A 56,501-nucleotide genomic window follows, 5' to 3' on the forward strand; every position below is an offset into this window, starting at 1 on the left:
CCGCGAAAATCGGTGAGCCCGGAGCCATCATTCGCCAGCGTTCCGGTGGTGGCCACCTCGCGTGATGGCACCACTTCCCTGAGGATGCGTTGGGGCAGATGCTTGACGAGAACGCGATTCTCGTCTTCGAGCACGAAGATGCGTTCGAGCAGGTTTTCGAGTTCGCGGACATTTCCCGGCCAGGCATAAGCGCGGAAAATGGCCTCGACATCGGGCTCGAGACCGACGATGGCGCGTTCGTAGCGGGCGTTGAACTTGCGAATGAACTGTTCGGTGAGAATGAAGATGTCGTCGCCTCGCTCGCGCAACGGCGGCAAATTGATGGAGACAACCTGCAGTCGATAATAGAGGTCTTCCCTGAAGCGTCCGTTTTTGACCTCGTTGAACAGGATCTTGTTGGTAGCCGCAACGAAGCGCACGTCCACCTCGATGGGCTCCACGGCGCCCACGCGACGAAAGCGTGTGGTATCGAGCAGGCTGAGCAGCTTCGCCTGAAGCACGAGATCCATCTCGCGGATTTCGTCGAGAAAAACGGTACCACCGTTCGCCGCCTCGATCAGGCCGCTCTTCTTCGCCGCCGCGCCGGTGAACGCGCCTTTCTCGTGCCCGAAAAGCTCGGACTCCACGAGTTCGGCCGGTATGGCGGCGCAATTCAGATCGATGAAAGCCTGCTGGGCGCGATGCGACTGCTGGTGGAGCATGCGCGCCACCAGCCCTTTGCCGGTGCCGGTCTCCCCGTAAATCAGCACGCTCTTGACCCGGCTCTGCGCGATGCGAGTAATGAGCCGCCGCGCTTCGATAATGGTGGGGTGCTCTCCGAATAACTCGCCTTGCCAGGCGGTCATGATATGGGCTCCAGTTGGCTATTGAGTTGCCTACCATAGCATGGGGGAATGCATGAAACGGCACTGATGGCTCAAGGTCGCAGGGGATCGGGCGCGAAGGCGGTGGTGGAGTTGCCGGTAGCGTTTTATCGGGAGCTGGATGGATAGTCACTTACTGGGGCGCTTTAAATAATTTATATGGATGTCTAACTATTCTGCGTAATGATTGTGAGTTTCAGTGTGTCAAGCGCAAAAGCTCCAGCTACGCCATTTGGACTTTGCGCAGATACGACATTACAGCTTTGCCGCTACAAACGATTTTGTTGATAATTTATCTTATGTAAAATTATGCTGGATGTTGAAGACCACCTGCTTAGCCAAATATTGACGGAAATCAGGACCGACCTCGTCTGACTGTGCCTTATTGCTATCCTCATGGCCTGCAGCAGCCACCAGCCGACACGCTTGCGACCCGTCGATCATGTGCAGCATAATGCACATGATATGCAACATGGAGCCGCACATGGGCAAAGCACTCGAAGTTCGACCGCGTAAATCCACCAACGTCACCTTGCCGCCTGAGGTGCTGGAGCGGGCCAAGCAGCTTGGCATTAATCTTTCGCGGGCGAGCGAGCGCGGCGTGCGCGAAGAAATCCAGGAGGCGGAGGCGCGCCGTTGGGCGGATGATAACGCCGAGTTGGTTGCTGCTTACACTGCGATGGTCGATCGCGACGGGCTTCCGCTCGCGAAACACAGGACGTTTTAATGGCCCGGTTTGATCTCTACACGAACCCCGACATTGAGACGCGCAAACTTGCACCTTACCTGGTCGACGTGCAAAGCACTCACGTCGGTATTTTGCCGACGCGCATCGTGATTCCTCTGCGACCTGTCCGACATCTCGCCTTCTCCGGCAAACCATCCGACCTGCTTCCCGTTTTCGACGTCGACGGTCAGGAATGCTTCCTTGATACGCCTGGAATGAGCGCGGTCCCTTTGAACGCTCTCGGCAAGCGCATCGGTTCCCTTTCAGATCGACGTGAAGCAGTCCTCGCGGCGCTCGACCGGATCTTCGGCGCATACTGAGCGATAACAGGACGGCTTTGTTCGAAAGCCACGATTGGAGATGCGATGCAATTCGACAAACAACAGGAGCGGCTCAGGCAGAGTGGCACGACTATGCATCCTGGTCCGCGGAGCTTATTGGCGAAGGTGCTGGCCGTGGTAGTAGGTGCTGGGCTGCTCGTCGTGGGGTTCGCCGTTTCGCTTGTGATGTTGGCCGTGGTGCTTGGGGCGGGCATTGTGATCGGCGGTTTCGTCTGGTGGAAGACGCGCGATCTGCGCAAACAGCTTCGTGAGCAGGCAATGCGTGCGCAGGAGATGCACCAGCAGCAGGTGCGCGAGCGCGCGGGCCAGCGCATGGATATCGGCGATGTGATCGAGGACGTCGAGTTCCACGACGAGAATCGACAGAAATAAGCGCTGCACCGTGACTGCGCATGCGCCGCCGCGCTATCCACCATCAGTTCCCGATCGGCAACGACAAACCGAACTTCACGCGCGACATCACCACCATCGTTTCGAAATGGCGAATGTTTGGGTTTTGCCGAAACACGCGATTGGCAAATTCCTCGTAGTGATCGATGTCGCGCACCGAGATCAGCATCACGAAGTCGGCCCTTCCGGTCACGACGTAGCACTGCATGACTTCGGGCACCTCGTTGAGAAAACGCTTGAATTCGTCGAGCAGGTCGAGCCGCTCGCGCTCGACCTGCACCAGTACCCACATCATGATCGGCAAGCCGACCATGTGCGGTGCCAGCACCGAAGTGTCCTGCTGGATATAGCCCTCCTCGCGCAAGCGCTTGACGCGCCGCAAGCATGCGGGCGGGCTCAGATTGACCAGTGCGGCGAGCGCCTGATTGCTGATCTGGTTGTCGATCTGAAGCTGGACCAGAATGCGGCGATCGTAGTCGTCCAGCGGCGTCTCAGGTGCTTTGTTCATATTTTGCATATGCCTTGAAAAAGGAAATCTGATTAATCAAACCTCGCCTTTGCAAATATTGGATTTCTCAAAGCCTCCCTAGAATCGTATCACCAGCTCATGATCGATTTCACGGAGAAAACCATGCGGCACGCGCTCCTCACCCACACGCTCGCGCTGGCGTTCTGCTGCACCGGCGCGCAAGCGCAAACCGTCGTCACAATTGGCTATGCGGGCGCGCTCACCGGCGCTCAAGCTCATTTCGGCAAGGACAGCGAACGCGGTATCCGGCTGGCGATAGACGAGATCAACGCGTCGCATCCCGTGATCGGTGGCCAACCCGTGAAGTTCGAACTCGACGCGCAGGACGACGCGGCCGACCCGAAGACCGCCACCACGGTCGCGCAACGCTTCGCCGATCAGCACGTGAGCGCGGTGATCGGCCATCAGAATTCCGGCACCTCGATCGCCGTCGCGCAGATCTATGCCAGGGCGGGCATCGCCGAACTGACGCCGTCGGCGACCAGTCCGCAGTTCACGCATCTCGGGCTGCGCACCACGTTTCGCATGCTGGCGAACGACGACTTCCTCGGCGCGGCCGTGGCCCGCTATGCGAGCGCGAACCTGCACGCCAGCCGGATCGCGGTGATGGACGACCGCACCGCGTACGGCCAGGGCATCGCGGACGTGTTCGTGCACGATGTCGGGGCGGAGGGCGCGCAGATCGTCGCGCGGGAATACACGACCGATCAGGCCTTCGACTTCGCCGCGCCGCTGACCTTGATCAAGGGCAGGAGTCCGGACGCGATCTTCTACGGCGGCATGGACACGCAGGCTGGCCCGATGCTCAAGCAGATGCGCAAGTACAGAATCACCGCGCCGCTGCTCGGCGGCGACGGGTTGTGCACGCAGGAGATCATGCGGCTCGCCGGCGATGCGCTGAACGGCAATCTGTACTGCGCGGACGGCGGCCGCAGTCTCGCGAAGATGCCGGGCGGCCCGGCGTTCCAGGCGAAATTCCAGGCACGCTACGGCGAACCGGTCCAGCTCTACGCACCCTACGCGTACGACGCGATGCAGGCGATCTATCACGCAATGCTCGACCAGCAGTCGAGCGCATCGGAGCGCGTGGTCGACGGTCTGCACCGGGTCGCGTTCGACGGTGTGACCGGGCGCGTGCAGTTCGACGAACATGGCGATCTGCTGCATCCCGCCGCGACCATCTCGACGTTCAGGGCCGGTCAGAAACAGGCACTCACCGAGGTATCACAATGAACTCGATCCTGCCGATCGGCACGCCATCGCTGCGCGACATGGCAGCGCCCGTCACCGATTTGAGCGACCCCGCTGTCATCGCCGAAGCGGCTGCCCTGGGAGACGCGTTACGCGCTTTTCGCGCCGAGCATGGCTTCGGACGCGCCATCGCAGCGCCTCAGATAGGCATACGCAAACGCATGATCGGGCTCGCGCTGCCCGGCTGGCCCGAGATAATCGTCAATCCCGAAATCGTCTGGCAGAGCGACGAACGCATGACGCTTTGGGACGATTGCATGTGCTTTCCCGACATGCTCGTGCGCGTCGAGCGCTTCGCTTCGATTTCGGTGCGCTTCACCGATCTCGCCGGCGTGGTGCATCTGAGGGAACGCCTGAGCCGGGCAAACGCCGAGTTGCTGCAGCACGAGATCGACCATCTGGACGGGACACTTTCGTTCGACCGCGCGGTAGGGGCCAACCCGTTCGTGCACCGCAGCGTCTTCGAAGCAGCCCGCGTCGACTTTGCACGCAAAGTCGACTATTTTCCCAACTTGCATGAGATCCTTCATGACCCAACCTGACGTGGGACGCATCGACGGCCTGACCTACCCGCACGGCGTCGCCTATATGGCCGGACATTTCCTTCCCATGTCCGAGGCGCGCATCTCGGTGCTCGACTGGGGCCTTCTGCATTCTGACGTGACGTACGACACCGTGCACGTCTGGGACGGCAAGTTCTTCCGCCTGGACCTGCACATCGAACGCTTTCGCCGCTCGCTTGCCAAACTGCGCCTTGACGTGCCGCACGACGACGACACGCTGCGCGACATTCTCGTCGAGTGCGTGCGGCGCTCGGGACATCGCAACGCATATGTCGAGATGCTCTGCACGCGCGGCATCTCGCCGACATTCAGCCGCGATCCGCGCGAGGCGATCAACCAATTCGTCGCGTTCGCCGTGCCGTACGGTTCCGTGGCTGACGCTCGCCAGCTCGAGGAAGGCCTGCATTTGCACCTGATCGACAGCGTGCGGCGCATTCCGCCTGAGTCGGTCGATCCGCAGATCAAGAATTATCACTGGCTCGACCTGGTGACTGCGCAGTTCCACGGTTTCGACGCCGGTGCGGAAACAGTTGTCATCAAGGACATGGATGGAAATATCGCTGAAGGCCCGGGCTTCAACATCTTTGCCGTCAGGGACGGCGCACTCTATACGCCCGAGCGCGGCGTGCTGCATGGCATCACGCGCCGCACCGTATTCGACATCGCCGCGCAAGAGGGTTTTGCCGTGAATGCAGGCGCAGTGAACGAAGCACAGCTACGTGACGCGGACGAGATCTTCATTACCTCGACGGCGGGCGGCGTCATGCCGGTTTCACGCCTGAACGGCACGCCGGTCGGTAACTGCCGGCCTGGCGAGATCACTCAGGCGATCTTCCGTATTTACTGGGCGTGGCACAACGATCCGGCCTACACGCTAGCGGTCAATTACGACGGAGACGATCATGCCCGATGACGCGTTTGCGCCTCCGGCTCGACGCGCGCCAGCAAGCGCTGACGACAACGATTCCTGCTCTTCCGAAAGCGTGTTCACACGCTTTGAGCATCGAGCATTCCCACCTGCCGCGTCCAGTCAAGCCATGCTCGAGTAGCCGCAGAAAAACGGCGACCGGCGCGCACGAACAGGCGCGCTCTCGCGCCTTCGAACACGGCGTTGGTCGTGCGCCGCGCGATCAGCGTGCCATTCGCCAGTTCCGGCCCCACCGAAAAGGCCGACATGAAGGTCACGCCCAATCCCATCGAGACGAACTGCTTAAGCGCCTCGATCGAATTCGCAGTGAACGCCGGCTCGAGCCGAATACCCTCGATGGCTGCCGCCTGTTGGGTCAAAGAGCCGAGGCCCGTGCCGTCACGGGCCAAGGCGAGCGGAAATTGCGCAGCATCGGCGAGCGACACGCTCCCCGCGTGGCGCTCGAGCGGGTGACCCGCCGCGGCAATGGCGCAAATCGGCTGATGCCGTTCTCCCACCACACGCACGGCGGGATGCGGCGGTGGACACGTGGTCAGTCCAACATGCGCGCGATCGTCGATCACCCGCGCGACCACGTCGTCCGCATCGGTGGCTTCGAGATGCACATGAACACCGGGATAGCGCTCACAGAAGCCTCGCAGCACATTCGACATCAGTTCGTTGATGAAGCCCGGGCCCGTTACGATCGACAGATCTCCGCGCTCCAGACCGAGCAGTTCGTCGAGCCGCAGACGCAACGCCTCCTCTGAAACACGCCGCTCCTCGCAGACTTCGAGCACGAGCCGGCCGCCATCGGTAGGCGCGACACCGCGCCCGCGCCGCTCGACGAGCGTGACGTTCAGCTCCTTTTCCAGCAACTGGATCTGCCTGCTGATTACCGAGGCCTCGACTCCGAGCCGCTCGGCCGCCGCACGCATGGAACCGGCGGTCATTGCTTCGTAAAAATAGTGCAGGCGTCGCTCGTTCAAGCCAGCCATGTGCCCTCACCCGCCTTAGCGTTGACTAAATGACAACACCATTTTACGAAACCATGCATTGATTGCAACATTTCGGCTACTGAAACTCGCCTCTTTCATGATGAGCACTTTTGCATCCGCGACCTCATCGCTCCTCTTTCCACACACGAGACAAGCATGCAACCTGCGTCCCTTCCCGCGCAACTCGATCCGCAGCTCGCCGTCACCGAGCGCGATGTCGACGCGCTCTATCGCCGCATCGGTTTGCGTCTGCTGCCGCTGCTCGCGCTGTCGTACATGCTCGCGTACATGGACCGGGTGAACATCAGCTTCGCCAAGGCGCAGATGCAGGCACACATCGGACTGAGCGAATCTGCGTATGGCTTCGCCGCCGGCGTGTTCTTCATCGGCTATGTGATTTTCGAGGTGCCGAGCAATCTCCTGCTCGTGAAGATCGGCGCGAGGCGCACCCTCTCGCGCATCATGGTCCTGTGGGGCATCGCGTCCGCCTCGATGCTGTTCGTACGCGAACCGCACACGTTCTATGCGCTGCGCTTCCTGCTCGGCGTGTTCGAAGCCGGCTTCGGACCCGGGCTGCTGTATTACCTCACGCTGTGGTACGGGCCTAAGCGACGGGCGCGTGTGATGGCCTATCTGCTGCTTGCGTCACCGGTGGCGGGCATCATCGGCGGCCCGCTGTCGACGCTAATCATGACTTCGCTCGATGGCGTGGCCGGGCTCTGGGGCTGGCAATGGCTGTTTCTCGTTGAGGGTACGCCTTGCGTGCTGATCGGTATCCTGCTCTTTTTCGTGCTCGACGACGGGCCGCAGCACGCACGCTGGCTCAGCGCAAAAGACAGGCAGCTCGTAGCGCGCGAGGTGAGCGGCGAAAAAGCGGCGCGGCATAGCGGACTTGCCGGCGTGGCGCGGGATTGGCGTGTGTATGCACTGTCGTTCAGTTACTTCTGCATGATTAGCGGCCTGTACGCCATCAGCTTCTGGCTGCCGACGCTCTTGCGCGCCGTCGGTGTCACGCGCCCTCTCGCCATCGGCTTCCTTGCCGCGCTGCCTTATATCGCCGCTGTCATCACGATGGTCAGCGTCGCGATCCATTCGGACCGCTCGGGCGAACAGCGTTGGCATAGCAGTATCAGTTGCCTGATCGCGGCGGCGCTGCTGTTCGTGACGGCGTCGAACCTGCACAACGTGGCGGTCGCACTCCCGGCGTTAGTCGTCGCGACCGGCGCGATCTACGCCGGCTACACCGTGTTCTGGGCAATCCCGGCCAACTATCTGAAAGGGGCCGCCGCGGCGGGCGGATTGGCTTTCATCAACAGCGTGGGGCTGATCGGCGGTTTCGTCAGTCCGCTCATCATCGGCCGGATCAAGGACGCCACCGGCTCGCTGCAAGCGGGTCTTTCGGTGATCGCCGCGCTGCTGGCGCTCGGAGCGGTCATGCTCGCGTGCAATCGTGTCGGTAATGAACGCTGATCGGACTCCGACCTGTTCCTTCCATCTATGTCTGGAGATTTCATGCGCGTATTTTCCGCTGCGCTTGCCACAGAAACCAACACGTTCGGCCCGATGCCGACCGATATTCTTTCGTTCCACGAACGAACCTACTTCCGTGCCGGTGAGCATCCCGATGCGATGCAGATGCACAGCGGCCCGCTGTGGGCGGCCCGGCAGATCGGCCGGGAGCGCGGATGGACCCTGATAGAAGGCCTGGTTGCCGCGGCCGTGCCAAACGGCATCGTCACGCGCAACGCGTACGAGACCTTGCGCAATGAGCTGCTGAACGATTTGCGTCGAGCGTTGCCTGTCGACATCGTGCTGCTGGGTCTGCACGGTGCAATGGTCGCCGATGGCTACGACGATTGCGAAGGCGATCTACTCGCGCGCGTGCGAGAAATCGTCGGCACGGATACGGTGATTGGCGCGACGCTCGATTCGCACACGCATCTGAGCAAATGCATGACGGAGAACGCCGATCTGATGATCTGGTGGAAGGAATATCCGCACACCGACATTCTCGATCGCGCCGTCGAACTCGTCGAGTTGTGCGCGGCGACGCGCGCGGGTCAAATTACGCCGCACGCAGCGGTTGCGGACACCGGCATGATCGCGGTGTTGCACACGACGCGATCGCCGGCCAGCGACTTCGTCGCGCGCGCGAAGGCACTCGAACGCCGTGAAGAGGTGTTGTCGGTGTCGATCGTGCATGGGTTTCCATGGGGCGACACGCCTGACATGGGCACCAAAGTGGTGATCTATACCGATGCGCGGCTCGATCGCGACGGCAGTACGGGCCGCGCGCTGGCCCGCGCCTTTGCAGACGATCTGTGGGCCGCACGCGAGCAATTCGAACCGGCGTTGCCCGGCATCGATGACGCCTTCGATCTGGCCGAGAGCACCTCCGGCACCGTGGTGCTCGCCGACGGTGCGGACAACTCCGGTGGCGGCGCGCCGAGCGACTCGACATTTATCCTGCGCAGACTGTTTGAACGCAAGATGACGGGCGCGTGTCTCGGGCCGCTCTGGGATCCGGGCGCCGTACGGCTCGCCTTCGCGGCGGGCGAAGGTGCGACGCTGCCGCTGCGCGTAGGCGGCAAGATTAGCCCCCTCTCCGGTGATCCGGTAGATGCGGTCTGGCGCGTGTGCGCGCTCAAGCGCGGCATGATGATGAGCGGCCTCGCCGGCACACCGGCGAAGCTCGGCGACTGCGCACTGATCGAAAGCGCGGGCGTCGAAGTAGTCATTACCAGCCTGCGCTGCCAGGCGTTCAGTGTCGATCTCTTCACGCAGCTCGGCTGCGATCCCGCAACGCGGCGCTTCGTCATACTTAAATCGTCGCAGCATTTCTATGCCGCGTATGCACCGATAGCCAGCAGGGTGATTTACGTGGCCGCACGCGGCGTAGTGGCTCATGACCTGTCGACATTGCCATTCCGCAAGATCTCACGTCCCAAATGGCCGTTGGACCGCTGAGCACCGTGTATGCTAGCTGGCCGCCCTCGTTCTTCTCTCTTGCTCTTCTAAAAAACTACCGATGAATAATCCGATTAAACGACTCCAAACCAACGCCCGTATGAGCCAGGTGGTAATCGCCAATGGCATCGCCTATCTGTCAGGCCAGGTGGCCGATACGGCGGGCGCGGCAATCGAAATGCAGACCACGGAGATTCTTTCGCGCATCGACACATTGCTCGCATCGGCGGGCTGCGACAGGACGGGACTGCTAACGGCAAACGTATGGCTTAGCGATCCAAAGCATTTCGATGCATTCAACGCAGTCTGGGATAACTGGGTGGGAGACGGGCATGCCCCGACGCGCGCCTGCGTGACCGCTCTGCTGATGAAGCCCGGGCTCGATGTCGAAGTGGCTGTCACCGCGCTCGTCTGATGGGCGGCACACAACATCAATACCTTGCGTGGCACGAGTACAAAAAGGAAATGATTGGATGAAGTTCGATACAGTCGTGCTGGGCGGCGGCATCGTCGGCGTCTCGGTGGCCGTGCATTTGCAGCGGCGGGGCCTGTCTGTTGCGCTTGTCGATCGCAAGGCGCCGGGAAATGAAACATCATTTGGCAATGCCGGCTTGATTCAGCGCGAAGGCGTTTATCCATATGCATTCCCGCGCGATCTCGCCTCGCTTGCGCGTTACGCGTCAAATCGCGCAACCGATGTCCGCTATCACCCGGCCGCGATGCCCAGATTGTTGCCGTTTCTTTACCGCTATTGGCACAACTCGCGCGACGACCGGCACACGCGGATCGCGCGAGCGTATTCGACACTCATCGAGCATTGCCTCACCGAACACCACGACCTGATTGAAGCGTCGAACGCGCAGGAGCTATTGCGCACGGGCGGCTGGACAAAGGTATTCCGCACGAGCCGGGTGATGGATAAAGCGGTCGCGGAGGCACAACGCTGGCGCTCGGAATATAACGTCGAATATGAAGTATTGGATCGCACCGCGCTGCGCGCGTCCGAACCGGCGCTGAGCGACACGTTGGTGGGCGGCGTGCGCTACACGTCCTCGCAATCGGTCAGCGACCCGAGCCGGCTCGTCACCGCGTATGCACGCCTTTTCGAAAGTCTGGGAGGAAAGGTATTGATCGGCGACGCCGGCACGCTCAGACCATCATGGCATGTCATGACGCAGGACGGGGAAGTGGAGTCGAAGTCGATTGTCGTCGCGATGGGGCCGTGGTCCGGCGACATCGCCGCCAGACTCGGCTACGACTTGCCGCTTGCCGTGAAGCGCGGCTACCACATGCACTATGCGACGCAGAATGGCGCGTGTCTCAATCAACCGGTGCTCGACGCGGAAGTCGGCTTCATGATTACGCCGATGATACGCGGCATCCGTTTGACGACGGGCGCGGAGCTTGGCTATCGCGACACGGCCAAGACCCCTGTGCAACTGGAAGCCGTCGAGCCTTTGGCGCGAGATATTTTCGCACTCGGCGCGCGCCTCGATACCGAGCCGTGGCTAGGGTGCCGCCCTTGCACGCCGGACATGATGCCGATCATCGGTCCCGCCCCTCGGCATGACAACGTGTGGTTCGCATTCGGGCATGCTCATCATGGTCTGACTCTTGGGCCGGTAACGGGGCGTCTGATCGCGGAAATGATGACCGGAGAGTCGCCTCTGGTCGATACACAGCCCTTCCGGGTCAATCGGTTTTGACCGCTACCTTGGTGTTTCGAACAGACTGCGCGCAACAACCGGACCTTTCACCGTCCGGCGAATCTCGGCGCCCTTTTTTCGCGCTGCGCGCTGAATCCCTCGCGAATGTCCTCGCTTTGCGCGATCACGTCCATCTGCCGTCGCGTGCGCCCTAGCGTTTCTGTGGGACCATGCGCCAGCACGCCTTCATTGACGAAGCGCTTCAGGGTCGCGAGCACGAGCGGCGCCATGGTGGCCAGTTCGCGCGCCATCGCCAGCGCCGCTTCCACATGGCCGCCATTCGGCACCACTTCGTTCACGAGACCCGCCTGATACGCGCGCCGCGCATCGACGGGACGGGCAAGCAGCATGATCTCCATCGCCACCTTATGCGCGATGCGCCCCGCGAGCCCGGCGATCATGCCTTGCGTGAGCCCGAGCTTCGCTTCGGGGTAGAAGAATTTCGCATCCTCGGTGGCGACGCACAGGTCCGCCATCATCGCGATCACGAGGCCGCCGCCCACGCACCAGCCCGATACCGCGCAAATCACGGGCTTCTCCGTCGTGATGCCGACGCTCGGCACGCAGCGCCATAATTCGGGCATGTCGTTCACGTCCGCGCCCGCGGTGAATGCGGCCGTGCCCGCGCCGGCGATCACGGCCACGCGTTGCGGCGACCGGTCGAACGCGGCGAAGGCGTCCTGCAATTCGATCGCCGTTTGCGCGCTGATCGCGTTGCGCCGCTTCTCGCGGTTGATGGTGATGAGCGTGACGCCATCGTCGAAATTCTCGATCAACAGGTTTTCAGGCTGGGACATGGAAGGCTCCGGAATGAACTAGGCAATGCGCAGCCGCGCGTCGACGGCCCAGCATGCGTGTTTGCCGACGATCAGCGGGTTGATATCGAGTTCGAAGTCGCGGTCCGCGAGATCGGCGGCGAGCCAGCTCACGCGCGCGATGGCGTCGACGACCTTGTCGATCGCGAGAGCAGCGCCGCGGTAACCCTCGAGGATGCGCCACACAGGCAACGTCGCAAGCAGCGCGCGTATGTGTTCGTTCGATGCCGGCGCGCATGCAATCGCGCGCTGCGCCAGGAGTTCGACGAGCACGCCGCCCGCACCGAACACGACGACCGGCCCAAACTGCGCGTCGCGCCGCGCACCCACGATCAGTTCCAGCTCGCCTTTCACCTGTGCCTGCACCGATACGCCCTCGACGCGCGCATCCGGCATCGCGCGCCGCGCCGCCGCGCACAAGCGCTCGAAGGTTTCGCGCACGCCGGCTTCATCGGCGACCCCCACGGCCACGCCGCCGATGTCGCTCTTGTGCACGATGTCGCGCGACGCGATCTTCATGACGAGCGGATAGCCGATTTCTTTCGCGAGGCGCACGGCCGCGTCCGCGCTGCTCGCAATGGCGCCCGCGTTGACCGGAATTCCGTAACGCCGGAAGACGGCTTTACTGGCGTCCTCGTCGTAGGTGCCGGGTTCGGGCGCCGAAGGTAGCGCGTCGGGTCTTCGCGGCTTCTCGAAGCATTGGTGCTGCGCGTGGCGACGCCATGCCGTCCAGACGTTCATGGCTTCATCGAGCGTGTTCGTATAAGGAATGCCGCGCTCGCGCAAAAGCGCGCGCAACGGATCGCTCGTCACGCCCGCTTCGACCGTGAAAAGCACGGGCTTGCCCGCGTTGCCGGCAAACGGCGATGCTTGCGCCCGCACCAGTTCGCTCGTCAGCATGAACGGCGCCATCGTCACGGGCACGAAAATGCCGTCGGTCTGTTCATCCGCCTGCAAGGCAGCGACCGTATCCTGTGCGGCGCGCGCCGGATCGCTGGAAATGCGCGAACCGAAATCGACCGGATTGTTCGCCTGTCCTTGTGCGTAATGCTCGTGCAGCACGCCGTGCGTGATATCGCTGAAACTGGCGAGTGAAAAACCGCGCTCGAACAGCGCGTCCGAGGCGAGCGCGCCGCCGCCGCCCGAGGGCGTGAAGATGGCGATGCGATTCACAGCGCTACTCGGGTAACGCACCATCGATGCAGCGAGCGTCATCATCGCGCCGAGGTCGTTCATCAGCGTGATGCCGTTCTCTTCGCATACGGCCGCGAAAACTGCATGATTGCCCGCGATGCTCGCCGTATGCGAAAACGCCGCGCGGCAACCCGCTTCGGTGCGGCCCGCCTTCACCGCAAGCCACGGCTTGCCCGCGGCACGCGCGCGCCGTGCCGCCGCGACGAAACGCTGCGCGTCCTTTATGCCCTCGATATACGTGCAGATCACTTGCGTGTCGGGATCGTCGGCGAGGAACTCCACGAAGTCCGCGAGTTCCAGGTCGGCCTGGTTGCCGACCGAAATGCCATGACTGAAACCGATGCCGTGCGCCCACGCACGATCGAAGAATGTTGTCATGAGCGCGCCGCTCTGGCTCACGAGACCGATCGGTTGCTGCGGCAATTCGGCAATTTCCAGCACCGGCGACGAGCACGCCGCCAGCCGGTTCGCCGCGCTGATGAGCCCGAGACAGTTTGGCCCGATGAGCCGCATGCCATGCGCGCGCGCAATGCTCACGATCTCATTCTCGACTTTGCGCCCGGCTTCACCCGCATCGGAAAACCCTGCCGTAATGATGAGCCCGCAACCAATGCCCATGCTCGCGGCCGCTTCGATCGTGCCTTTCACGCTCGACTGAGGCACCGCGAGCACGACCATGTCGGGCACTGCGGGCAGCGCGTCGAAGTCGGGGTAGGCCTTGATGTCAAACAGGGTGTCGCGCTTCGCGTTGATCGGATACACCGGCCCGGCGAAGCGATGGCGCAGCACCATCCGCAACAGTCGTCCACCGAACTTCGACTGATCTTCCGACGCCCCGACGATCGCAAGCGACTCGGGCCGCAGCAAGCGCGCGATATCCATGGATGCTTGCACTGGGCTTGTCTCCTTTGGGTTCCATGATGTGACGGACTGTTGCCGTTTCACCAGTATTGGCTGGAAATGCCCGCCATGCATGCGTTCCGGAATACGGAACATCGGCGCTTGAATGGCAAAGCTGTCATATTGCTCAAACGAGGCCGTCTCGTCTCATGGGAACGAAGCCGGCCCGTCACCACAAGGAGACGCTCGTGAAAACGTTCAAGCCATGGCGCGCGCTGGCGGGCGTCGCGCTGACTCTCTCGCTCGTGCCTGCGCTCTGTCACGCGGACCCGGACTATCCCACCCGCCCCATACGCATGATCGTGCCGTTTACGCCGGGTGGCGCCTCCGATAACCTCGCGCGTGCCCTCGCCGCCGAATTGACGAAAAAGCTCGGGCAGAACGCGATCGTCGAGAACAAGCCGGGCGCGGGCACCGTGATCGGCTCGCAGTACGTCGCGCACGCATCGCCCGATGGCTATACGCTGCTGTGGGCCACCGCCCCGCTGGCGATCAACGCTTCGCTGATGAAGCATCTGCCCTACGACACGTTGAATGACCTAACCGCCGTCGTGGACGTGGCCTCGTCTCCGGAAGTCCTTGTGGTGAACAAGTCGGAGAACATCACGACGCTTCAGCAGCTCATCGACAAGGCAAAGCAGAATCCCGGCAAGCTGACCTACGGATCGTCGGGCATAGGCGGCTCGCCCCATCTGGCGACCGTGATGTTCGCCAACGACGCCGGCATCAAACTCACGCACGTGCCCTATCAAGGCTCTGCGCCCGCGGTGACGGCGGCCATGGCGGGTCAGGTGAATCTCGTCATCGACACGTTCCTCACATGCCTGCCGGGGATCAACGCGGGCACGCTGGTTCCGCTCGCGCAGACCGAGTCGAAGCGTTCGAGCGTGCTGCCCAACGTGCCGACGATGGCCGAAGCGGGCCTGAAAGGCTATCAGGCGAGCGCGTGGTTTTCGTTGCTCGCACCGGCGAAAATCCCGAAACCAATTGTCGACAAGCTGAACAAGACGGTGAACGAGATCATCAAGGAGCCGAAGTTTCAGGCGCTCTTTGCCCGCCAGGCGATCTTCATGGTCGGCGGCACGCCCGACGCGGCCGAGACGCATTTGAAGAACGAAGTCGCGCGGTGGCAGACCGCGGTCAAACAGTCGGGCGCATCGATCGAATAACTACTTGCCTTGATAGGTCGGCGCGCGCTTCTCGCGAAATGCCGCCGGCCCTTCCTTCGCATCGCTGCTTTCGCTGATCGTCGCGAGCTGCGCCTGGGTACGCGCCATGCGCTCCGCCGGCGATTGTGCAACCACGTCCTGCACGACCCAGCGCTTGAGCGTCTTCAGCACCAGCGGCGCCGATTGCGCCAGCTCGCGGGCGATCGCGAGTGCAGCATCGACATGCGCACCGCGCGGCGTCACCTCGTTGATGAGGCCCATCTGCATCGCGCGAGCGGCGCTGAAACGACGCCCCAGCAACATCACCTCCATTGCGAACTTGTGCGGTATGCGTCCTGCCATCGACGCAATGATGCCGCCGGTAAATCCGAGTTTTGCTTCGGGATACTGAAGAATAGCATTCTCCGATGCCACCACAAGGTCGCTCATCATCGCGAACACGAGACCGCCGCCTATGCACCAGCCGCCCACGGCCGCGATGACCGGCTTTTCGGTGCGAAAGCCGACCGTCGGCGTGCAGCGCCAGAATTCGGGCTTGTCGTTCAGGTCGGCGCCGGCGCAGAAGGCGTCGTCGCCCGCGCCGGTAAAAATCGCGACGCGCTGCTCCGAGCGATCGAATGCTTCGAACGCGCGCTGGATGTCGAGCGCGGCCTGGCTGTTCATGGCGTTCTTCTTGTGTGGCCGGTTCAGCGTGATCAGCGTCACGCCGTCGTCGAAATGCTCGACTATCACGGGACTATCGTTCATATTTTCACTCTCCTATACGCAGGCGCCCATCCACAGCGCAGCAGCGGTCGCCCGCGACCATCAGCGGATTGATATCGAGTTCGAAATCGCGATCGGCGAGATCCGCGGCAAGCCAGCTTACGCGCACGATCGCATCGACCACACCTGAAAGATCAAGACGTTCGCCGCGAAAACCCTCGAACAGCGGCCACAACGGCAAGCGGCGCAATAGTTCGACGACGCGGTCCGGCTCGACGGGGGCACGCGCGATCGCGCGTACGGGCAACAAATCGACCATCACGCCGCCCGCGCCGAATACGACGATCGGTCCGAAAGCCGCATCGCGCCGCGCGCCGACGATCATCTCAAGGCGCCCCTTGAATTGCGTCTGCACGGAGAGTCCTTCGATGCGCGCATCCGGCGCGCGCTTCGCCACGTCTGCACGAATCTGGCGGCAGGCAAGGCGCACCATCGCTTCGCTGTAGAGATCGATGCGTACGCCGCCGACGTCCGACTTGTGCACGATCTGCGGCGACACGACCTTCAGCACGACCGGGTAGCCGAACGCTTCCGCGAGCGCGACGACTTCGTTTTCATCGCGAGCAAGCTGCTCGCGGTTGACGGGCACGCCGTAGCGTTCGAACAGGCGTCGCGCGCCTTGCTCGCCATATACGCCCGCCGCCGGTGGCTCATGCGGTTCACGCGGGCAATGCTCGAGCCGCTCCGCGCGTCGCGACGACGTATACGTGGAGCGCGCACGCCACGCAGCGAGCACTTCCACTGCCTCGCGCAGATTGTTGCTGAACCATCTGCCGCGTTCGCGCAGCGTGCTACGCGCCGTGTCCGCAAGGCGTCCCGTCTCGAACACGTAGAGAGCGGGTTTTTTGGGCACACGGGAGGCGTCGGCCGAAAGCGCGTCGGCGACATCGGCAGCGAGTCTGTCGAGTGTCGGCGATGTGGTGATCGCGAAGAGCAGCGCATCGACGTCGGGGTCATCCGCGACCACCGACGCCGCGGTCCCCACCACGTCAGGCCCGTCACCGACGGTGCGTCCGCCGGTATCCACCGGATTACAGGACTGCGACGGCGCAAACCACGTGCTCAATTGCTCGCGTGTCGAATCCGATAGTGTGGCCATGCGCAGGCCGGCCGCCTCGATCTCATCCGCGGCGAGCGCGGCTTCGCCGCCCGACGGCGAGAACACCGCAATGCGTTCGATTTGCGCCTTTGGGTGCTCCGCGAGACTCGTTGCCAGAGCCATCATCGTGAGCGGGCTTTCCAGCAGCGTGACGTGCTCCTCGCGGCAGACCGCTTCGAACACGGCACGATCTCCCGCGATGCTCGCGGTGTGCGAGAACGCGGCCTTCGCCCCGGCTCGCGTGCGCCCGGCGCTGACCGCGAGCCATGGCTTGCCCGCCTGCCTCGCGCGCGCCGCGACTTGCGCAAAACGCCGCGGATCCTTTAGACCTTCGATATACGTGCAAATCACATCGGTGGCCGGATCGTCGATCATGAATTCGACGAAATCGCTCAACTCGAGATCCGCCTGATTGCCTACCGAAATCACATGGGAGAACGCGATGCCCAGTTCCTTGGCTTTGTCGAAGATGGTTCCCATCAGCGCGCCGCTCTGACTGACGAAGCCCACGCGCCCCAACGGTAGTCCAGCGGCCGCGAGCGCGGTCGATGAGCACAGCACCACGCGATTCGCCGGGCTGATGATGCCAAGGCAATTCGGTCCGACGAGCCGCATGCCGCTTTCGCGCGCAATGGCCACGATTTCGCGCTCCAGCGCGGCGCCTTCGGGACCGGCGTCGGAGAAGCGCGAGGTAATGATGATCGCCGCCTTCACGCCGCGCGCCGCGCACGCTTCGATCGTTTCGCGCACTTGCGGCTGCGGGATCGCCATGATCGCCACATCAGGCGCCTCGGGCGTCGCGGCGATTTGCGCGAACGTCTTCGTGCCTAGAAGTGTTTCTCGCGCGGGATTGATCGGCATGATGCGGCCACGATAGCCGTGCGACAGCAGCATTCTGAAGAGCCGGCCGCCGTACTTGTTTTGATCCTCGGAAGCGCCGATCACCGCGACCGAAGCCGGATTCATCAATATGCCGACCGCGCAGTTTCCCATGACGATGCCCTTAGTCCGCGTGCGCCGCGAGTACGTTGTCGACCGCCTGTTCCGCAAGCCCGATGTAGTTGCGCGGATCGAGCGCGCTGGCCAGTTCGCGCTCGCCGAGATGCTTCATCGTTTCGGGGTCCGCGCGCAATACGTCGCCGAGCGGCCGCCCTTCCCTCAGGGCCGCGCTGCAAAGACGGGACACCATATGATGCGCGTTCTTGCGCCCGATCTTCGGCGCCAGCGCCATCATCACGCTCTCGGCCATCACCTGACCGTTGGTGAGGTCGAGATTCGTGCGCATGCGTCCGGTATGCACCACGAGGCCGGCCAGCACGACGTGCATCTGCGTCACTGCCGCATGCGCGTGCTGAAAGATCTGCGGGACAGCAATCGTTTCGAAGTGCCCTTGCCAGTCGCGCTCGAAGTCCTGCACCATCGATTCCATGACGACTGGCAGTTGCTGCGCGGCCATCTTGCCGTGCACGATGACGAGCTCGGGCACGACGGTGTTGTGCTTGTGCGGCATCGCAGAACTCGTGCCACGGCTCTCGCCGCCGCCTTCCGATGCCTCACCCACCTCGTCGCGCGTCATGATGGTGAGCGTCTTCGCGATGCTCGCCATCGACTGCGCAATCGATGCGATCGTGAACGCCACTTGCGCCACACGATCGCGCGACGCGAACCACGCAATCTCCACCGCTTCGAGGCCCAGTTCGGCCATCAAGGCACGCTGCACGTCAATGCCCTTCGGCCCTACCGCGGCGAACGTGCCGATCGCACCACCGAATTGCCCCGCGAGCGTTTGCGCCCGCAGCACGGCGAGGCGGCTACATTGCCGCTCGACTTCGCTATACCAGACCGCGCAACGAAAGCCGAACGTCGATGGCAACGCATGCTTGCCGTGCGTGCGCGCGATCATCAGCGTCGAGCGATGCCGCGCTGTCATCTCGCGCAGCTTGCGGCGCACCTTGTGCAGGTCGGTTTCGAGCGTGGCGAGCGCGTCGCGTACTTGCAAGACGAAGGACGTATCGGTGATGTCGCGCGTGGTCGATCCCCAGTGCAGGTATTCGCCCGCCGCGCCACAGTGCTGCGCAAACTGCTCGACGAAAGGCATCACGGGATAGCCGACCGCTTCGACATCGTTGCGATAGCGCTCCCAGTCGATTTCGAACGACGGTGCCTTCGCCGCGATGTCGCGATACGCCGATTCGGGAATCACGCCAAGCGACGCCTCTACCTTCGCGAGCGCAATCTCCACTTTCAGGTAATTGGCAATGCGCGTGTCGTCGGAAAAGATCGCGCGCATAGCCTCGGTGCCGAAAAGATTGCGCACCACTTTCGATGTGAAAACGGACATGAGGTCTCCTGAGGTGCCTGAAAGCTATTGCGGCCGGATGCCGGCCGCCTTGATGGTCTCGGCCCAGCGACGGGTTTCCTCGGCGAGGTATTGCCCGAACCAGGCGGAACTCTCGATCGTTGGGTCCGAGCCCAGATTGACGAGTTGCGATTTGAGCGGATCGCCGCCCACCGCGTGATTCACCGCGGCATTGAGCTTCGCGACGATCGGCGCGGGCGTACCCGACGGCGCGAGCAAGCCGTACCAGGCGGCGACGTTCATGTCTTTTACGCCGGCTTGCGTCATGGTCGGCACATCGGGTAAGAGCGGCGAACGCTGCACGCTCGTTACCGCCAGCGCCTTGAGCTGATGCGTGAGGACCAGGGGCTTCGCGGTCGGGATATTGACGAAGCTGTAGTCCACCTCGCCGCTGATCACGGCCGTGACAGACGGCGCGCTGCCCTTGTAGGGAATATGCGTGCTTTTTACGCCCGTTCGTATCTTGAATAATTCGCCCGATAGATGCTGCGTGCTGCCATTGCCGGACGAAGAGAAGTTGCCGCCGTCGGGTTTGTTCTTTTCATAGGCGATGAGTTCGCTCACGGAATTGACCGGCAGTTTCGGATTGACGACCAGTAAATTCGCGCTCTGTGCAAACATCGCAATGGGCGCGTAGGCCGTGAGCGGATTCTCGCTGACTTTCGGAAAGAGGCTCGGATTCACCGTGAGCGCCGACGACGCCACGAGCAGCGTATAGCCATCCGGATCGGCGCGCGCGACATAAGTGTCGGCAATATTCTGTCCCGCGCCCGGACGATTCTCCACGATCACCGACCGTCCGAACGCAAGCGACAACTGCTTTTGCAGGAGCCGAGCCATGATGTCCGCGCCGCCGCCTGGCGGGTAACCGACAATCAGGCGAATCGGATGATCGGGATAATGCGCGGCGCCGTCATCAGCTGCCTGCGCGCCCACGCTGACAAGGCCGGCAAGCGCCGCGATCAGCAACACACGACGATGTGGGTTCACACGCGATTCCTCCACCAAAGCAAGTTCAACGATGATCCGCGTGCGCAAGCGGCGGCTCGCGGCCGTTATCGAGTCGCGGATCGTTCACGGTCGGGGTTTGCGCAGGCACGCCCGGCTGCGTGCCTCTGCGGTTTCGCATCGCCGCGCGCATGGCAAAAAATGCCTGCAACAGAATCAGCAGCGCACACGCGGCCATGAAGCACGCGCTGATCGGCCGTTCGACGAACACCGCCAGGTTGCCATGCGAAAGCAGAAGCGCACGACGGAAGTTCTCTTCGACCATGGGTCCGAGCACGTAGCCGAGCAGGATCGGCGCGACGGGAAAATCGAGCGCGACGAACACCGCGCCGATCAGGCCGAACACGAGGACCTCACCCACTTCGAACAGACTGTTGTTCGTGCTATATACGCCCACTGCGATAAAGAACAACGCCGCCGGAAAGAGAAAGCGATAAGGAACCTGCAACACTTTCACCCATATCTGGATCAGCGGCACGTTCAGCAGTACGAGTAATACATTGCCGACCCAGAAGCTGGCAATCAAGCCCCAGAAGATGTCCGCGTGTTCGCTGATGAGTTGCGGCCCCGGCTGGATGCCTTGAATCAGCAGCGCACCGAGGATCAGCGCCATCACGGGGTCGCCGGGAATGCCGAGGCTCATCGTTGGAATGAAGTCGACCTGCGTCTTCGAATGCGACGAGGCCTCCGGAGCAGCCACACCCTCCAGCGCACCTTGCCCGAAGCGTTCTGGCTTGCGCGCAATCTTCTTTTCGAGCGCGTAGGCGATGAAGGTCGTGATCGTCGGCCCGGTTCCCGGCATCGCGCCGAACAGCGTGCCTACCGACGTACCGCGCACAATCGGCCAGAACGCCTGCTTCAGCTCCCTGATGCTTGGGCGCATATCGCGTAGGCTCAGCTTCACGCCGCTGCCCACGGCATGCATGCGGTTCACGTTGCGCAAAAACTCCGTCACGCCGAAGAGCCCGAGCGCGAGCGCGACGAGCTGGACACCGTCTGCGAGTTCGACAAAACCGAAGGTGAAGCGCATCACGCCCGTGTTCACGTCAGTGCCGACCACGCCGGCAAGGAGACCGATCACGGTCATGCACACACCTTTGAGCGGCGAGCCGCTCGACATCGTGCCGCCCGCGATCAGGCCGAGCAGCATAATGGAGAACAGCTCGGCGGGCCCGAACTTGAACGCGATCGAAACCAGCAAGGGCGACGCGAAGATCATCACGATAATGCCCACCGACGCTGCGAAGAACGACGCGATCATCGTGATGCCGAGTGCGGTCCCACCCTTGCCCGCGCGTGTCATCGGATAGCCGTCCAGACAGGTGACCGCGTGCGGCGGATGGCATGGCAGATTCAGCAGGATCGCGCCAATCGCGCCTCCATATTGCGAGCCGTAGAAAATGCCGGCGAGCATCAGTATCGCGGCGACCGGGTGCATCGTATAAGTGAGCGGCAAAAGAATGGAGATCGCCGAGAGCGGTCCCATGCCGGGCAACACGCCAATGAGATTGCCCACCAGCACGCCGAAGAACGACCACATCAGGTTGTGCCATTCGAGCGCGACGCCGAAGCCCTGCCATAAATCAGCCAGAGAATGCCCGATCATGAGTTCCCCCATGCGAGAAGCGGAAACTGCAATTGCAGCGCCCACCAGAAGATGACCACGGCTACCAGCGTGATGACCACCGCGAGCGTGAGCGCGCTCTTCCAGGTGTTGTCGCGGTCGCCGAATGCGGAGATGAACGTGATGGCGAACGACGCCGGTAGCAGCCCACCCCACTTGCCGAGAACCACGAACGCGACGATGCTCGCGATGATGCAGAGCCAGCCCCGCCATTCGGGACCGGCGCTCGCGAGCGGCGCGCCTTCGTGCCGGAGCTTGCGTAGCGACGGACGCTTTGCCGTGCCCGCGATGCTCAGGCCGAGCAGAATCAGGATCGCGCCAAGGCAGGTCGGAAAGAATCCCGGGCCCATATGCGTGAGGCTGCCGAAGTTGTAATGCAGTCCGCGCACGACGGCGCTTGCGCCAATCAGGCACATCAACGCGCCGCCATAGTAGTCGCGCCGATATCCGCTCAGGAAGCCCCGGCGGCCGGCGTCGGCTATTCCTTGTCCGTTCATGTCAGTCGTCTCCGTGTTTCTCACCCGATTGGCACGCTGTAGTCTTGCAGGTCTTTTTGCGCGTCGATCCCGATTGCCCTCACAGCAGGTCGGCCACCTCCGCGATATCGTCCGCAGCGTCGAGCGACCAGAGCGGCTGCAACGCCTGCATGTGCCTTTCGTGATGCCGCATCCCCGCGGCGTTCGCGCAAAACTTGTCGACGAGATCGTCGTCGGTGAGCGGATTGGCCAGATGTCCGCGCGGATGATCGACGCGCACGCTCACGCTTTCGCCATCGCGCAGCCACGCCTGCGCCGTGCATTGACCGCGCGAAAGCGTAGGATCGACGACGAATTCAATCGCGCGACGCAACGGCACGAGCCGCGCATCTCCAACGCGTTCGTCGGCGTATTGCGCGAGGCCGGCCGCATCGTCGGTGAGCGCGACGGCCGCTGAGTGCGTCGCGCTGAACTTGCCTTCAAGGCCGTTGGCGGGCTCGTCGATACGGGTTGAGGCATCGAGCGTGCCGGCGGGCATCCCGCATACGATTCGCTCGACGCGCTCCGGCGTGACGCCATGCTTGCGGCGCAGCGCGAACATCGCATCGATCGCCGCGTGATGCGGCAGGCAACAGGCATAGGGCTTGTACATGTTGCGCTGGAGCTCGAAGCGCGTGCCCAGCTCATCGAGCGCGGAACTCAGATCGAACTCGCGCGCATGGAGCTTCGCGAAGCCGAGCGGGCCTTCAATCGCTATCGTCGAGCTCGTCACGCCTTCGCGCGCCGCCAGCGCGGATAGCACGCCGTTCATCGCAGCCTTGCCAACCTGAAACGGCTTGCCCATCGACCCGTGGTTCTGGCGCGAGCCGCTCGCCTGCGAAGCAGCCATGCCGAGCGCGTGGCACATCGCGTCTGCATTGAGGCCGAGCAGCCTGCCCGCCGCGACCGTGGCGGCGAAAGTGCCGCACGTTGGCGTGTTCTGCCAGCCCTCTATGTAGATGGACGGATTGAGCGCCCGCGCGATGCGCGCCCCCACGTCCCAGCCCGCGATGAAGGCGAGGATCACGTCGCGGCCATTCCCGTGAAGCATTTGCCCAGTCGCCCAAACCGCCGACGCAACGGTAACCGATCCGTGATAGAAGAAGTCCGCATGCGTGTCGTCGAAATCCAGCGCGTGGCCCGCCGCGCAATTGATGAACGCTGCGGTCATGACATCCGCCTTGTACTCGTCGCCAATCAGGCGCGCTTCCGGTTCGCCGCCACGCTTCGCATAGATGCGCTTGAGCTTTCCGATCAACGGCTCGCGGCTTCCCGCGAGCGCGACGCCCAGATAATCGATTAACGCGCGCTTTGCTTCGTGGACCACCTCATGCGGCACATCGCGCCAGGCAAGGTCAACCGCAAACTCCGCGAACATCCGCGACACTTCGATTCCTGCCCGCGCATCGTCCATCGTGGTCTCCTTCTCATTGCGCCGCGCGAAGGGCAGACGTCACTTCTTCCGTATGCTCGCCGAGCGCGGGAGGCGCGAGCCGTATCGGCAGATTGCGGCCGCTCACGCGAATGGGCGAAACGAAGGTCTGCGTTTTCAGGCCATTGGGCAATACGAGCGGCTGTACCCAGCCCATGTGCTCTACTTGTGGATCGGCGAGCACCTGCGAATAGGAGTTGATCGGCGCGCACGGCACGCCCGCGCCACGGAATTCGGCTAACCAGTGCTCCGCATCGTGCGCGGCGAATTCCGCCTCGAGCAGATCGCGCAATTCGATCTGATTGCGCGCGCGGTCGCCCGTATTGAGGAAGCGTGCGTCGTCGCGCCATTCGGGATGCTTCATCACCTTGCATACGGAAGCCCACAGCGCATTGTTGCCGGCGGCCATGCCAAAAAACGCATCGCGCGCCCTGAACGCCTGATACGGGGCGTTGCGCGGATGCGCGGAGCCCAGCCTGGCGGGATCTCGGCCGCTGCCGAAGTATTCGGACGTCTGCAGCGCGGCAATGCCGAGCGTCGAACCGAGCATCGACACGTCGATATGTGCGCCTTTTCCGCTCGCCCGCACGCGCAGGAGTTCCGAGACGATCGCGAACGCACCGTACAGACCCGACGAAAAATCGGCGAGCGGCACGCCGCACTTCACGGGTGCGCCCTCCGCTTCGCCCGTCACGCTCATGATGCCGCTCATGGCCTGCACCGTGAGATCGAAGCCGCCTTCCTGCGCACGCGGGCCGGTCTGTCCGTAAGCGGAAATCGAGCAGTAAAGCAGGCGCGGATTGGCTTCCTTCAAATCCGCATAGCCGAGACCGAGCCGATCCATCACGCCGGGCCGGTTGTTCTCGACGACGACATCGGCTTCGCTCATCAACGCCTTCGCGACGGCGAGGTCAGCGGGCGATTTCAGGTTGAGGGCAACCGAACGCTTGTTGCGGTTGAGCGAAGCGAAGTTCTCGCTATAACCGTCCGATAACGGCGGCCACGCGCGCAACGTGTCGCCGCCTTCCGGGTGTTCGAGCTTCACCACATCCGCGCCCATGTCGGCGAGCAGCATCGCACAGAACGGTCCGGCGGCGACGTTGCACACCTCGATGACCCGCACCCCCGCTAGCGCCAGTTCTTCTTTCATGCTGCGGCTCCCGATGTGAGTACGCCTTTTACTTGAGACCCTGCATCGCTTCCATCGCGTGCAGCGAATAGACGTACGCCGCACCAGCGTTCAATGCGATGGCCGTGCCGCACGCATCCGAGATTTCGGCCTCGGTCGCACCCGCCTGGATGGCCGCGGACACATGCGAGCTGATGCAGCCGTCGCACCGCGTCGTGACCGCCACGGCGATCGCGATCAACTCGCGTGTTTTCGCATCGAGCGCGCCATTCGAGCCCTGCGCAGCCGCGAGACCGCGATACGCTTCGAGCATCCCCGGATTGCTCTTGCCGATGAGATTCGAAGAACGCTTCAAGGTGCCGAGCAACTCACTCCAGTTGAGGAACATGTGTCTTCTCCGTTTGACAGTTAGCAAGACCTCGCGGCAAGAGCCGTTGTGAAAACCGTGCAGCTGGAGACGATGGTAGAGGCGCGACGTCGGGAAACGCGAGCGTTCCATTTGGTTGAACCGCTGCGCTTTCTGGCGGGTGGTTCAAAGGCTCGCATGCTTGAGTTCCGGCAGAGCATGCGATTTGCGCGCAGGAAAAGAAGGCGTGGCTTGCCCCGTACTGCGCCAGTGGTTCGTCACGCTCAGCAGCAGCGCATACGGGGGCACGGTGCCCGACATCGTGGACAGCGTCTGCCCCGCTTCGCGCACATGATCGATGAGCGACTCGCGGCGTATCCCGTTCAGCCGCTCGGCGGGCCCCGAAATGCCGATGGCGGCGACTACCGTGCCTGCGTCGTCGAAGATGGGCGACGCGAGGCCGTGAATGCCGAGCCGCCATTCGCCGCAATTGCTTGCGTAGCCTTGCGCGCGAATCTGCGCCATCTCCGTGAGAAATGCCCGGGGCTCGGTAATGGTATTGGCCGTGGCGGGCGACAAATGCTCTGCGGCGATCGCGAGCCAATGCGGCCCGCGAAACGCCATCATCGCCTTGCCTGTCGCCACGCAATGCGCGGGCACGCGCCCGCCGATCTGGCTATAGGCGCGCACCGGGTTGGTCGCGGCCTCAAGCTTGTGCACGTAGACCACGTCGTGCTGATCGAGCACGGAGAGATGCACGCTTTCGCCGGTCTCGTCGACGAGCGCGTGCATCACGCTTTCGGCATGCCGGCGCAGGTCGAAACCGGGCAGCGCCGCCGAAGCCACTTCCCACAGCTTGATCGACACGCGATAGCGCCCCGAATTGCACTGCTCGACATAACGCTCGTCGACGAGCGCCTGCAGCAGCCGGTGCACGCCGCTCTTCGGCATGCCCGCCGCGACCGCCAGCTCGCTGACGCCCATTGATTCGCCGCGCCGCGCGAGCACTTCCAGCAGGCACAGCCCCTTGATCAGGGTGTTGTTCATCGACCACCTCATCGGTTGCACGATTCAACGCGGCGCTGATTTCGTCTGCAGATTGCCGGAACACGCCGTCATAAACATTATCCAAACTGTAGATAAAAATTCACTTCGAAATTCCCATAATGGATATTTATACGAAGCTGACCTATGCTCCGTTCGGAAGTGCGCATGGGTTCAACGAAGCGTCGCCGGAGCGAAAATGAAACTGGAAGACATCCATGCGTTCGTCGCAGTGGTGAGAAGCGCGTCGATCACGGGCGCGGCCGAGGCGCTCTTTACGCGTCAGCCGGCTATCACACGGCGTGTGCAGAGCCTCGAGAAGGACCTGGGCGTCGTGCTGCTCGACCGCAACGTGAAGCCGAGCCGGCCCACCCAGATCGGCCGCCGTGTCTATGAGCTATGCCTGAACGTCGTGCGCGATATCGCGTTGATCGACGAGTTCGTGCGCGAGGATGCCGCGCCGTCGGGGCGCTTGCGTCTGGGGGTGGCGGAAGTGCTGGCCGAGATCGCGCTCCTCGACGCGGTGCCCGGATTGCGCCGGGAATACCCTGATGTGCAGATCGATGTCGCTTCAGGATGGAGCACCGAGATCGTCGCCAGCCTGCTCGAGGGCGAGATGGACGGCTCGATCGCCGTACTGCCCGAGGGCGCGCGCTTTGACAGCGGCTTCTCGTCCGTGTCGATCGGCGTTCTGCCGATGGTCGTCGTCGCACAGAAAGGCGCAGTTTCAGGACGCAAGCGGCTTGCCGAACTGCACGGCATGGAGTGGATCCTGAGCCCCGAAGGCTGCGGCTTTCGCGACATCCTGCGGCGTGCCTTCAGCGATCTCGGCATGCCGTTCGCTGTGAGAATTTCCACGTTCGGCACCGAGCAGAAACTCGGCCTCGTCGCGCGCGGCGCGGGCTTGGGTTTTGTGCCCGAGCGCATGCTCGAAGCGAGCGAGTACCTGCCGCAATTGCAGCGCGTCGAAATCGTGGATTTTCAGCCGATACCACACATATGGCGCGTGCATCCCGACAATCTCGGTCGCCTCGCCGCGTGTGTGCATCGCTTCGGCGAAGCGATCATCGAGGCGCTGGCGTCGCCCGGCCCGGCGCGTTCCACCCGCCACCGAACGCGTCAGCACCGTCGTGCGGCAGACGAGCGCAAACACGACAACGCGGGTTGACCTTTCACCTCGTCTTCGAACCGGAGATCACCATGAGCATTGCGCGCTTGCGCGAATTCGTCAGCGAACTCACCGATATCGTGCGCGACGGCGTGCCTGAAGCCTCCATCCTCGCGCAGATGCGCGCGCCGATGTCACGACTGCTCGCCAACGACGACTGGTTACCGGACGCATTCGCCTCGCCGCATCCCGCGCACTATCAGCAGTACTTACTGCATTGCGATCCGAAGCAGCGCTTTTCCGTGGTGAGTTTTGTGTGGGGTCCCGGGCAGAAGACGCCGATTCACGACCACACCGTGTGGGGCATGATCGGCATGTTGCGCGGCTCGGAGGAATCGACGCGCTTCGAGACGGACGGCAATGGCAAGCCGATGCGTATCGGCGAAACAACCGTTCTCGCGGCTGGCGATATCGATTGCGTGTCGCCCGCGAGAGGCGATGTCCATCGGGTGCGTAACGTGCATGACGACCGCGTATCGATCAGCATCCATGTGTACGGGGCGAATATAGGACGCGTGCAACGCCACGTGTTCGATCCGGCAACGGGTGACGTCAAGGATTTCGTGTCCGGGTTCTCGTCCGATGTCGTGCCGAATTTATGGGCGCTTGGCAATGACAATGAGGCTGCCGGTTAGACAGGGACGCGTTGCGCTTTTCCGTGCTGTCGACATGCCGCGCCTTACCTCTCGCGTCATCTCTCCTGGGGAATTCCCTCGATCTTCTCCCTTCGTCTTGACCGTCATTTTCTATGGTGAGAGCATGAATCGTCAATATTTGATTCATGCGTCCTATTTTTTAGGACGATAGACAAACCAACACCGAACCTGGAGACGTGATGGAGACGCAACCGAAGGGGCAAGCCACGGCCGGAACCGTGGTGCGCGTAGTCAGCGGTAACTTCCTCGAGATGTACGATTTCATGGTCTACGGCTTCTATGCGTCGGCGATCGCGAAGGCGATGTTTCCGGGCAACAACGAGTTCGTGTCGCTCATGCTGTCACTCGCGACGTTCGGCATGGGTTTCCTGATGCGGCCGCTGGGCGCGATCGTGCTCGGCTCATACATGGATAGGCATGGACGGCGCGCCGGCTTGCTACTCACACTCGCGCTGATGTCGATTGGCGTGCTGCTGATTGCCGTCACCCCGACTTACGCCAGCATCGGCGTCCTCGCGCCGACGCTCGTCATCTTCGGCCGCTTGCTGCAGGGTTTCTCCGCCGGCGCGGAGTCGGGCGGCGTGTCGGTCTATTTATCGGAAATCGCTCCGCCGGGACGCCGTGGCTTCTTCGTATCGTGGCAGTCCGCGAGTCAGCAGCTTTCGGTATTGCTCGCGGCGGTCCTCGGCGTTGCGTTGCGCTTCACGCTCACGGACGAGCAGATGAACACATGGGGCTGGCGCATCCCTTTCCTGCTCGGCTGCTCGATCGTTCCCGTGCTTTTCTGGATTCGCCGCTCAGTGCGGGAGTCTCACGCATTCGAAATGCGCAAACGCCAGACCGTTGGCGAAATCTTCTCGTCGCTGGCGCAAAGCTGGCGCACCATTTTCTGGGCGATGATGCTAGTGAGCCTCACCAGCATCATGTTCTATCTCATCACGGCCTACACACCGACGTTTGGCCGCGTCGAGCTGGGACTGAAGCCCATCGACACGTTCTACGTGACCACATGCGTCGCGCTCGTCACCTTTACGATGATCCCGGTGATGGCGGCAGTTTCGGACCGCATTGGCCGCCGTCCTTTGCTGATCGGTTCCTCGTTGACGATCGCTCTCGTGAGCTATCCGGCCATGACGTGGCTGGTTGCAGCGCCGTCGTTCACCAGTCTTCTACTCGTCGAAATGGGTTTCGCGTTCCTGTACGCCACCTATCAAGCGGCGCTCGTGGTCACCCTTACCGAGATCATTCCGGCCAACGTACGCGGCACCGGCTTTTCGCTCGCATATAGTCTCTCGCAGGCCGTGTTCGGCGGATTTACGCCTGCGATCTGTACGGCCCTGATTCATGTCACGGAGAACAAGGCGATGCCCGGCGTCTGGCTTGTCATCGGGGCACTGTTCGCCCTGCTCTCGACCCTCGTGATCGTACGCGGGAACAACCGGCACGTCGAAAGCCTGTCCACGGGCGCTGTCTCATAGTTCGCGCGCCGATTGCCGAGCCATTCAAGGTCGCCGTGATTTCACGGCGACCCTCGATTACTGACGGAATCCCATCGCCCGCGAAATCTTCAGTGCGATGTCCTGAACCGCGGGCGCAAGCTCTTTCATGCGCTTCACGCTGAGCCGCTCCAGGGGCCCGGAAATCCCGATCGCCGCAGTCACCGAATTGAAGGCGTCGAAAATGGGCGCGGCCACACCGCCCACGCTCTCACGCCATTCGCCGCGATTGATCGCATAGCCATTGGCCCTCGCGCGGGAGAGCTCCAGTTTCAGCGCTGGCAGATCCGTGATGGTCGCTTTGGTGTAGGCCACGAGCTCGGTCAGATACCGCGCGATGTACTGATCGCTCTGCTGAGCAAGCAGAATCTTGCCTGTCGCGACACAGTAGGCAGGCGCGTGGCCGCCCAGCACGGAATACGCCCGCACGGGCTGCAGGCTTTCTACCTTGTCCACGTACACGACCGAACCGCCGTCGAGAATCGACAGGTGTACCGTCTCCTGCGTCAGCTCCATAAGCGCACGCATGTGGCCGGCCGCAAACTGACGCACGTCGATTTGCGCCATCTGCCTCGCGCCAAGCTCGAATAGCTTGAACGTGCTGCGATAGTTGCCGGTGGCCTCGTCGCGGGTGGCGTAACCCGCGTGTGCCAGCGTCTGCAATGTCCGGTGCGTATTACTCCTGGTCAACCCTACCTTTTCCGCCAGAACCGGGATGGTCACCGGCTTGCCGTTCTGATCGGCAAGCATTTCCAGCAGCATCAAGCCCTTCAGCAGCGTCTTGTCCATGGTCCTGAATGCTGGGATAAAGAACTCATTCTACATCCGCTCATCGACAGTTTGCGCCTGGGTCGCGCCAATGCAATGCCCGGGCGTAGATGAAAAATGATCCTGTCGATGCGACATCTATCGGTATTTTCCCCATTCCTTAAATCCTATTTTATAGGATGACCATATCATTTTTTGGTTTACACAGGAATTCATCGCGTTCAGAATAGGCTTTACGCGCAGTACCACCCGCCGCGGCGCCTGTTCCAGCGCCGCGACAATCCAAACAGACAGCACGAGGACACGAATGGATCAGCCACTCAAGGGAGTCAGGGTCATCGAGTTTTGCAATGTGGCAGCAGGCCCCTATTGCGGCATGCTCCTCGCAGACATGGGTGCGGACGTCATCAAGGTCGAGCATCCGCAAGGCGGCGACACGCTGCGCGCGTGGCCGCCGATTTCCGACGGTTATAGCGAGAACTTCGCCTCGCTCAATCGAAACAAGCGCTCGGTCACGCTGGACCTCAAGAATCCTGACGACATCGAACAGGCCAAGGCGCTGATCCACACGGCCGACGTCGTCATCGAAAACAACCGCCCTGGCGTGATGAACCGCCTCGGCCTCGGCTACGAAGACATTCGTGTGGCGAAGCCCAGTATCGTCTACTGCTCGATTTCCGCCTACGGCCAGACAGGCCCGCGTTCGCAGGAAGGCGGCTTCGACCTGACCGTGCAGGCCATGAGCGGCATCATGAGCGTCACAGGCGAGCCCGGCGGCGCGCCGGTCAAATGCGGCGTGCCGCTCGCCGATTTTTCCGCCGGCCTCTATGCCGCGTTTTCGGTGGCTTCGGCGTTGCGCGGGGTCGCGGCTACCGGCCAAGGCACCCACATCGACGTGCCGATGCTGGGCGCCACGCTGGCTATTGCCGCCCTGCAAACGTCCGAATACTTCGGCACGGGGCGAGACCCCCAGAAGCTCGGCTCGGCGCATCCGCGCAATGCGCCCTATCAGGCGTTCAAGGCGCGCGACACGTACTTCGGCATGGCAGCCGGCAACAACGCGCTGTGGAAGTCGGTTTGTGCGGTCGTCGGGCGCCCCGATCTGCTAGCCGACCCGCGCTATGCGAGCACCACGTCGCGCGCGCAGCATCAGGTGGCATTGCGCGACACACTCGAAGCGATTTTTGCCGGCGACGACGCCGAGCACTGGATCGAGCGCTTTTGTGAAGCGGGCGTGCCGTGTGCGCCGATCAACACCTATTCCCAGGTATTGAAGGATGCACAGGTGGAACATATGGAGTGGGTGCAGCCGCTCGAGCTGCCGAACGGCGTTCACACGAAGACCTTCGCGTCCCCCGTGCGTTTCTCCGGGAATGCGCCGGAGATCCGCCTGCGTCCGCCGGGCCTCGGCGAGCACAACGCCGAATTGCTCAAGAAGTCGGAGGTCGCTGCATGAGCACGCTCGTCGTATCCAGATTGCCCACGCATTGGACGATCACACTCAATCGTCCCGACAAGCTGAATGCGCTCTGCGCGAGTCTCGTCGAGGAGCTGATCGAGGCGTTCGATGAGGCTCAAGCCGCCGGCACACCGCTCGTCGTCCTGCAAGGCGAAGGCCGCTGCTTCAGCGCCGGATTCGACATGAGCGACGTGCACTCACAAAGCGAAGGCGATCTGCTGCTGCGCTTTGTTCGCATCGAGGTACTGCTGAACAAGATCGCGAATTCGCCGTGCTTCACGGCCGCACTCGCGCACGGCAGAAACTTCGGCGCGGGCGTCGACCTGATCGCCGCATGCAATCTGCGCGCCGCGGCCCCGGGCTCGACGTTCCGCATGCCGGGTCTGAAATTCGGCCTCGTGCTGGGCTCGGCGCGCTTTGCGCGCATCGTTGGCACGCGGGAGGCGCAGCGTATTCTCGAAACGGCCGCCACGTTCGATGTCGAACGCGCGAACGCAAACGGCTTCATCGAACGCGTGGTGGATTCTGAGCAGCACGCCGGTTTGATCGCGGAAGTTTTGGAGCGCGTGAACGCATTGCCCGCGCAAAGCCGCGTGTTGTTGCGACGCGCTCTCGACACTGAACAGGCCGATACCGATCTGGCCGCGCTCGTGCGCTCGGCGTGCGTGCCGGGTATCCACAAGCGGATCGAAGCTTATCTCGCCTCCTCGAAAAAGGTGCAGGAGAAAATCGTATGAGTTCCGGATTTTCCAGCAAGGACAAGGAAGTGACGCTTGCCGAACTGGTCGCGCTCGTGCCCGACGGCGCCTCGCTCGGCCTGGGCGGAAGCTTCCTCCATCGCGGCCCGTTCGCATTCGTGCGCGAATTGATCCGCCAGCAAAAGCGTGATATCGAAATCATCAAGCAGTCGCCCGGTTACGACATCGACATTCTGTGCCGCGCGGGCGTTGCGTCGCGTGCGCGTTGCGGCATCGTCGCGATGGAGGGCAACTTCGGGCTTGCGCCGTGGTATCGGCGCGCAGTCGAGAAGGGGCATCTCACGCTTGAAGAACACGCCTGCGCAAGTCTCACCGCGGGGCTTCGCGCGGCCACTTTCGGCGTGCCGTTCATGCCATGCGGCGGACTGCACGGAAGCGACCTGGTGCGCATCAACGACTGGAAGTGCCTGGACGATCCGTACGGCAGCGGCCAAAAAACGTATGTCATTCCTGCGATCTCGCCGGACTTCGCCGTGATTCATGCATCGAGCGTGGACAAGCTCGGCAATGTGCGTATCGCCGGTACCTATCACTGGGATCGCATCATGAGCAGGGCGGCAAAGAGCGTGCTCGTGATTGCCGAGGAAGTGTCGGACGAAAACTTCGCTGACCAGCCCGAACTCACCGTCGTACCGTATTTCATGGTGCAAAACTACGCGATCGTGAAAAACGGCGCATGGCCGGGTTCGTGCTGGCCATCCTATGCAATCGACTATCCGGCCGTCGAGGCGTACCTCGAAGAAGGACCAGATGCGCTCGCCCGCCATATCGATGCAGCGCCTGAAATGGAGGCACGTCAACATGGCTGAGCAATGGAGCGGTTTCTCGTACATCGTCACGAATCTCGCGCGCTTTGTCCGCCCGAATGAGATTACCTTCAGCGGCGTGAACTCCACGCCGCCCATGCTTGCGTGTCTGCTTGCAAAGCGCGCGTATGAGTGGGACTTCGTCTATATCAACGTCGCGGGCGGCGTCGATCCGACACCCTCCTGCGTGCCGATTTCGAGCTCCGACCCGCTGCTGGCGGAAGGCTCAGCGTCGATTTTCGCCAACGAGGACTTCTACGACCTGTGCACGCGCGGCCGCATGGACCTTACGTTCCTCGGCGCGGCCCAGCTCGATGGGGCGGGCTGCGCGAACAATTCGTGCATCGGCGAATGGGCGCATCCGAAAGTACGCTTGCCAGGCGGCGGCGGCGGTGCCGTGATGTTGCCAACGGCAAAACGCGCCTGCACCTGGCGCACGGAACACTCGAAGCGCACGCTGGTCGAGAAACTCGACTTCGTCACGTCGTGGGGCGGCATGCACGGTGTCGTCACGCCGATCGCCGTGTTCGTGAAGCGCGATGGCAGGCTCGCGCTGCAATCGTGGCACCCGGAATCGAGTCTCGAAGAAGTGCGCGAGCGCACTGGCTTCACGTTCGATGCCACCGGCGCCGAACCCACTGCCCCGCCCACGGCGCGCGAGCGCGAGGCGCTCCAGTCGCTCGACCCGCAAGGGCAATTCGAGCGCGATGCAGCCATTCGACTCAGGTAACCAACGTGAAGACATCGACTGCATTGGATCTGGAGAGTAGACCGGCGAGTCTCGCGCAGGCGTTTCAGCAGTATTGGCAGCAGCCTGACGTGCACGAACGTCCCGCATTAACCGATGGAGTGCGAACGATTTCGTACGCCGGCCTCGCACGCGAAACCGGCGCGGTCGCGGCAAATCTTCTGCGGCACGACGCACGTCCCGGCGATGCCGTCGCGATCGTGATGACGCGTTCACTCGATGCCGTGATCATGCTGCTGGCGTCGATCCGCGCGGGCTTGTGCCCATGTGTGTTCGAACCGAAGCTTCCCGCGCAGGAAGTCAGCGCGCGACTCATCGAAACGAACGCGCGGCTTGTCGTGCACGATACCGACAATCTGCCGCTCGTCAGCGAGCTAACCGTACCTGCTGCGGCCAGGACAGTTCAGTTTGCCAGTTTGACCGAGGCAGCGCATTTGCAACCTGTCGATGTCCCCACGACGTGCGCCGCCCTGCTGCTCTTCACATCGGGCAGCACGGGACGGCCCAAAGTCGTGCAGCTCACGCAGGCGGCGCTTCTGAACAACGCGCTCGGCGTGCTCGAGCAAAGCGCACTGTCGAGCGACGACTGTCTGCTGCACGTGATGCCGATCTACCATACCAACGGCGTGAACAACCAGCTTTTCACACCGCTGCTCGCGGGCGCGACCGTCGTGTTCTGTCCGCGCTTTCGGGCGGAGGACATGCCCGAGCTGATGAAGCGCTACAAGCCGACCATCATCACCGGCGTGCCGACGATGTACTCGCGCATGCTCGCGCAACAGTTCGACGCCGAAGCGCTTGCAAGCCTGCGTATGGCGCGTTGCGGCTCGGCACCCATCACCGAGGCGCTGCATCGTGAAGTCGAAGCGAAACTCGGCTGCGTGCTCGTCATTTCGTATGGTTTGTCGGAGGCCACGTGCACGAGCACGCTCAATCCACCGACGGCACGCCGTATCGGTTCGGTTGGCAAGGTGCTGCCCGGACAGACCGTCAAGCTGCAGGCAGCCGATGGCGCCATGACCGACGCGGCGGAAATCGAAGGTGAAATCTGTATTGCGGGGCCGAACCTCATGACCGGCTACCTCGGTGCAGCGGACGCCACCGCGAGGACTGTCACCAACGGCTGGCTGCATACCGGCGACCTCGGCCGCTTCGACGACGACGGCTATCTTTATGTGACGGGCCGCATCAAGGACGTCATTATCCGCGGTGGCGAAAACCTGTCGCCCTTGCTGATCGAAAGCGTAATCGTCGCTGACGACGACGTCGCCGCGTGCTGCGTGGTCGGGCGCGCGGACCACGACCTCGGTGAAGTGCCAGTGGCATTCGTGGTGCCGAAAGATCGTACCTGGGCCGATGCCAAACGCGTGCAGGAGGCTGTGAGAAGGCGTCTTTCGCGCATTTACGTGCCGCACGACGTGGTGTTCGTGGAGTCATTACCCGAGACTGCGGTCGGAAAGGTGGACAGAAAAGCATTGGCGGCACGACTGCGCGCTGGCGAATACAAAAGCATGACCTAGACGGTATCAGGAACTTCGGAGTACTGGATTGCGTGGACAGGCATAAGCATGGCGAAGACGACAAAATGCAGACCTGCGAGTGTTTCGGGCAAGCATTCGCAGTCACGTGCGAGGGCGCTGTCACCTTAAAACGATGCCAGGCGGCAAAGTGTGCGGCGAGCTGTCTGCGATAGAGTGAGGCGCGTAGCAGATGTCGCTTGAGCGCGAGCGGCGCCCCCTCGCGATGAACTGATCGTGATCCGGCCACCACCGTTCGCAGCTTTGCTGATTTTCTTATGTGCATTGATTGGTTGGATTCAGGCACTGGCGAATTTAACGTGAACGTCCGCGGCCTATGAGCCGACGCCGCTTACGTTTCTCTTCTCCAGGAGCCTCGCATGAGCGCAGCCGCATTGCACGAAGTACAGCCGATCGAAATCAACCCGCTGTCGGCGCATATCGGCGCCGAGATTCACGGCGTCGATCTGACGCGGAAATTGGAACCTGGTCAGGTCGCGCAGATTCGTGCAGCCTTGCTGAAATGGCGTGTGGTATTTTTCCGCGAGCAGTTTCTCACGCATGAGCAGCACATCGCCTTCGCTGCTCAATTCGGCGAACTGACGCTGGGGCATCCGGTGTTCGGACACGTCGAAGGTCATCCCGAGGTCTATTCGATCTCGAAGTACCGTAAGGCGACGCGTTTCGAAGGTCAAACGCTGTTGCGTCCATGGACCGGCTGGCATACGGACGTGACGGCGGCGCTCAATCCACCGTGGGCATCGATTCTGCGGGGCGTCACCATTCCGCCGTATGGCGGCGACACGCAATGGACCAATCTGGCGATCGCCTACGAGAAACTGTCGAAGCCGCTGCGGACTTTCGTCGATGGCTTGCGCGGCATTCATCGTTTCACGCCGCCGGCCGGCGCAACCGGCACGGATGCCTTTGTCAAAGCCGTCGAACAGCGCGCGCTCGTCACCGAGCATCCGCTCGTCAGGGTCCATCCGGAAACGGGCGAACGAGTGCTCTACGTGAGTCCGAGCTTTCTGAAATCGATCGTCGATGTGACGCCGCGCGAAAGCCAGGCGCTACTCGAACTGCTGTGGGAACACGTGACACGGCCCGAATTCACCGTGCGCTTCAAGTGGGAAGCCGGCAGTATCGCGTTCTGGGACAACCGCAGCACCGCCCACCTCGCGCCCACGGATATTTTCGATCTCGACTTCGACCGGCAGCTGTATCGCACGACGCTCGTCGGAGATGTGCCGGTGGGGCCTGACGGGCAGCAATCGGTGGCCCTCGAGGGCTCGCCTGTCGGCGCTGCCGCGGCGACCGCGTTGAACTGAAAATCCGGTACCAATGCAAGATCCGGCACTCGGTGTCACGAGTGCCGGATCCCTGGCAAAACGATCGGCGTTCAACGCGTTGACCAGCAGTTGCGTCCGCGACCGTGCGTCAGGCCGCCGGCACGGGCTGCCCCGCTCATGCCGACGATCGCATCGGCGCATTATTTATCAGCGCGTCATAGCCGTCCCGGACGCGGATCGGCAACGAAGCCATTGCGGTTGGGCATCACCACGAGCGGCAATGACGCGGCGTCCAGCCGTGTTTCCGCCGGGACGATGCCATTCTGGTTGAGCAGGAACGCGCTGAGCGCATACACGTCGTCGGCGGACAGCGACTCGGGCGCGTTGTACGGCATCGCGCGGCGGATATAGTCGAAGAGCGTCGTCGCATAGGGCCAGTAGCTGCCCACCGTGCGCTTTGGTTTCGCACTGGCGAGCGTGCCTCGCCCGCCGACCAGCGGATCGCCGAGACCGCCCTCGCCGAGCGCGCCGTGACACATCGCGCACTTCGCCGCAAAAAGACGCGCGCCAGTGGCCACGTCGCCACTGCCCGCGGGCAGGCCCTGCCCATCCGGCGCGACGTCGATGTTCCACGCGGCAAGCTCGCGCTCGCCGAGCGGCGTGCCGATGCCGTGGCCCGCTGCCACGCTCTGCACATCCGGCGCAATCGACGAACATGCAGCCAGCGCCGTCAACGCCAGCAATGGGACCAGCGCAACGCGCACGAACCCATGCCTCGAGCGGCCGTCACGCATTGCGCACCTCGCCGCTCGTCTCGACGCGCCACTGCTGGATCGCGTTGTAGTGGTACTGCGAGTTCAGGCCGCGCGCGGCGACGAGTTCGGCGCGTGTCGGCTGCACGTAGCCGCTCGAATCGGTGGCACGCGACAAAATCGCGGCGGCGCCACCGTCCCACTGCCAATCCGCGCGAAAACGCGTGAGTGCGCGATCGTGAATCACGCCGTCGAGGCGTGCGAGCCGCCAGTTCGCCCCGCCATCGGTCGACACTTCGACCTTGCGGATCGTCCCTCGCCCCGACCATGCCAGCCCAGTGATCGGGTAGTAGCCGTGCGCGGTGAGACGATGCCCCGGCGACGGCCGCGTAATCACCGACTTCGCGTCCATCTCGAACGCGAACTGCCGCGCGGTGCCGTTGGCCAGCAGGCTCGTGTATTTCGAGGTTTCCTCGCGCGTTTGCAACGGCGCGTCGACCACTTTGAGCCGCCGCAGCCATTTGACGTTCGTATTGCCTTCGAAGCCCGGCACGATCAGACGCAGCGGATAACCGTTCTCCGGGCGCAGACGTTCGCCGTTCTGTGCATAGACGACGAGCGCTCTCTCGAGTATCCGCTCGAGCGGCAAGCTGCGTGTCATCACAGCCGCGTCGGCGCCCTCGGCCAGCAGCCAGCCGTTCGCCGCATCGATCGGCTTTGCGAGACCGCCCACTTCGTCGAGCAACGTCGACAGTCGCACGCCGGTCCACTCGCAGCACGACAGCAGACCATGCGTGAGCTGCACGGGCAAGCCGCTCGGACCGTTCCACTCGCTGCCGGTATTGCCGGAACATTCGAGAAAATGAATCCGCGATTCGGATGGCAGGCGCAACAGGTCGTCCATCGTAAACAGCTTCGGCGTTCGCACGAAGCCGTGAATCGCCAGTCGATGCCGATCGGGATGAATGTCCGGCACGCCGCCATGATGGCGCTCGTAAGTCAGACCGTTAGGCGTGATCGTGCCGTGCAGATCGGCCAGCGGCGTCATCGACGAAGCCGCACCCGGTACCGGCCACGCGCGTGCGCTGCGCCGCACGACATCCGCTTCGTACGGCGATGGCACGCCATACGGATGGTCGAGTACCGGCGCACCCGGCACGCGGCTCGAGGGCGCGATCTCCAGTGGCTTGAGCAGATCGGCGGCCGTCGCAGCCTGCGACGCGGCGAAACTGCCCGCGGCGAGCCGGCCAAGCAGCCGCCGGCGCGTGCGCGAAGGGGGCGAATCCATCGCGGAATTGCGCATATCCATTCAGTGGGACCGATGTGAAATGCGCTGACGGTAACGGGCGCGGCGGCGAACGGCAACCAAGCAAAGTTCATAACGTTATGAGCATCGCCCTCCCCTTCCTCACCGGCCCAGCACGCAAATGACAACCGCCGATAACGATTCGAGGATTCGTTATTGGAGTGCGCGGCCGCACCTTCCTATACTCGATTGCGCTTTGCACCTGGCCGCGCAGGGCGCCGAATGCCCAACCCGATGACTGCCGGTTCGGTCCGGCCTGCTCGCGCGCCGCCCCACCTCGCTTCACCACGGAAACCATGCGCTATTTCAAGCTACTGAAATCTCTTGCGGTATGCGCCGCCTTGAGCACCGCCACGCTTCACGCGTATGCCGACAAGCTCTCCGTCATTCGCATCGGCGTCGCGCAGCAAGGCGCGGGCGATCCGCCCACGTTCGGCGGCTCACCCGCCGCGACCGTGCAACTGCAACAGTTGCTCGAAAAGGAGTTCGCGGCGGATGGCATCAAGGTCCAGTGGCTCTTCTTCAAAGGCGCGGGCCCGGCCGTGAACGAAGCGATCGCCGACAAGTCGCTCGACTTTGCGTTTCAAGGTGATCTGCCGTCGGTACTCGCGCGCGCCAATGGTCTGAAGACGCATATCCTGCTCGAATCCGGCGTTCGCGTCGGCATCAAGGTTGCCGTGCCTCCGGATTCCGACATCCATACGATCAAGGACCTCAAGGGGCGCCGCGTCGCCCTCTTTCGCGGCACCAATCTGCAGCTCGTCGCCGACAATGCGCTCGCGGCGAACCAGCTCGACGAACGCGACCTGCGCGTGATCAATCTCGATACCGCCAGCGCGCTTGCGGCGCTGGCATCGAAGGGCATCGACGCATCGGTCAACGATTACCACGTGTACAAGCTGCGCGACGCCGGTCTGGCCAAGGTCGTCTACGAGTCCCAGACCGATGGCCCGCAATTCACGCGGCAATCGCATCTGCTCGTCCTCGACGATTTCGAACAGGCTCATCCCGATGTCGTGCAGCGCGTCGTCAATGCGTTCGTCAAGGGCGCGCAGTGGTCGTCCGATGAAAACAACCGCGATGCGCTGTTCAAACTCTGGGCCAGAAGCGGCGTGAGCTATGCATCGTGGCAGGCCGAGTTCGCGCACCAGACGCTGAAGGAACGCAACTCGCCGCTGATCGATCCGTTCATCGTCGCGCGCTACAAGGCAGTCGCCCAGGATGCGCTGAAGCTGAAGCTGATCCGCCAGCCCGTCGACGTCGACACGTGGTTCGAACCGCGTTATCTGGACAATGCGTTGCGCGCGCAAAAGCTCGACCATTACTGGACACGCTACGACGCAGCCGGCAAGCCGCTTACCTAACGGGGTCCACGATGAGCGATACAGCGATCCCTCTCGCCACGCCAGCCCGTGGCAGCGCTCGCGAGCAACGCACGGCACGCGGCGCACGCGCATGGCTGCGAGGCGCCGCCTGGCGCGTTGCGCCGTGGCTGTTGCCGGCGCTCCTGCTCGCGCTCTGGACGATCGGCAGCGAGCGCGGCTGGATCGCTCCGCAAATCCTGCCGCCGCCCGCGCGCGTCTATGAGACGTTCATGGAACTCGCGCGCAGCGGCGATCTCGCGCGCCACACGCTGGTCAGCCTGCAACGGGTGCTGTTCGGTTTCGGCATCGGCACGCTGCTCGGCTTCGCGCTCGGCGCGGCGCTCGGTTTGTCGCGCACGCTCGAAGCCTATGTGCTGCCGAGCTTCAACGCCGTCGTGCAGATCCCCGTGCTGGGCTGGCTGCCGTTTCTGCTGCTGCTCGTCGGCGTGGGCGAGCCGCTCAAATACATCCTGATCGCGCACGCCGCGCTCGTGCCCGTCACGCTGAGTACCTTGCAGGGTTTCCGCCAGACGCCTCACACGCTCGACGAAGTCGCGCGCGGCTATGGCTACAGCCGGTGGCAGCGGATCGTCCACGTGGTGTTGCCCGCCGCAGTGCCGACGCTCGCGACCGGCGTGCGGCTCGCGTTCACGAAGGCGTGGCTTGCGCTCGTCGTCGTCGAGCTGGTCGCGTCGTCGGAAGGGCTCGGCTATCTGATCGTCTACGGACGGCAGCTGTTTCAGCTCGATCTGGTGATGGCGGCCGTCGTCGTGGTCGGTGCGATCGGATTTATCGTCAACCGCCTGCTCGATGCGCTCGAAGCGCGTCTGCGGCGCGGCCAGCCGTCCGCGTTCCGCGAGTGATGCCACGGCAACACAAAGGAATCCTCATGAGCTTTCTTTCGCGCTTTCTTTCTAGCCTCAGCTTGCCACGCGGCCTGAACCGTTCGAGACGCCAAGGCCCGCCGCCGTGCGACTGCGCGTCCCCGCCGCAGCAGAGCAGGCAGGCCAAAGCCATCGTCACCCGCCGAAACGCGGCATGGCGCGGCATGCTGTTGCCCATTGTCGCGCTCGCGCTGTGGTCGGTCGTCGCGGCGCTGCATCTCGTGAAAAGCGGCCTGCTGGTGAGCCCGCTCGCGGTCCTGCAAACCGGCTGGCAGCAAACGGTGAGCGGCGCGTTGGCGCGTGCGCTGTCTGCTTCGCTCGCGCGTGAAGCGAGCGGCTTTGTCATCGGCACGCTAGGCGGCCTGCTGCTTGGGAGCCTGCTGGGCTTCTCGCGCATCGCCCGGCGCATGGTGGGACCGAGCTTCGACACATTCAAGCAGATTTCGCTGTTCGCGTGGATACCGCTGATTTCAGTGTGGTTCGGCCTCGGCGATGCAGCGAAGGTGGTGTTTCTGTCACTGGCGGCGCTCCTGCCGGTTACCGCGCACACCTGCGACGGCATCCACGCGGTACCGCGCAGCTATATCGAAGTGGCCCGCGCGTTTCGCTATTCGCGGCTGCAACTGGTCACCTACGTGATTCTGCCCGCCGCGCTGCCGTCGATCTTCACAGGCCTCTATCTGGCGCTGATCTATTCGTGGCTCGCGACGCTCGGCGCCGAATATCTGCTGGTGTCGGGCAGCGGCATCGGCAATCTGCTGATCGACGGCAGCGAGCAGTTCCGTATGGACCTCGTGCTGTTCGGCATCATCGTCGTGGGCGCGACCGGCTGGGCGCTCAATGCGTTGGCGCGCCGCGTCGAGCGCGCTCTTTTTGCGCTGCGCCCATTCGGCGCGCCGTGATACTGGCGCGAACGCATCCGTCCATTTCTACAGGACCATTCTCATGACCGCTGCGGTATCCGAAGCCCTCGACATCCGTCACGTGCGCAAGCGCTATGTCCAGCATGGCGCGGCGCTCGATGTGCTCGACGACATCACGCTGAGCGTGCAACCCGGCGAATTCGTGAGCGTGCTCGGCGCGAGCGGCTGCGGCAAGTCGACGTTGCTGCGCCTGATCGCCGGCCTCGATACCGACTACAGCGGCGACATCCACGTCGCCGGCGAACGGGTGCGCGACACGTCCCTGCAACGCGGCATCGTGTTTCAGGACCATCGGCTGTTTCCGTGGCTCACTGCGTCGCAGAACATCTTGGCGGCGCTGCGCAATGCACCGTTGACCGCGAGGCAGAAGCGCGACGCAGTCGCAGAACATATTGCGCTCGTCGGCCTGACCGGTTTCGAGAACGCGTATCCGAACCAGTTGTCGGGCGGCATGGCGCAGCGCGTGGCGATCGCGCGCGGACTGGTCAACCGTCCGCGTGTGCTGCTGCTCGACGAGCCGTTTGGCGCGCTCGACGCGCTGACGCGCGGCCGGCTACAGAACGAATTGCAGCGCATCTGGCAGCAGGAGCGCATCACGATGATCCTCGTCACGCACGACGTGGACGAAGCCGTCTATCTCGGCGACCGTGTCGTGACGATGGCGCCGCGTCCGGGCCACATCGAGCGCATCGTCGAGGTTGCGTTGCCGCGCCCGCGCAATCGCGGCGACGCGCGCTTCATCCGCTTGCGCGACGAGATCGTGGCCGACTTCGGCGAGCCCGGCACGCTGCCGCACGACGGTGATGGCGGCTTGTCGCATGCCGAGCCCGCCCATGCGCCGATTACCGAATGGCGGCTCGCGTGGTAACACACGCAGCCCGCTTCAAAACCAGCGGCATGCTACGGAGCAGACGATGAGCAACAGCAAACGGCAGATCAAACTCGGCGCGTTTCTGATGGAAACCGGCCACCATATCGCCGCGTGGCGCCATCCCGACACGCACGCGAGCGGTGGACTCGATTTCCAGCACTACGCGCAACTCGCGCAGATCGCGGAGCGCGCGAAATTCGACACGATCTTCTTCGCCGACAGCGTCAGCGTGCGCGATACCAACCTGCCCTCGCTGTCACGCACCGCTCGCGCGGACCATTTCGAGCCGCTGACGCTGCTGTCGGCATTGTCGGTGGTCACGCGCAACATCGGGTTGATCGCGACGGTATCGACCACCTTTAACGAGCCCTACAATCTCGCGCGCAAGTTCGCATCGCTCGATCATCTGAGCGGCGGACGCTCAGGCTGGAATCTCGTGACGTCGAGCACGGAGTCCGAGGCGCTGAACTTCAGTTTCGACCAGCATCCCGAGCATGGCGAACGGTATGAGCGCGCGAAGGAATTTCATGACGTGGTCGCGGGCCTGTGGGATAGCTGGGAAGACGACGCGTTTCTTCGCGACAAGGAAAGCGGCGTGTATTTCGACCCCGGCAAGCTGCACGTGCTCAACCATCGCGGCAAGCATTTCAAGGTGCGCGGACCCTTGAACGTCGCGCGTTCGCCGCAAGGCTCGCCGGTCGTCGTGCAGGCGGGCGCGTCGGAGGCCGGCAAGGAACTCGCCGCGCAAACCGCCGAAGTCGTGTTCGTCGCGCATCAGACGCTCGAGGAAGCGCAAGCGTTCTATCGCGACCTCAAGGGCAGACTCGCGCGCTATGGCCGCCAACCGGATCATCTGAAGATCATGCCGGGCATCTTTCCGGTGATCGGCCGGACCGAAGAAGAAGCGCGCGCGAAATTCGATGCGCTCCAGGCGCTGATTCATCCGACCGTGGGCCTGTCGCTGCTAGCCAATATGTCGGGCGGCGTCGATCTGTCGAGCTATCCCGTAGACGGACCGTTTCCCGAACTGCCGGAAACCAATGGCGGCAAGAGCCGGCAGCGTCTGCTGCTCGATCTCGCGCGGCGCGAAAACCTGACTATCCGCGATCTGTATCTGCGTATCGCGGGAGCGCGTGGACACCAGCAGGTTATCGGCACACCGCAAAGCATCGCGGATCAATTGCAGCAATGGTTCGAGGAAGACGGCGCGGACGGCTTCAATATCATGTCGCCGTGGCTGCCTGGCGGTCTCAGCGAATTCGCTGAGCTCGTGGTGCCGGAATTGCAGCGGCGCGGACTGTTCCGGACGGAATACGAAGGACACACACTGCGGGAGAATCTCGGCCTGCCACGGCCTGTGAATCGCCATGTTCTTGCGCGGAAGGAACGCGCGGCAGTCGCGATACGATAGTCCGCCGTAAAGCGCGACCGCCGCATCCCCCTACCGTTGCACCCACCTTCAGTCATCCGCCAGGAAATTCGGATAACTCGCGCGAATCTGATCGACCTGGCTCAGCGTCCCCGACAGATGCTTGCGTAGCGCGGCCTGCGCGGCCGTCACATCGCCGTTTTCGATCGCATCGACAATCTCGGTGTGATCGCGCACCACCGCGATCGTCTTGCCCTCCACCGGCAGATTCAGACGGCGCAGCCGGTCGATATGGCCGCTCAGTCTGCGCACCAGGTCCCACAGCTGCGGCACGCCGGCCGCCTCGTACATCTGCCGATGAAAAGCCTGGTCGAGCAGCGAGAACTGCTCGTAGTTCTTCAGATCGAGCAGTTGCGTCTGCCCCGCGATAGTGGCGCGCAACTGCGCGATCAGCACGACGTCGCGCTGCTCCGCGAGTGTGCGCACGACTTCCAGTTCGATCGAGCGGCGCAGGAAGTGCGCCTGCAACGCGGACGTCACGTTGATCTGGCTGACGACGGTCGCGTGCTGCGGATAAATGTCGACGAGGCCTTCCTCGCCGAGCTTCATCAGCGCGTCGCGCACCGGCGTCTGGCTCAAACCGTACTGGTTCGCCAGTTCGATGCGTGACAGCACCGTGCCGGGCGTCAGTTCGAGGGACAGGATCATTGCGCGCAGCCGTTCAAAGATTTGCGGCGCGGCGTGGCGGGAGCGGTCGATCCGATGAGTCGCCGCTGACCGGGAAACGTGATTTTTCATGGCTGGAACTGAAGCGTGGGCGCAGGCGGCTGAATGCACCCGCCCGCTGAAACACTAGCACTATAGCCGACGCCCGCCCCTTCCAGCGGGCCTGACAGCGGATTTCACCCCAGTGGGAGATCAGTATTTACCCCACTGACGCACTAATACATTAGTGCTTTACTATCCGCCCCATCAGATTTCCATCCTTCGATTGCCGATTGCCACCATGACTCGCGACATCACCATCACGCAGGTGCGAATTACTCCGATCGCCTTTCGCGACGGCCCACTGCTCAACGCCGCCGGAATCCACGAACCCTGGGCATTGCGCGCCATCCTCGAACTGGAGACGGGCGACGGCCGCGTCGGCATCTCCGAGACCTACGGCGACGAGCCGATGCTGCGCGTGCTCGAACAGGCGAAAGCGCTGGTGACCGGCCTGTCGCCGTTCGACCTCAATCGCATGGAAGAGCGCGTTCGTGCGTCGATCAAGGCGGCCCCCGGCGCGGTCGAATTCGAACTCGCGCCCGGTTCGCACTCGGCGAAGAACGCGCCGAAGGTCATCAGCGCGCTGGAAGTCGCGATGCTCGACCTGCAAGGGCAAATCGTCGGCGCGCCGATCGTCGACCTGCTCGGCGGCAAGGTGCGCGACGCGGTGCCCTACAGCGCCTACCTGTTCTTCAAGTACGCCGAGCACGCCGGCAAGCCCTACGCGCCCGATGCCTGGGGAGAAGGCTTGAGCCCGCAGCAGATCGTCGCGCAGGCGCGTCGCATGATCGAGCTGTACGGCTTCCAGAGCATCAAGCTGAAAGGCGGCGTGTTCGAACCCGCGCACGAAATCGCGTGCATGCGCGCGCTGCATGAGGCGTTCCCCGGCATGCCGCTGCGCCTCGATCCGAACGCCAACTGGACGCTCGAAACGAGCATCGCGGCTGCCCCGCAACTCGACGAACTGCTCGAGTACTACGAAGATCCGTGCCCGGGACTCGAAGGCATGGCCGAACTCGCGAAGCACACGCGCCTGCCGCTCGCGACCAACATGGTCATCACGACGATGGACGATTTCCGGCGCGGCGCCGACATGGGTTCGGTCAAGGTCCTGCTGTCGGACCATCACTACTGGGGCGGTCTGCGCGCGACCCAGACGCTCGCGCGCATGTGCAAGCTGTGGGACCTCGGTATGTCGATGCACTCCAACTCGCACCTCGGCATCAGCCTGATGGCGATGACGCACGTCGCGGCGAGCATCCCCAACCTGACCTACGCGTGCGACACGCATTACCCGTGGCAGGAAGAAGAAGTGATCAAGGGCGGGCGCGTGAGCTTCGACAACGGCTCGGTACGCGTGCCGACGACACCGGGCCTCGGCGTCGAACTCGATCGCGAGCGGCTCGCCGAACTGCATGCCCAGTATCTGTCGTGCGGCGTGCGCAATCGCGATGACCTGAAGCAGATGCAAAAGTACGACCCGAGCTTCAGCGGCAAGAACCCGCGCTTTTGATCCACGCTTTTAATCCGCACTTCTAATCCGCGCGTGTGATCCGCGCTTGCGGGCCGCGCCGCTGACCCGCCCGGATATCCGGCACGCGACCTGCGGCGCGCGTCGCCACTGAAGGAGACACCCCATGAGTACCCCCATTGCGGACGCGTCCCGGCCCGACCGCGCCGGCGCGCTGGCGAGCGCGGTGCGCAAGATCAAGTGGCGCGTGCTGCCGCTCTTCGTCGTGATGTTCATCGTCAACTACATCGACCGCGTGAACATCGGCTTCGTGCGTCAGCACCTGAGCGCCGATCTGGGTATCGGCGCGGCGGCCTACGGCCTGGGTGCGGGGCTCTTCTTCGTCAGCTATGCGATTTTCGAAGTGCCGTCGAACATCCTGCTGCAGCGCTTCGGCGCCAAGATATGGCTGACGCGCATCATGCTCACGTGGGGTCTGGCGGCAGTCGGCATGGCGTTCGTGCGTGGCGAGACGTCGTTCTACGCGATGCGACTGGTGCTCGGCGCGGCCGAGGCCGGCTTCTTTCCCGGCGTCATCTACTACTTCACGCAATGGCTGCCGGGTAACCAGCGCGGCAAGGCGATGGCGATCTTCCTGAGCGGCTCCGCGCTCGCATCGGTACTGTCCGGCCCGATCTCCGGCGGACTGATGCTCATCAACGGCGGGGGCCTGCGCGGCTGGCAGTGGATGTTCGTGATCGAAGGGATGTTCTCGGTGGTGCTGGCCGGCTTTATCTGGCTGTGGCTCGATTCGAAGCCGCGCGACGCGAGCTGGCTCAGCCGCGCGGAGCAGGATGCGGTGGTGGGCGAGATCGAGGAAGAGCAGCGCCAGCGCTCCGCAATGCACGCGGTCAAGCCGTCGCTCTGGACGCTGCTGCGCGACCCGCAGATCCTGATCTTCTGCCTGATCTACTTCGCGGTGTCGCTGACCATCTACGGCGCGACCTTCTGGCTGCCCAGCATCATCCGCAAGATGGGGCATTTCAACGATTTCCAGGTCGGTCTCTTCAACTCGATTCCGTGGCTGATCTCGATCGCGGCGATGTACTTCTTCGCGATGCTGGCGGCGCGCTTCAGGTTCCAGCAAGCGTGGGTCGCGTGCGTGCTGCTGATCGCCGCGCTCGGCATGTATGCGGCCGGCCAGGGCGGCCCGCTCTTCTCGTTCATTGCGATCTGCTTTGCGGCGATCGGCTTCAAGGCCGCGTCGTCGCTGTTCTGGCCGATTCCGCAGGGTTACCTCGACACACGGATTTCGGCGGCGGTGCTGGCGCTGATCAATTCGATCGGCAACCTCGGCGGCTTCGTCGCGCCGGCGGCGTTCGGCTTGCTCGAACAGAAGACCGGCTCGATCGAAGGCGGGCTCACCGGACTCGCGGTGATGTCGGTCATCGCTGCCGGGGTCGTGTTCTTTTCGCGGATGAGCCCGCGCGAGGGAATCCCCGCGTCCGCGCAGTAGGCGCAGCGAGCGGTGTAGACGCAATCCCTGAAACCCTCTGGAGACACGATGAAAATAATGGAAGCCAATGCGGCCGCTGCCCGCACGGCCGTTGGACGATACCGATGGACCATCTGCGCGATGATCTTTTGCGCGACGACGATCAACTACATGGATCGTCAGATGCTGGGGCTGCTCGCGCCGCTGCTGCAAAAGGACATCGGCTGGAATCAGGTGCAGTATGCGCAGACCGTGATGGTGTTTACGGTCACCTATGCGATAGGTCTCGCGATCTTCGGTCGAATCGCGGACCGCGCCAGCACCAAGGTGGTCTACGGCAGCGCGATGGCGATGTGGAGTCTCGCCGCGATGCTGCATGCGGTGGCGGCCACCGTGCCGGGTTTCGCCGCCGTGCGCGGCTTGCTCGGCTTCGGCGAGGCGGCCAACTTTCCGGTTGCGATCCGCACCACTGCCACGTGGTTTCCGAAGAAGGAACGTGCGCTAGCGACAGGCTTCTGGAACATGGGCGCGACGATCGGCGGGATCGTCGCGCCGGCCTTCGTGCCGATCGCCGCCGTGATGTTGGGCTGGCGCGCGACGTTCATCGCCGGCGGCGCGACCGGTTTCATCTGGCTGGCGGTATGGCTGCTGATCTATCGGCCGCCCGCGCAGCATCCGTCGGTATCGAAGGCAGAACTCGATCACATCAATTCGGACCGCGACGAAGTCGTCGAGCAACGGATCAGCTGGCTGTCGGTGCTCAAATACCGCGAAACGTGGGCCTTTGTCGCCGGCAAGCTGCTGACCGATCCGGTGTGGTGGTTCTATCTGTTCTGGCTGCCGAAGTGGCTCAACGAATCGCGGCACATCGACATCGGCAATATGGGCCTGCCGCTGATCGTCATCTACACGATGGCTTCGGTCGGCAGCGTGGCGGGCGGATGGCTGTCGTCGCGTCTGATGGCGCGCTCCAACAAGCCGAATTTCGCGCGCAAGGTCGCGATGGGCATCTGTGCGTTGTGCGTGCTGCCGATTGCGACGCTGTCGTATTTCCAGAGCCTCTGGTATGCGGTTTTCGCGGTCGGTCTCGCGGCGGCGGCGCACCAGGGGTGGTCGGCGAATCTGGTCACCACGGTGGGTGACGTGTTTCCGCGCCGGCTGGTCGGCACGGTGGTCGGTATCGGCGGCGTGGCGGGAATGGTCGGCTCGTTCTTCTACTCGGGCGTGATTGGCGAGACACTGCAGCGGACCGGGCAGTATTGGGCGCTGTTCGCTGTTGGCGCGCTGGCGTATCTGGTTGCGCTCGGCATTATTCATCTGCTGATGCCGCGGATGACGCCGGTGAAGTTGCGGGACTGAGGTCCTATCCTGGCGGCCATCGCCGCCACCAGCCCTGTCATTCGCTGGCCACATCCGCTACATAGCGTCTTCGCGTAACAGAGATTCAAAAATATAAAAAACTCTTGCAAGACAGTTTTTGCCATGCTGGTATACCAGCTATGAACCAAGAACAAACCAGCGTATCCGACGATCCGTATGTCCGCCTTCGCGCGTTGATCGTCGATGGCTCGCTCCGCCCCGGCGAAGCGCTTTCCGAACGCAGTCTTGCAGAGCGGCTGCAGGTGGGCCGCACGCCGATTCGTGAGGCCGTTAAATGGCTCGCGCGCGACGGCCTGCTCGAAATCGTGCCGATGCGCGGCACGTTCGTGCGCGAGATGTCGGTGAGCGATCTGCGCGAAATTCATGAAATGCGGATCGCGCTGGAGGGAATGGCAGCGTTCCTCGCAGCCCGCCATGGCTCGTGCGCTTCGCTTGATGACGCAGCCGCGCGCTTACAGGCACTCGCAAAAGGAATGGCAGCGGGACAGGCACTCGACGTGGACGAAGCGCAAAGCATTGGCTGGACGTTCCACGACGCCATGTTCGAATGCGCCGACAATCAGCGCTTGCGGCAAACCTACCAGAACCTGCGCGCTCAGAGCGGGCTCGCGCTGCGGCGCGTCGAGCGCTACAGCGTTGAGCGGACCCAGGAGGCGGTGCTTGAACACCTCGAGATTTGCGCGGCCATCCAGGCCGGCGATGGCGAGCAGGCACGCCGTCTCGTCTATGCGCACCTCGAGCGAGCGATGCAGGTTCGCCTGAAGTTCCTTGCACACGTGGGCGAGAAGCAGGCGTAACTCCTCTCGCACAAACCTGACGCCTGCCGTCACGCTGTTCCAGGAGAATAACCATGCAATCGCAGCACGGTCGTCGAAGAATCCCTTTGCCTGTCCAGATGCTCCTCGGGCTTGTGCTGGGGTGCGCGGTCGGGTTTCTGTTTCCGCATTTCGCTGCGAAGCTCGAGCCCATCGGAACGGCATTCGTGCAGGCGATCAAGATGATCGTCGTGCCGCTCGTGTTCACAGCGATTACGCTCGGCATCTACCAGATGGGGAATCAGGCCCGCTCGCTCGGGCGGGTATCGGCGATCAGCCTGGGCTACTTCTTCGTGGCGACGGTGTTCTCTATCTTCATCGGTCTGGCGCTCAACGCGCTGTTTCGCCCCGGCCTCGGCGCGAACCTTGCCGCAGCGGCCAAACCCGGCAAGGTGATCGCAACCAGCGTGGACTGGACGAAGTTCTTTCTCGACATGATTCCGAGCAACATCGTGGCCGCGATGTCCGGCGGCAATCTTTTGCCCGTGTTGTTCTTCGCAGTGCTTCTCGGACTCGCGCTCGCCTCGCTGGGTAGCCGCGCAAAGCCACTGATCGACGTACTCGACGCGTTGATGGGGGCCGTCTTCAAGGTGACCGACTGGGTCATTTCGCTCTCGCCGATCGCTATCTTCGCGATCATCTCGTGGCTGTTCGCCACCCAGGGGCTGGCGACGCTGCTCTCGCTCGTCAAGTTAGTGGGTGTGATGTACCTCGGACTTGCGGTGCTTCTCGTGATTTTCGCCATCGTTCTGAAGGCGATCGGTGAAAATCCAGTAGAAGTGAGCCGCCAGATCAGCGAGCCCGTGCTGCTGGCGTTTGCGACGCGCTCGTCGGAAGCGAGCCTGCCGCTGCATATGGAGAAGCTCGTCAAGATGGGCGTGCCGAAAGCCGTAGCGTCGGTAGTTCTACCGCTCGGCTACGCATTCAATCGCGACGGCTCCATCATGTACTTTGCGCTCGCGGTCGGTTTTCTGGCGGACGCGTATCGGATTCCGCTCGACTGGCACACGCTGCTGTCTATCGTGATCGTCACGACGCTCGCGAGCAAGGGCAGCGCAAACGTACCGTCCGGCGGCCTTGTCGCAGTCGCGATGGTGCTGACCACGATCGGGGTTCCGATCGAAGCGCTTGCCATCATCGCGGGCGTCGATGCGTTTCTTGACATGGGCCGCACTGCAATCAACGTTTATAGCAACACCGTGGCCGTCAAGTTAGTGATGAAACTGGCACATGTCGCGTATGAGCAACCCGCGACCGGGCGCACGCCCGAGCAAAGCGAACCCGAGAGCGGGACCGCCACCCCCAGGGGACTTGCATGATCGATCTGCGCAGCGATACGGTGACGCGCCCCACTGAGGCGATGTGGGACGCCATGCGCAACGCGTCGCTCGGCGACGACACGCTCGAGGGAGACGCTACCGTCCAAGCGCTGGAGCAGGAAGCAGCAACCTTGCTGGGTAAGGAGGATGCACTCTTCGTATGCAGCGGCACGATGGGCAATGCCATCGCAACGCTCGTCCATGCATGTCACGGCGGTGAAGCCGTGCTCGACCAGGAAGCCCATATGGCGAACTCGGAAGGCGGCGGTGTTTCGCGCCTCGCGGGTTTGTTCTGCCGCACGATTCCCTCGCATCGCGGGGAAATGAACCTGGAAGTACTGAGCGATGCTATTCGCAGCGGGTACTCGCGCTACGGAGAACCGACTGCGATGGTGGCGATCGAGACAAGCCACAATGCAGCGGGCGGGTGCGTTCAGAGTCTCGATTATCTGGCGCAGGTTGCCAGCGTCGCACATGAACGGGGCGCGGCGGTCCATCTGGACGGAGCGCGTCTGTTCAATGCGGCGGTCGCTCTGGGTATTGATGCGCGCGATATCGCGCAGCATGGCGATAGTGTCACGTTTTGCCTGTCAAAAGGACTCAGCGCTCCAATGGGCTCGATATTGCTCGGCTCGCGGGAATTCATCGAGCGCGCGCGAACCTTCCGGCGAACGATTGGCGGCGGACTGAGGCAAGCGGGCATTATGGCTGCCGCTGGTCTGGTCGCGCTAAGGACGATGCCCGCCAGGCTCGCGGAGGATCACCGGCGCACCTTGCTGCTTTGGGAGCGCCTACGGAATAGCGCGCTCGTGGAGGCGGGACAGTACCCGCCTCAAACCAATATTCTTCGGCTGGCGGTGCCGAGCGGGAAGGCGGAAAATCACGTGCGGCAGCTTGCGCTGCACGGCATCGCAATCCGCGCGAGTGGCCCATGTGCGCTACGTCTCGTGGTTCACCGGCATATCGACGACGCGGCGATCGACGCGGTGAGCCACGCGTTCGAGGCGCTAGCAGGATGCGACAGATGAGCCCCCGGCTCAGAACCGATGACGTATACCAGCCGCGACCAGCAACTGACTGCGGCCCGCTGACGGATCAGACGTGTTGATCACGACGGGGGGGCCAGATGAAGCGCGCTGATACACCGTCTCCAGGTACGTATCGGTGCGCTTCGAGAGCCCGTAGACAGCCTGCAACGCGCCCTGATGCCAGTGCGCGCCGGAGCCCTTCGTGTAGGTGTACATGCCGGCGAGCGACATCGCCGGCGTCAACTGGTACACGCCATTGATCTCGTAGTTGCTGAAGCCGGCCGAAGGCAGCGCCGAACCCGAATCGGCATCGGTCACACCGCTATAGGTCGAACGGGACCACGCGGCACCCAGCGTAAAATCGCCGACCGCGTAGCTCGCACCCACGCCATATGTGTTCTGCGTCTGTGCGTTTGCCTCGAATATGTCACGGTTCGAACCGGGCAGATTCACCGTGTCATATGCGCCGCCCAACGTGTTGCCGCGGCCGTTCACGTGCAGATAAGCGGCGCCCGCGTTGAAGGGCCCGTTCTGGTAATTCGCGCCGACGCTATAGGCACGGTTGTTGGCGAACTGACCAGCGGCGTTCGAAAACGCGTACATACCGCCGAAGCTGAAGCCGCCGATCGACGGGCCCGCATATTTGATGGAGTTGCGCGCCAGGTACGAGTTGTTGGCGTTGTCGTTGTCGAACGGATGCGCGAACGCAGTGCCGCCCGCGCCACCAGTCAGGGTGAATGGCGCGAAATAGTCGTGGATCGAATCGTACTGTTGACCTAGCGTGACCGTGCCATAGGTTTCGTTGGCGAGGCCGACGTAGTACGGGTGATCGTTGAGACCTTCGCCTGTCGTTACTGAAAGCCCGCGCTCCAGACGAAAGATTGCCTTGTTGCCACCGGCGAGATCTTCGGAACCCTCCAGACCCCAGTAGCTTCCGTCGATCAGGCCGGCGGTGGCCTTGTATTGCGCGTTACCGCTCACGTTGCTCACATACGCGAGCCCCGTATCGAGTTCACCATACAGCGTTACGCTGCTTTGCGCGTGAGCGTTCGCGCTGAGGAACGCCAGCGTCGCGGTGGTGGTGACTGGAATGCCGAAAAGCTTGTTCTGTTTTGCTGACATGTTCTGAACCGGAAAAAATGAACAGGCCGTGCGCATCTGGCATTGCACGCAATGGTGCGTGGCAGGGAGCGGGTGCGCACAATATGACGTCGTGAGGCCAGTGATCGGGAGGGCCACCAACAGACGGCGCTCCCGCACCATGATTCAAGGCTGGCCGAAGCCATTGCGCGCGGGATGGAACCCCATCCCACGCGCAGTTGTGGTTGGGTTTAATACCACTGGCCGTAACGGCGGATATACAGCGTCTTCACAACCTGCGTCAGCAATATGTAGCCGAACATGGTTGCAACGAGCCAGAGCCAGTAGCTGTGATCCAGCGAAATGAAACCCAATGCTCCGGCGAGCGGAGAAAACGGCAACCAGCAGCCCACGAAGATTGCAACCGATGTCGACAGCAGCACCGGAAGCGACGCGGTACTCTGGATAAACGGAATCCTGCGCGTGCGCAACATGTGGACCACGAGCGTCTGGGAGACGAGACCCTCGATGAACCAGCCGGAATTCATGATGTCCTGGCCACCGCCATGCAGGTGGTAAGCCGCACCAGCGCCGAACACCGTCCACATCAGCACGTAGGTCGTGATATCGAACACCGACGACGTGGGTCCCAGCCATACCATGAAGCGCGCGATATTACCGGCATCCCACTTGCGCGGCTTCTTCAGGAAGTCGGGATCCATCCGGTCCCACGGCAGGAACATTTGCGAGAGGTCATAGATCAGGTTCTGGATCAGCAACTGCATCGCCAGCATCGGCTCCCAAGGCAGAAAGACAGAGGCGATCAGCACCGAGAACACGTTGCCGAAATTCGAGCTCGCCGTCATGTTCAGGTACTTCAGGATATTGCCGAAGGTCTCACGGCCTTTGATGACTCCTTCCTCCAGCACCATCAAGCTCTTTTCGAGCAGGATGATGTCGGCGGTTTCCTTCGCGATATCGGCTCCTGTGTCCACGGAAATGCCGACGTCCGCATCACGAAGCGCCGGTGCGTCGTTGATACCGTCACCGAGGAAGCCGACTGTGTGGCCGTTCGCCTGAAGCGCTTTCACGACACGCGCTTTTTGCAGCGGGGTGAGTTTCGCAAAGACCGTCGTATGCTCGACCGCCCGCGCGAGGTGGACATCGTTCATCGCGTCAATGTCGCGCCCGAGCAGCGGCGCTCCCGGTTCCAGTCCCACGTCGCGGCAGACCTTCGTCGTGACAACGGGGTTGTCGCCCGTCAGCACCTTGACCGCCACGCCATGCTCATGCAGCGCACGGATCGCGGGCGCGGCCGAGTCCTTCGGCGGATCCAGAAAGGTGAGGAAGCCGCGCACCACGAGGTTTGCTTCGTCGATGGTCTTGTACTGGGACTTCGCTTCGGCGCGCGGGATCTCGCGCGTAGCGACCACCAGCACGCGGTAGCCTTCCTCGTTGTACTGCTGGGCCCGTGCGATCAGCATGTCGCGCTCGCGTGCGGTCAACTCGTGGACCGTGTCTCCGTCCTGGATATGCGTCGACACCGCCAGCATCTCTTCCACCGCGCCTTTCGACACCATTAGCTGATTGCCGTCCACCCCTTCGACCACCACCGACAGTCTGCGGCGCACGAAATCGAACGGCAGTTCGTCGACCTTGGCGTATTGCGTCGGCTTCGCCGGTGCGCCAGGTTCATTGGCATGTTCCACGACGGCGATGTCCATCAGGTTCTTCTGTCCGCTCTGGTGGAAGCTGTTCAGCCAGGCAAGTTGGAGAATCCGCTCGTCTCTGTCGCCGTTGATGTCGAGATGATGTTCGAGGATGATTTTGTCCTGCGTGAGTGTGCCGGTCTTGTCCGTACACAGGACGTCCATCGCGCCGAAGTTCTGCACCGAGTTCAGGCGCTTCACGACCACCTTGCGCCGTGCCATTGCGATGGCGCCTCTGGCCAGATTCGCCGACACGATCATCGGCAGCATCTCCGGTGTCAGGCCGACCGCAACCGCCAGCGCGAACGTCACCGCGGACAGCCAGTCACCCTTGGTGATTCCATTGATCAGGAATACTACAGGCACCATCACCAGCATGAAGCGGATCAGCAGCCACGAAACGCTGTTGACGCCACGATCGAAGCTCGTTTCGACGCGCTTGTGACTGACGACGTTTTTTGCCAGTGAGCCGAAATAGGTATCGGCACCGGTAGCGATGACGATCGCCGTTGCCGTACCGCTGACCACGTTGGTCCCCATGAAACAGATATGGGCCAGGTCGAGCAGATCGGTCTGGGCGCCGGAAGGAGCATGGGCCGATTTCTCCGCCACGGCGCCGAGCGTGTCGTATTTCTCGACGGGCAATGCCTCGCCGGTCAATGCAGCCTGACTGATGAACAGG

General features: G+C 62.8%; 52 protein-coding genes and 2 pseudogenes (2 of these 54 cut by a window edge). 31 read left to right on the plus strand and 23 right to left on the minus strand.

Annotated features, from left to right (window positions below):
* A protein-coding gene (locus B9Z01_RS19465; RefSeq protein WP_085485971.1) for a sigma-54 interaction domain-containing protein crosses the window boundary here: on the minus strand, positions 1-845 show its 5' portion. The gene continues 154 nt to the left of window position 1, outside the view; the window shows 845 of its 999 coding nt (coding positions 1-845); its start codon is at positions 843-845; its stop codon lies beyond the left edge, outside the window.
* A gap of 502 nt (positions 846-1,347) precedes the next feature.
* On the opposite strand from B9Z01_RS19465, the gene B9Z01_RS19470 reads away from it, so the two are divergent.
* Genes B9Z01_RS19470 through B9Z01_RS19480 form a run of 3 tightly spaced genes read left to right on the plus strand, consistent with a single transcriptional unit; the run spans position 1,348 to position 2,303 of the window.
* A complete protein-coding gene (locus B9Z01_RS19470; protein ID WP_244196082.1) occupies positions 1,348-1,590 on the plus strand; it encodes a type II toxin-antitoxin system CcdA family antitoxin in 243 nt (80 codons plus the stop codon).
* Complete coding sequence (locus B9Z01_RS19475) at positions 1,590-1,910, plus strand: CcdB family protein (protein WP_085485975.1); 321 nt, start codon at positions 1,590-1,592, stop codon at positions 1,908-1,910. Before B9Z01_RS19470 ends, B9Z01_RS19475 begins: the two co-directional genes overlap by 1 nt.
* A 45-nt stretch (positions 1,911-1,955) precedes the next feature.
* Positions 1,956-2,303, plus strand: a complete 348-nt coding sequence (locus B9Z01_RS19480) for a hypothetical protein (protein ID WP_085485977.1) — start codon at positions 1,956-1,958, stop codon at positions 2,301-2,303.
* Between the two features lie 43 nt (positions 2,304-2,346).
* On the opposite strand, the gene B9Z01_RS19485 is transcribed toward B9Z01_RS19480, so the two are convergent.
* Positions 2,347-2,829 (minus strand): Lrp/AsnC family transcriptional regulator, encoded by a 483-nt coding sequence (locus tag B9Z01_RS19485; protein WP_085485979.1) that lies wholly within the window; start codon positions 2,827-2,829, stop codon positions 2,347-2,349.
* 123 nt (positions 2,830-2,952) lie between these two features.
* Here B9Z01_RS19485 and B9Z01_RS19490 point away from each other — a divergent pair, with 123 nt between their 5' ends.
* The 3 genes from B9Z01_RS19490 to B9Z01_RS36310 are packed head-to-tail and all read left to right on the plus strand — an operon-like array spanning position 2,953 to position 5,577.
* Positions 2,953-4,083 (plus strand): branched-chain amino acid ABC transporter substrate-binding protein, encoded by a 1,131-nt coding sequence (locus tag B9Z01_RS19490; RefSeq protein ID WP_085486511.1) that lies wholly within the window; start codon positions 2,953-2,955, stop codon positions 4,081-4,083.
* A complete protein-coding gene (locus B9Z01_RS36305; RefSeq protein WP_085485981.1) occupies positions 4,080-4,643 on the plus strand; it encodes a peptide deformylase in 564 nt (187 codons plus the stop codon). Before B9Z01_RS19490 ends, B9Z01_RS36305 begins: the two co-directional genes overlap by 4 nt.
* A complete protein-coding gene (locus tag B9Z01_RS36310; RefSeq protein WP_244196083.1) occupies positions 4,630-5,577 on the plus strand; it encodes an aminotransferase class IV in 948 nt (315 codons plus the stop codon). Before B9Z01_RS36305 ends, B9Z01_RS36310 begins: the two co-directional genes overlap by 14 nt.
* Positions 5,578-5,651: 74 nt before the next feature.
* On the opposite strand, the gene B9Z01_RS19505 is transcribed toward B9Z01_RS36310, so the two are convergent.
* Entirely contained in the window at positions 5,652-6,569 is a 918-nt protein-coding gene (locus B9Z01_RS19505) for a LysR family transcriptional regulator (RefSeq protein ID WP_085485985.1), read from the minus strand.
* Positions 6,570-6,725: 156 nt separating this feature from the next.
* Here B9Z01_RS19505 and B9Z01_RS19510 point away from each other — a divergent pair, with 156 nt between their 5' ends.
* From B9Z01_RS19510 to B9Z01_RS19525, 4 genes are all read left to right on the plus strand, one after another.
* Positions 6,726-8,039, plus strand: a complete 1,314-nt coding sequence (locus B9Z01_RS19510; protein ID WP_085485987.1) for an MFS transporter — start codon at positions 6,726-6,728, stop codon at positions 8,037-8,039.
* Between the two features lie 42 nt (positions 8,040-8,081).
* On the plus strand, positions 8,082-9,536 hold the full coding sequence (locus B9Z01_RS19515; protein ID WP_085485989.1) for a M81 family metallopeptidase: 1,455 nt from the start codon (positions 8,082-8,084) through the stop codon (positions 9,534-9,536).
* 61 nt (positions 9,537-9,597) lie between these two features.
* Positions 9,598-9,951: a RidA family protein gene (locus B9Z01_RS19520; RefSeq protein ID WP_085485991.1), complete on the plus strand. Its 354-nt coding sequence runs from the start codon at positions 9,598-9,600 to the stop codon at positions 9,949-9,951.
* A 58-nt stretch (positions 9,952-10,009) separates the two neighbouring features.
* The gene (locus B9Z01_RS19525; protein ID WP_085485993.1) at positions 10,010-11,242 is read left to right on the plus strand and encodes an NAD(P)/FAD-dependent oxidoreductase; all 1,233 of its coding nucleotides are present in this window, start codon (positions 10,010-10,012) and stop codon (positions 11,240-11,242) included.
* 47 nt (positions 11,243-11,289) lie between these two features.
* Here the strand turns inward: B9Z01_RS19525 and B9Z01_RS19530 are convergent, their stop codons facing one another.
* Both B9Z01_RS19530 and B9Z01_RS19535 read right to left on the minus strand, forming a co-directional pair.
* Positions 11,290-12,039, minus strand: coding sequence for an enoyl-CoA hydratase/isomerase family protein (locus B9Z01_RS19530; RefSeq protein ID WP_085485995.1), 750 nt, complete (start codon positions 12,037-12,039; stop codon positions 11,290-11,292).
* A gap of 18 nt (positions 12,040-12,057) precedes the next feature.
* Positions 12,058-14,145, minus strand: a complete 2,088-nt coding sequence (locus B9Z01_RS19535) for an acetate--CoA ligase family protein (protein ID WP_244196084.1) — start codon at positions 14,143-14,145, stop codon at positions 12,058-12,060.
* Between the two features lie 194 nt (positions 14,146-14,339).
* Here B9Z01_RS19535 and B9Z01_RS19540 point away from each other — a divergent pair, with 194 nt between their 5' ends.
* Entirely contained in the window at positions 14,340-15,320 is a 981-nt protein-coding gene (locus B9Z01_RS19540) for a tripartite tricarboxylate transporter substrate binding protein (protein ID WP_167387521.1), read from the plus strand.
* Here B9Z01_RS19540 and B9Z01_RS19545 read toward each other — a convergent pair whose 3' ends face one another.
* The 10 genes from B9Z01_RS19545 to B9Z01_RS19590 all read right to left on the minus strand — a co-directional run bounded on the left by B9Z01_RS19545 (position 15,321) and on the right by B9Z01_RS19590 (position 26,644).
* A complete protein-coding gene (locus B9Z01_RS19545; RefSeq protein ID WP_085486001.1) occupies positions 15,321-16,067 on the minus strand; it encodes an enoyl-CoA hydratase/isomerase family protein in 747 nt (248 codons plus the stop codon).
* A 4-nt stretch (positions 16,068-16,071) separates the two neighbouring features.
* Positions 16,072-18,177 (minus strand): acetate--CoA ligase family protein, encoded by a 2,106-nt coding sequence (locus B9Z01_RS19550; protein ID WP_085486003.1) that lies wholly within the window; start codon positions 18,175-18,177, stop codon positions 16,072-16,074.
* 10 nt (positions 18,178-18,187) lie between these two features.
* Positions 18,188-19,525, minus strand: coding sequence for a class-II fumarase/aspartase family protein (locus tag B9Z01_RS19555; protein WP_085486005.1), 1,338 nt, complete (start codon positions 19,523-19,525; stop codon positions 18,188-18,190).
* 24 nt (positions 19,526-19,549) lie between these two features.
* Positions 19,550-20,533, minus strand: a complete 984-nt coding sequence (locus tag B9Z01_RS19560) for a tripartite tricarboxylate transporter substrate binding protein (RefSeq protein WP_143808997.1) — start codon at positions 20,531-20,533, stop codon at positions 19,550-19,552.
* A 25-nt stretch (positions 20,534-20,558) separates the two neighbouring features.
* A complete protein-coding gene (locus B9Z01_RS19565) occupies positions 20,559-22,157 on the minus strand; it encodes a tripartite tricarboxylate transporter permease (protein ID WP_085486009.1) in 1,599 nt (532 codons plus the stop codon).
* Positions 22,154-22,672 carry a tripartite tricarboxylate transporter TctB family protein gene (locus tag B9Z01_RS19570; RefSeq protein ID WP_085486011.1) on the minus strand — a complete coding sequence of 173 codons (519 nt, stop codon included), beginning with the start codon at positions 22,670-22,672 and terminating at the stop codon, positions 22,154-22,156. Before B9Z01_RS19570 ends, B9Z01_RS19565 begins: the two co-directional genes overlap by 4 nt.
* A gap of 79 nt (positions 22,673-22,751) precedes the next feature.
* Positions 22,752-24,104 carry an MmgE/PrpD family protein gene (locus B9Z01_RS19575; RefSeq protein WP_085486013.1) on the minus strand — a complete coding sequence of 451 codons (1,353 nt, stop codon included), beginning with the start codon at positions 24,102-24,104 and terminating at the stop codon, positions 22,752-22,754.
* Between the two features lie 13 nt (positions 24,105-24,117).
* Positions 24,118-25,272, minus strand: coding sequence for a CaiB/BaiF CoA transferase family protein (locus tag B9Z01_RS19580; protein WP_085486015.1), 1,155 nt, complete (start codon positions 25,270-25,272; stop codon positions 24,118-24,120).
* A gap of 28 nt (positions 25,273-25,300) precedes the next feature.
* A complete protein-coding gene (locus B9Z01_RS19585; protein WP_085486017.1) occupies positions 25,301-25,639 on the minus strand; it encodes a carboxymuconolactone decarboxylase family protein in 339 nt (112 codons plus the stop codon).
* Positions 25,640-25,783: 144 nt separating this feature from the next.
* Positions 25,784-26,644 carry an IclR family transcriptional regulator gene (locus B9Z01_RS19590; RefSeq protein ID WP_167387522.1) on the minus strand — a complete coding sequence of 287 codons (861 nt, stop codon included), beginning with the start codon at positions 26,642-26,644 and terminating at the stop codon, positions 25,784-25,786.
* Positions 26,645-26,840: 196 nt separating this feature from the next.
* Here B9Z01_RS19590 and B9Z01_RS34975 point away from each other — a divergent pair, with 196 nt between their 5' ends.
* The 3 genes from B9Z01_RS34975 (at position 26,841) to tcuC (ending at position 29,943) form a co-directional block, all read left to right on the plus strand.
* Complete coding sequence (locus tag B9Z01_RS34975) at positions 26,841-27,809, plus strand: LysR family transcriptional regulator (protein WP_208626101.1); 969 nt, start codon at positions 26,841-26,843, stop codon at positions 27,807-27,809.
* 32 nt (positions 27,810-27,841) lie between these two features.
* Entirely contained in the window at positions 27,842-28,444 is a 603-nt protein-coding gene (locus B9Z01_RS19610; protein WP_085486513.1) for a cysteine dioxygenase family protein, read from the plus strand.
* Positions 28,445-28,644: 200 nt separating this feature from the next.
* Positions 28,645-29,943, plus strand: coding sequence for an MFS transporter (gene tcuC, locus B9Z01_RS19615; RefSeq protein WP_085486025.1), 1,299 nt, complete (start codon positions 28,645-28,647; stop codon positions 29,941-29,943).
* Positions 29,944-30,000: 57 nt separating this feature from the next.
* On the opposite strand, the gene B9Z01_RS19620 is transcribed toward tcuC, so the two are convergent.
* Positions 30,001-30,750, minus strand: coding sequence for an IclR family transcriptional regulator (locus tag B9Z01_RS19620; RefSeq protein WP_085486027.1), 750 nt, complete (start codon positions 30,748-30,750; stop codon positions 30,001-30,003).
* A gap of 286 nt (positions 30,751-31,036) precedes the next feature.
* Here B9Z01_RS19620 and B9Z01_RS19625 point away from each other — a divergent pair, with 286 nt between their 5' ends.
* The 5 genes from B9Z01_RS19625 to B9Z01_RS19645 are packed head-to-tail and all read left to right on the plus strand — an operon-like array spanning position 31,037 to position 36,020.
* Positions 31,037-32,185 (plus strand): CaiB/BaiF CoA transferase family protein, encoded by a 1,149-nt coding sequence (locus tag B9Z01_RS19625; protein ID WP_085486029.1) that lies wholly within the window; start codon positions 31,037-31,039, stop codon positions 32,183-32,185.
* Positions 32,182-32,925: an enoyl-CoA hydratase/isomerase family protein gene (locus B9Z01_RS19630; protein WP_085486031.1), complete on the plus strand. Its 744-nt coding sequence runs from the start codon at positions 32,182-32,184 to the stop codon at positions 32,923-32,925. Before B9Z01_RS19625 ends, B9Z01_RS19630 begins: the two co-directional genes overlap by 4 nt.
* Positions 32,922-33,755 carry a CoA transferase subunit A gene (locus B9Z01_RS19635; RefSeq protein ID WP_085486033.1) on the plus strand — a complete coding sequence of 278 codons (834 nt, stop codon included), beginning with the start codon at positions 32,922-32,924 and terminating at the stop codon, positions 33,753-33,755. The genes B9Z01_RS19630 and B9Z01_RS19635 overlap by 4 nt, the downstream gene beginning before the upstream one ends.
* Positions 33,748-34,482, plus strand: a complete 735-nt coding sequence (locus B9Z01_RS19640) for a CoA-transferase subunit beta (RefSeq protein WP_085486035.1) — start codon at positions 33,748-33,750, stop codon at positions 34,480-34,482. Before B9Z01_RS19635 ends, B9Z01_RS19640 begins: the two co-directional genes overlap by 8 nt.
* 5 nt (positions 34,483-34,487) lie before the next feature.
* The gene (locus tag B9Z01_RS19645) at positions 34,488-36,020 is read left to right on the plus strand and encodes a class I adenylate-forming enzyme family protein (RefSeq protein WP_085486037.1); all 1,533 of its coding nucleotides are present in this window, start codon (positions 34,488-34,490) and stop codon (positions 36,018-36,020) included.
* Positions 36,021-36,026: 6 nt separating this feature from the next.
* Here the strand turns inward: B9Z01_RS19645 and B9Z01_RS36925 are convergent.
* Together B9Z01_RS36925 and B9Z01_RS36930 are read right to left on the minus strand one after the other, a co-directional pair.
* Positions 36,027-36,133: pseudogene (locus tag B9Z01_RS36925) on the minus strand (IS5/IS1182 family transposase); the annotation flags it as partial.
* Positions 36,134-36,147: 14 nt separating this feature from the next.
* Positions 36,148-36,225: pseudogene (locus tag B9Z01_RS36930) on the minus strand (IS6 family transposase); the annotation flags it as partial.
* Positions 36,226-36,397: 172 nt separating this feature from the next.
* On the opposite strand from B9Z01_RS36930, the gene B9Z01_RS19650 reads away from it, so the two are divergent.
* Positions 36,398-37,345: a TauD/TfdA dioxygenase family protein gene (locus B9Z01_RS19650; protein WP_085486039.1), complete on the plus strand. Its 948-nt coding sequence runs from the start codon at positions 36,398-36,400 to the stop codon at positions 37,343-37,345.
* A 176-nt stretch (positions 37,346-37,521) separates the two neighbouring features.
* Here B9Z01_RS19650 and B9Z01_RS19655 read toward each other — a convergent pair whose 3' ends face one another.
* Both B9Z01_RS19655 and soxC read right to left on the minus strand, forming a co-directional pair.
* Entirely contained in the window at positions 37,522-38,100 is a 579-nt protein-coding gene (locus B9Z01_RS19655) for a c-type cytochrome (RefSeq protein WP_085486041.1), read from the minus strand.
* On the minus strand, positions 38,093-39,346 hold the full coding sequence (gene soxC / locus B9Z01_RS19660) for a sulfite dehydrogenase (protein ID WP_420814697.1): 1,254 nt from the start codon (positions 39,344-39,346) through the stop codon (positions 38,093-38,095). Before soxC ends, B9Z01_RS19655 begins: the two co-directional genes overlap by 8 nt.
* A 314-nt stretch (positions 39,347-39,660) precedes the next feature.
* Here soxC and B9Z01_RS19665 point away from each other — a divergent pair, with 314 nt between their 5' ends.
* The 5 genes from B9Z01_RS19665 (at position 39,661) to B9Z01_RS19685 (ending at position 44,817) form a co-directional block, all read left to right on the plus strand.
* On the plus strand, positions 39,661-40,728 hold the full coding sequence (locus tag B9Z01_RS19665; protein ID WP_085486045.1) for an ABC transporter substrate-binding protein: 1,068 nt from the start codon (positions 39,661-39,663) through the stop codon (positions 40,726-40,728).
* 11 nt (positions 40,729-40,739) lie between these two features.
* On the plus strand, positions 40,740-41,591 hold the full coding sequence (locus B9Z01_RS19670) for an ABC transporter permease (RefSeq protein ID WP_085486047.1): 852 nt from the start codon (positions 40,740-40,742) through the stop codon (positions 41,589-41,591).
* A 185-nt stretch (positions 41,592-41,776) separates the two neighbouring features.
* Positions 41,777-42,514, plus strand: coding sequence for an ABC transporter permease (locus tag B9Z01_RS19675; protein WP_420814698.1), 738 nt, complete (start codon positions 41,777-41,779; stop codon positions 42,512-42,514).
* Between the two features lie 43 nt (positions 42,515-42,557).
* The gene (locus tag B9Z01_RS19680) at positions 42,558-43,403 is read left to right on the plus strand and encodes an ABC transporter ATP-binding protein (RefSeq protein ID WP_085486515.1); all 846 of its coding nucleotides are present in this window, start codon (positions 42,558-42,560) and stop codon (positions 43,401-43,403) included.
* A 46-nt stretch (positions 43,404-43,449) separates the two neighbouring features.
* A complete protein-coding gene (locus tag B9Z01_RS19685) occupies positions 43,450-44,817 on the plus strand; it encodes an LLM class flavin-dependent oxidoreductase (protein ID WP_085486051.1) in 1,368 nt (455 codons plus the stop codon).
* 48 nt (positions 44,818-44,865) lie between these two features.
* On the opposite strand, the gene B9Z01_RS19690 is transcribed toward B9Z01_RS19685, so the two are convergent.
* Positions 44,866-45,573, minus strand: coding sequence for a GntR family transcriptional regulator (locus tag B9Z01_RS19690; RefSeq protein WP_085486053.1), 708 nt, complete (start codon positions 45,571-45,573; stop codon positions 44,866-44,868).
* A gap of 208 nt (positions 45,574-45,781) precedes the next feature.
* Here B9Z01_RS19690 and B9Z01_RS19695 point away from each other — a divergent pair, with 208 nt between their 5' ends.
* The 6 genes from B9Z01_RS19695 to B9Z01_RS19720 all read left to right on the plus strand — a co-directional run bounded on the left by B9Z01_RS19695 (position 45,782) and on the right by B9Z01_RS19720 (position 53,030).
* The gene (locus tag B9Z01_RS19695) at positions 45,782-47,056 is read left to right on the plus strand and encodes a glucarate dehydratase family protein (protein ID WP_085486055.1); all 1,275 of its coding nucleotides are present in this window, start codon (positions 45,782-45,784) and stop codon (positions 47,054-47,056) included.
* A gap of 124 nt (positions 47,057-47,180) precedes the next feature.
* A complete protein-coding gene (locus B9Z01_RS19700) occupies positions 47,181-48,509 on the plus strand; it encodes an MFS transporter (protein ID WP_085486057.1) in 1,329 nt (442 codons plus the stop codon).
* 48 nt (positions 48,510-48,557) lie between these two features.
* Positions 48,558-49,847, plus strand: a complete 1,290-nt coding sequence (locus B9Z01_RS19705) for an MFS transporter (RefSeq protein WP_085486059.1) — start codon at positions 48,558-48,560, stop codon at positions 49,845-49,847.
* Positions 49,848-49,951: 104 nt separating this feature from the next.
* Positions 49,952-50,665: a GntR family transcriptional regulator gene (locus B9Z01_RS19710; protein WP_244196085.1), complete on the plus strand. Its 714-nt coding sequence runs from the start codon at positions 49,952-49,954 to the stop codon at positions 50,663-50,665.
* A 53-nt stretch (positions 50,666-50,718) separates the two neighbouring features.
* Positions 50,719-52,002 carry a dicarboxylate/amino acid:cation symporter gene (locus tag B9Z01_RS19715; RefSeq protein WP_085486063.1) on the plus strand — a complete coding sequence of 428 codons (1,284 nt, stop codon included), beginning with the start codon at positions 50,719-50,721 and terminating at the stop codon, positions 52,000-52,002.
* On the plus strand, positions 51,999-53,030 hold the full coding sequence (locus B9Z01_RS19720) for a threonine aldolase family protein (RefSeq protein WP_085486065.1): 1,032 nt from the start codon (positions 51,999-52,001) through the stop codon (positions 53,028-53,030). The genes B9Z01_RS19715 and B9Z01_RS19720 overlap by 4 nt, the downstream gene beginning before the upstream one ends.
* Positions 53,031-53,039: 9 nt before the next feature.
* Here the strand turns inward: B9Z01_RS19720 and B9Z01_RS19725 are convergent, their stop codons facing one another.
* Both B9Z01_RS19725 and mgtA read right to left on the minus strand, forming a co-directional pair.
* Positions 53,040-54,152, minus strand: a complete 1,113-nt coding sequence (locus tag B9Z01_RS19725) for a porin (protein ID WP_085486518.1) — start codon at positions 54,150-54,152, stop codon at positions 53,040-53,042.
* Between the two features lie 209 nt (positions 54,153-54,361).
* A protein-coding gene (gene mgtA / locus B9Z01_RS19730) for a magnesium-translocating P-type ATPase (RefSeq protein ID WP_085486067.1) crosses the window boundary here: on the minus strand, positions 54,362-56,501 show its 3' portion. 614 nt of this gene lie beyond the right edge of the window; the window shows 2,140 of its 2,754 coding nt (coding positions 615-2,754); its start codon lies off the right edge, out of view; the stop codon is at positions 54,362-54,364.

This window comes from Paraburkholderia susongensis, from assembly GCF_900177725.1.
Taxonomy (GTDB): domain Bacteria; phylum Pseudomonadota; class Gammaproteobacteria; order Burkholderiales; family Burkholderiaceae; genus Paraburkholderia; species Paraburkholderia susongensis.

What these genes read in the sequence shown, in the direction of transcription:
- B9Z01_RS19590 (WP_167387522.1), bottom strand. Translation starts at nt 26,644, where the DNA reads ATGAACAACACCCTGATCAAGGGGCTGTGCCTGCTGGAAGTGCTCGCG.
- B9Z01_RS19665 (WP_085486045.1), top strand. Translation starts at nt 39,661, where the DNA reads ATGCGCTATTTCAAGCTACTGAAATCTCTTGCGGTATGCGCCGCCTTG.
- B9Z01_RS36305 (WP_085485981.1), top strand. Translation starts at nt 4,080, where the DNA reads ATGAACTCGATCCTGCCGATCGGCACGCCATCGCTGCGCGACATGGCA.
- B9Z01_RS19670 (WP_085486047.1), top strand. Translation starts at nt 40,740, where the DNA reads ATGAGCGATACAGCGATCCCTCTCGCCACGCCAGCCCGTGGCAGCGCT.
- B9Z01_RS19635 (WP_085486033.1), top strand. Translation starts at nt 32,922, where the DNA reads ATGAGTTCCGGATTTTCCAGCAAGGACAAGGAAGTGACGCTTGCCGAA.
- B9Z01_RS19490 (WP_085486511.1), top strand. Translation starts at nt 2,953, where the DNA reads ATGCGGCACGCGCTCCTCACCCACACGCTCGCGCTGGCGTTCTGCTGC.
- B9Z01_RS19720 (WP_085486065.1), top strand. Translation starts at nt 51,999, where the DNA reads ATGATCGATCTGCGCAGCGATACGGTGACGCGCCCCACTGAGGCGATG.
- B9Z01_RS19520 (WP_085485991.1), top strand. Translation starts at nt 9,598, where the DNA reads ATGAATAATCCGATTAAACGACTCCAAACCAACGCCCGTATGAGCCAG.
- B9Z01_RS19545 (WP_085486001.1), bottom strand. Translation starts at nt 16,067, where the DNA reads ATGAACGATAGTCCCGTGATAGTCGAGCATTTCGACGACGGCGTGACG.
- B9Z01_RS19525 (WP_085485993.1), top strand. Translation starts at nt 10,010, where the DNA reads ATGAAGTTCGATACAGTCGTGCTGGGCGGCGGCATCGTCGGCGTCTCG.
- B9Z01_RS19650 (WP_085486039.1), top strand. Translation starts at nt 36,398, where the DNA reads ATGAGCGCAGCCGCATTGCACGAAGTACAGCCGATCGAAATCAACCCG.
- B9Z01_RS19690 (WP_085486053.1), bottom strand. Translation starts at nt 45,573, where the DNA reads ATGAAAAATCACGTTTCCCGGTCAGCGGCGACTCATCGGATCGACCGC.
- B9Z01_RS19675 (WP_420814698.1), top strand. Translation starts at nt 41,777, where the DNA reads ATGCTGTTGCCCATTGTCGCGCTCGCGCTGTGGTCGGTCGTCGCGGCG.
- B9Z01_RS19530 (WP_085485995.1), bottom strand. Translation starts at nt 12,039, where the DNA reads ATGTCCCAGCCTGAAAACCTGTTGATCGAGAATTTCGACGATGGCGTC.
- B9Z01_RS19470 (WP_244196082.1), top strand. Translation starts at nt 1,348, where the DNA reads ATGGGCAAAGCACTCGAAGTTCGACCGCGTAAATCCACCAACGTCACC.
- B9Z01_RS19695 (WP_085486055.1), top strand. Translation starts at nt 45,782, where the DNA reads ATGACTCGCGACATCACCATCACGCAGGTGCGAATTACTCCGATCGCC.
- B9Z01_RS19510 (WP_085485987.1), top strand. Translation starts at nt 6,726, where the DNA reads ATGCAACCTGCGTCCCTTCCCGCGCAACTCGATCCGCAGCTCGCCGTC.
- tcuC (WP_085486025.1), top strand. Translation starts at nt 28,645, where the DNA reads ATGGAGACGCAACCGAAGGGGCAAGCCACGGCCGGAACCGTGGTGCGC.
- B9Z01_RS19655 (WP_085486041.1), bottom strand. Translation starts at nt 38,100, where the DNA reads ATGCGTGACGGCCGCTCGAGGCATGGGTTCGTGCGCGTTGCGCTGGTC.
- soxC (WP_420814697.1), bottom strand. Translation starts at nt 39,346, where the DNA reads ATGGATTCGCCCCCTTCGCGCACGCGCCGGCGGCTGCTTGGCCGGCTC.
- B9Z01_RS19480 (WP_085485977.1), top strand. Translation starts at nt 1,956, where the DNA reads ATGCAATTCGACAAACAACAGGAGCGGCTCAGGCAGAGTGGCACGACT.
- B9Z01_RS19550 (WP_085486003.1), bottom strand. Translation starts at nt 18,177, where the DNA reads ATGGGAAACTGCGCGGTCGGCATATTGATGAATCCGGCTTCGGTCGCG.
- B9Z01_RS19585 (WP_085486017.1), bottom strand. Translation starts at nt 25,639, where the DNA reads ATGTTCCTCAACTGGAGTGAGTTGCTCGGCACCTTGAAGCGTTCTTCG.
- B9Z01_RS19580 (WP_085486015.1), bottom strand. Translation starts at nt 25,272, where the DNA reads ATGAAAGAAGAACTGGCGCTAGCGGGGGTGCGGGTCATCGAGGTGTGC.
- B9Z01_RS19555 (WP_085486005.1), bottom strand. Translation starts at nt 19,525, where the DNA reads ATGTCCGTTTTCACATCGAAAGTGGTGCGCAATCTTTTCGGCACCGAG.
- B9Z01_RS34975 (WP_208626101.1), top strand. Translation starts at nt 26,841, where the DNA reads ATGAAACTGGAAGACATCCATGCGTTCGTCGCAGTGGTGAGAAGCGCG.
- B9Z01_RS19725 (WP_085486518.1), bottom strand. Translation starts at nt 54,152, where the DNA reads ATGTCAGCAAAACAGAACAAGCTTTTCGGCATTCCAGTCACCACCACC.
- B9Z01_RS19575 (WP_085486013.1), bottom strand. Translation starts at nt 24,104, where the DNA reads ATGGACGATGCGCGGGCAGGAATCGAAGTGTCGCGGATGTTCGCGGAG.
- B9Z01_RS19685 (WP_085486051.1), top strand. Translation starts at nt 43,450, where the DNA reads ATGAGCAACAGCAAACGGCAGATCAAACTCGGCGCGTTTCTGATGGAA.
- B9Z01_RS19610 (WP_085486513.1), top strand. Translation starts at nt 27,842, where the DNA reads ATGAGCATTGCGCGCTTGCGCGAATTCGTCAGCGAACTCACCGATATC.
- B9Z01_RS19475 (WP_085485975.1), top strand. Translation starts at nt 1,590, where the DNA reads ATGGCCCGGTTTGATCTCTACACGAACCCCGACATTGAGACGCGCAAA.
- B9Z01_RS19625 (WP_085486029.1), top strand. Translation starts at nt 31,037, where the DNA reads ATGGATCAGCCACTCAAGGGAGTCAGGGTCATCGAGTTTTGCAATGTG.
- B9Z01_RS19485 (WP_085485979.1), bottom strand. Translation starts at nt 2,829, where the DNA reads ATGAACAAAGCACCTGAGACGCCGCTGGACGACTACGATCGCCGCATT.
- B9Z01_RS19505 (WP_085485985.1), bottom strand. Translation starts at nt 6,569, where the DNA reads ATGGCTGGCTTGAACGAGCGACGCCTGCACTATTTTTACGAAGCAATG.
- B9Z01_RS36310 (WP_244196083.1), top strand. Translation starts at nt 4,630, where the DNA reads ATGACCCAACCTGACGTGGGACGCATCGACGGCCTGACCTACCCGCAC.
- B9Z01_RS19640 (WP_085486035.1), top strand. Translation starts at nt 33,748, where the DNA reads ATGGCTGAGCAATGGAGCGGTTTCTCGTACATCGTCACGAATCTCGCG.
- B9Z01_RS19630 (WP_085486031.1), top strand. Translation starts at nt 32,182, where the DNA reads ATGAGCACGCTCGTCGTATCCAGATTGCCCACGCATTGGACGATCACA.
- B9Z01_RS19705 (WP_085486059.1), top strand. Translation starts at nt 48,558, where the DNA reads ATGAAAATAATGGAAGCCAATGCGGCCGCTGCCCGCACGGCCGTTGGA.
- B9Z01_RS19700 (WP_085486057.1), top strand. Translation starts at nt 47,181, where the DNA reads ATGAGTACCCCCATTGCGGACGCGTCCCGGCCCGACCGCGCCGGCGCG.
- B9Z01_RS19680 (WP_085486515.1), top strand. Translation starts at nt 42,558, where the DNA reads ATGACCGCTGCGGTATCCGAAGCCCTCGACATCCGTCACGTGCGCAAG.
- B9Z01_RS19565 (WP_085486009.1), bottom strand. Translation starts at nt 22,157, where the DNA reads ATGATCGGGCATTCTCTGGCTGATTTATGGCAGGGCTTCGGCGTCGCG.
- B9Z01_RS19515 (WP_085485989.1), top strand. Translation starts at nt 8,082, where the DNA reads ATGCGCGTATTTTCCGCTGCGCTTGCCACAGAAACCAACACGTTCGGC.
- B9Z01_RS19570 (WP_085486011.1), bottom strand. Translation starts at nt 22,672, where the DNA reads ATGAACGGACAAGGAATAGCCGACGCCGGCCGCCGGGGCTTCCTGAGC.
- B9Z01_RS19715 (WP_085486063.1), top strand. Translation starts at nt 50,719, where the DNA reads ATGCAATCGCAGCACGGTCGTCGAAGAATCCCTTTGCCTGTCCAGATG.
- B9Z01_RS19620 (WP_085486027.1), bottom strand. Translation starts at nt 30,750, where the DNA reads ATGGACAAGACGCTGCTGAAGGGCTTGATGCTGCTGGAAATGCTTGCC.